Origin of the sequence: Pseudomonas sp. 18058, from assembly GCF_902706155.1 — a bacterium.
Lineage (GTDB): Bacteria > Pseudomonadota > Gammaproteobacteria > Pseudomonadales > Pseudomonadaceae > Aquipseudomonas > Aquipseudomonas rustica.
In genome coordinates, this window is the sequence record NZ_CACSJY010000007.1 from 113464 (window position 1) to 155338 (window position 41875).

General features: G+C 58.4%; 35 protein-coding genes. 13 read left to right on the top strand and 22 right to left on the bottom strand.

The features are described 5' to 3' along the window. Positions 1-531: 531 nt before the first annotated feature. From GVL50_RS05975 to GVL50_RS05985, 3 genes are all read right to left on the bottom strand, one after another. A complete protein-coding gene (locus GVL50_RS05975) occupies positions 532-1164 on the bottom strand; it encodes a LysE family translocator (RefSeq protein ID WP_159812107.1) in 633 nt (210 codons plus the stop codon). A gap of 353 nt (positions 1165-1517) precedes the next feature. After that, entirely contained in the window at positions 1518-1859 is a 342-nt protein-coding gene (locus tag GVL50_RS05980; RefSeq protein WP_159812108.1) for a hypothetical protein, read from the bottom strand. A gap of 86 nt (positions 1860-1945) precedes the next feature. Next, positions 1946-2590 (bottom strand): ATPase, encoded by a 645-nt coding sequence (locus GVL50_RS05985; protein ID WP_159812109.1) that lies wholly within the window; start codon positions 2588-2590, stop codon positions 1946-1948. 168 nt (positions 2591-2758) lie between these two features. Here GVL50_RS05985 and GVL50_RS05990 point away from each other — a divergent pair, with 168 nt between their 5' ends. The 5 genes from GVL50_RS05990 to GVL50_RS06010 all read left to right on the top strand — a co-directional run bounded on the left by GVL50_RS05990 (position 2759) and on the right by GVL50_RS06010 (position 6350). Further along, positions 2759-3007: a hypothetical protein gene (locus GVL50_RS05990; RefSeq protein ID WP_159812110.1), complete on the top strand. Its 249-nt coding sequence runs from the start codon at positions 2759-2761 to the stop codon at positions 3005-3007. A gap of 55 nt (positions 3008-3062) precedes the next feature. After that, on the top strand, positions 3063-4091 hold the full coding sequence (locus GVL50_RS05995) for an NAD(P)-dependent alcohol dehydrogenase (protein WP_159812111.1): 1029 nt from the start codon (positions 3063-3065) through the stop codon (positions 4089-4091). Positions 4092-4197: 106 nt separating this feature from the next. Then, entirely contained in the window at positions 4198-5355 is a 1158-nt protein-coding gene (locus GVL50_RS06000) for a GGDEF domain-containing protein (RefSeq protein WP_159812112.1), read from the top strand. Positions 5356-5362: 7 nt separating this feature from the next. Beyond that, positions 5363-5857: a PaaI family thioesterase gene (locus GVL50_RS06005; protein ID WP_159812113.1), complete on the top strand. Its 495-nt coding sequence runs from the start codon at positions 5363-5365 to the stop codon at positions 5855-5857. A gap of 37 nt (positions 5858-5894) precedes the next feature. Beyond that, entirely contained in the window at positions 5895-6350 is a 456-nt protein-coding gene (locus tag GVL50_RS06010) for an HIT family protein (RefSeq protein WP_159812114.1), read from the top strand. A gap of 334 nt (positions 6351-6684) precedes the next feature. Here GVL50_RS06010 and GVL50_RS06015 read toward each other — a convergent pair whose 3' ends face one another. The 17 genes from GVL50_RS06015 to GVL50_RS06095 all read right to left on the bottom strand — a co-directional run bounded on the left by GVL50_RS06015 (position 6685) and on the right by GVL50_RS06095 (position 28608). Continuing rightward, on the bottom strand, positions 6685-8877 hold the full coding sequence (locus tag GVL50_RS06015) for an OsmC domain/YcaO domain-containing protein (RefSeq protein WP_159812115.1): 2193 nt from the start codon (positions 8875-8877) through the stop codon (positions 6685-6687). Positions 8878-8993: 116 nt separating this feature from the next. Then, complete coding sequence (locus tag GVL50_RS06020) at positions 8994-10598, bottom strand: diguanylate cyclase domain-containing protein (RefSeq protein ID WP_159812116.1); 1605 nt, start codon at positions 10596-10598, stop codon at positions 8994-8996. A 23-nt stretch (positions 10599-10621) separates the two neighbouring features. Next, positions 10622-10927, bottom strand: coding sequence for a hypothetical protein (locus GVL50_RS06025; RefSeq protein ID WP_159812117.1), 306 nt, complete (start codon positions 10925-10927; stop codon positions 10622-10624). Between the two features lie 90 nt (positions 10928-11017). Next, on the bottom strand, positions 11018-12649 hold the full coding sequence (locus GVL50_RS06030; protein ID WP_159812118.1) for a methyl-accepting chemotaxis protein: 1632 nt from the start codon (positions 12647-12649) through the stop codon (positions 11018-11020). A 276-nt stretch (positions 12650-12925) separates the two neighbouring features. Then, on the bottom strand, positions 12926-13573 hold the full coding sequence (locus GVL50_RS06035) for a response regulator (RefSeq protein WP_159812139.1): 648 nt from the start codon (positions 13571-13573) through the stop codon (positions 12926-12928). A 42-nt stretch (positions 13574-13615) separates the two neighbouring features. Beyond that, entirely contained in the window at positions 13616-16825 is a 3210-nt protein-coding gene (locus tag GVL50_RS06040; protein WP_159812119.1) for a hybrid sensor histidine kinase/response regulator, read from the bottom strand. 85 nt (positions 16826-16910) lie between these two features. Beyond that, a complete protein-coding gene (locus GVL50_RS06045) occupies positions 16911-18098 on the bottom strand; it encodes an EAL domain-containing protein (protein WP_256671825.1) in 1188 nt (395 codons plus the stop codon). Then, positions 18088-20859 (bottom strand): response regulator, encoded by a 2772-nt coding sequence (locus GVL50_RS06050; protein WP_159812121.1) that lies wholly within the window; start codon positions 20857-20859, stop codon positions 18088-18090. Before GVL50_RS06050 ends, GVL50_RS06045 begins: the two co-directional genes overlap by 11 nt. Before the next feature lie 83 nt (positions 20860-20942). Further along, a complete protein-coding gene (locus GVL50_RS06055) occupies positions 20943-21245 on the bottom strand; it encodes a hypothetical protein (protein ID WP_256671826.1) in 303 nt (100 codons plus the stop codon). 68 nt (positions 21246-21313) lie between these two features. After that, positions 21314-21697, bottom strand: a complete 384-nt coding sequence (locus GVL50_RS06060) for a hypothetical protein (protein ID WP_159812123.1) — start codon at positions 21695-21697, stop codon at positions 21314-21316. Positions 21698-21727: 30 nt separating this feature from the next. Further along, the gene (locus GVL50_RS06065; RefSeq protein ID WP_159812124.1) at positions 21728-22378 is read right to left on the bottom strand and encodes a response regulator transcription factor; all 651 of its coding nucleotides are present in this window, start codon (positions 22376-22378) and stop codon (positions 21728-21730) included. A gap of 171 nt (positions 22379-22549) precedes the next feature. Next, positions 22550-24409 carry an ATP-binding protein gene (locus GVL50_RS06070; RefSeq protein WP_159812125.1) on the bottom strand — a complete coding sequence of 620 codons (1860 nt, stop codon included), beginning with the start codon at positions 24407-24409 and terminating at the stop codon, positions 22550-22552. Between the two features lie 87 nt (positions 24410-24496). After that, positions 24497-24730, bottom strand: a complete 234-nt coding sequence (locus tag GVL50_RS06075) for a hypothetical protein (protein WP_159812126.1) — start codon at positions 24728-24730, stop codon at positions 24497-24499. A gap of 153 nt (positions 24731-24883) precedes the next feature. Continuing rightward, entirely contained in the window at positions 24884-25885 is a 1002-nt protein-coding gene (gene cydB / locus GVL50_RS06080) for a cytochrome d ubiquinol oxidase subunit II (protein WP_178124157.1), read from the bottom strand. Next, positions 25885-27261 (bottom strand): cytochrome ubiquinol oxidase subunit I, encoded by a 1377-nt coding sequence (locus GVL50_RS06085; protein ID WP_159812127.1) that lies wholly within the window; start codon positions 27259-27261, stop codon positions 25885-25887. The genes cydB and GVL50_RS06085 overlap by 1 nt, the downstream gene beginning before the upstream one ends. A gap of 24 nt (positions 27262-27285) precedes the next feature. Then, a complete protein-coding gene (locus tag GVL50_RS06090; protein ID WP_159812128.1) occupies positions 27286-27498 on the bottom strand; it encodes a hypothetical protein in 213 nt (70 codons plus the stop codon). Between the two features lie 81 nt (positions 27499-27579). Then, positions 27580-28608: an AbrB family transcriptional regulator gene (locus GVL50_RS06095; RefSeq protein ID WP_159812129.1), complete on the bottom strand. Its 1029-nt coding sequence runs from the start codon at positions 28606-28608 to the stop codon at positions 27580-27582. Positions 28609-28743: 135 nt separating this feature from the next. Between GVL50_RS06095 and GVL50_RS06100 the strand changes: the two genes are divergently transcribed. Continuing rightward, positions 28744-29649: a LysR family transcriptional regulator gene (locus GVL50_RS06100; protein WP_159812130.1), complete on the top strand. Its 906-nt coding sequence runs from the start codon at positions 28744-28746 to the stop codon at positions 29647-29649. A 452-nt stretch (positions 29650-30101) separates the two neighbouring features. Here GVL50_RS06100 and ppk2 read toward each other — a convergent pair whose 3' ends face one another. Then, positions 30102-30917: a polyphosphate kinase 2 gene (ppk2, locus tag GVL50_RS06105; protein WP_159812131.1), complete on the bottom strand. Its 816-nt coding sequence runs from the start codon at positions 30915-30917 to the stop codon at positions 30102-30104. A gap of 190 nt (positions 30918-31107) precedes the next feature. Here ppk2 and GVL50_RS06110 point away from each other — a divergent pair, with 190 nt between their 5' ends. Then, on the top strand, positions 31108-33234 hold the full coding sequence (locus GVL50_RS06110; protein WP_159812132.1) for a TonB-dependent receptor domain-containing protein: 2127 nt from the start codon (positions 31108-31110) through the stop codon (positions 33232-33234). A gap of 9 nt (positions 33235-33243) precedes the next feature. Here the strand turns inward: GVL50_RS06110 and GVL50_RS06115 are convergent, their stop codons facing one another. Next, a complete protein-coding gene (locus GVL50_RS06115; RefSeq protein WP_159812133.1) occupies positions 33244-34158 on the bottom strand; it encodes a LysR family transcriptional regulator in 915 nt (304 codons plus the stop codon). An 83-nt stretch (positions 34159-34241) separates the two neighbouring features. On the opposite strand from GVL50_RS06115, the gene GVL50_RS06120 reads away from it, so the two are divergent. The 6 genes from GVL50_RS06120 (at position 34242) to GVL50_RS06145 (ending at position 40859) form a co-directional block, all read left to right on the top strand. Continuing rightward, the gene (locus tag GVL50_RS06120; protein WP_159812134.1) at positions 34242-35309 is read left to right on the top strand and encodes an LLM class flavin-dependent oxidoreductase; all 1068 of its coding nucleotides are present in this window, start codon (positions 34242-34244) and stop codon (positions 35307-35309) included. Between the two features lie 89 nt (positions 35310-35398). Continuing rightward, the gene (locus GVL50_RS28935) at positions 35399-36391 is read left to right on the top strand and encodes a flavin reductase family protein (RefSeq protein WP_246541743.1); all 993 of its coding nucleotides are present in this window, start codon (positions 35399-35401) and stop codon (positions 36389-36391) included. 91 nt (positions 36392-36482) lie between these two features. Next, a complete protein-coding gene (locus GVL50_RS06130; RefSeq protein ID WP_159812135.1) occupies positions 36483-37871 on the top strand; it encodes an MFS transporter in 1389 nt (462 codons plus the stop codon). A 31-nt stretch (positions 37872-37902) separates the two neighbouring features. Continuing rightward, positions 37903-38316 carry a GFA family protein gene (locus GVL50_RS06135; RefSeq protein WP_159812136.1) on the top strand — a complete coding sequence of 138 codons (414 nt, stop codon included), beginning with the start codon at positions 37903-37905 and terminating at the stop codon, positions 38314-38316. A 30-nt stretch (positions 38317-38346) separates the two neighbouring features. Beyond that, entirely contained in the window at positions 38347-39396 is a 1050-nt protein-coding gene (locus tag GVL50_RS06140; RefSeq protein WP_159812137.1) for a YeiH family protein, read from the top strand. Positions 39397-39485: 89 nt separating this feature from the next. Further along, positions 39486-40859, top strand: a complete 1374-nt coding sequence (locus GVL50_RS06145; protein ID WP_159812138.1) for a DUF1329 domain-containing protein — start codon at positions 39486-39488, stop codon at positions 40857-40859. Positions 40860-41875 lie beyond the last annotated feature (1016 nt).

A 41875-nucleotide genomic window follows, 5' to 3' on the forward strand; every position in this document is an offset into this window, starting at 1 on the left:
GCTTGCTCGCGAAGGCGGCGGCAGGCTCAGTATCCACGTTGCAGGTACACCGCTTTCGCGAGCAAGCCCGGCTCCTACAAAAGCACAAGCAACATCAAAAGATCGCAGCCTTCGGCAGCTCCTACACAGGATGAGCGCGAGCTCGGCTGCAGCTTTTGATCTTGCGCTACCCGCCCCGTCGGCAGGCTGAGTGGAGGGATTGATCCGGGGGTGGGAGCGTAGCGACCGTTTGGCGCAGCCAAACACATCGAGAGGAGGTGCAGCGCAGCAAACCGGAGGCGATGCGCCCGGATGAATTCCGTAACGAAGGAACCCCGAGCCCCAGCGAGCGGGCCGAACGCTGGGGCAAAGCCTTTTGGGTTACCTTTTCGGCGTCTGGAAAAGGTGACCCGCCGTAAGGGCGGAACCCTAAGCGGCCGTTGCCGCAGCAATGGATATGTACCCAGTCAGCAGAAATCCAGTCGCACGACCCGACGCCTTCGCGAGCAAGCCCGCTCCCACAGTTGGAACCCAGCACATCAAAAAAGCCGTCTACCGACGCATCGTCAGAATCGCCGCCCCGAAACCGATGAACGTCGTCCCCACCACCCGGCTAACCCACCGCGACAGCGCGGGCCGGGTCAGTACGCCTTTGGCGCGTGACGCCAACGCCGCGTAGACGCTGAGCGATGACACCGAAAGCGCCATGAAGATCGAGGTCAGGATGAAAAACTGCGGCAGCAGCGCCGCGTCCTGATCGATGAACTGCGGGAACAGTGCGGTGAAAAACATCGTCGCTTTCGGGTTGGTCACTGCGGTGAGGAATGCCGATTTGAACAGCTTGCCGCGACTCGGGCGGTTTTTGCTGGTATCGCTGTCACTGCCAACTGCGAGCATTGGGCCCTTTTTCAGCAGTTGCTTGACCCCGAGGTAGAACAGATAGCCGGCGCCAAGGATTTTTACTGCGTTGAAGAGCATTTCGGAACTGGCCAGCAAGGCGCCGAGGCCCAGCATCGCGGCGGCGGACAGGCAGAACAGGCCGCTGGCGTTGCCCAGCGAAGACCAGATCGTGCTGCGCTGACCGTGAGCCAAGCTGTTGTTGATCGCCATCAACGTCGCCGGGCCGGGGCTGGCGATTGCGATGGCGCCGACCAGGGTGAAGGTCAGAATCGAGTGAGAATCCATTTTCAGTGCTCGCGACAGGTGGGTGTCGGCATGTTACAGCAGCCCTGAAAACCGTCATACACAGAACCCCGTGATGAAAGAGTAATTGTGGCAAGTGAGGTCATTGTGGTGAGGGGATTTATCCCCGATGGGGCGCGCAGCGGCCCTTTCTTTTGAATCTAAAGAGGGGCTTCTTCGCAGCCCAACGGGGATAAATCCCCTCGCCACAATGACCTCACATGCCACAGAGGTTTTTCTCATGAGAGATTTCGTAGAGGCAAAAAAAACCCCGCAACCCATAAAGGCGCGGGGCAAAAAATTGGTTGGTTGCGGCCAACCAAAGGAGCTCTTTCAGATACGTGTTCGCACAGTCTTCAGATGCAATCCTGTGCAGCACGTTCAAAACTGGAGGGCAGCAAGTTCGAGGCAAGCAAATGGCGTTCATAGATGAACACCTTGCCACCGGTGCCAGCCTTGTAGGCCTCCAGCACGTTGTCGGCGGAAATCTTGCTCGGCACCACGATCCGGTAGCTGCGCTGGGTTTGCGAAACAGTCGGGCTCAGCGCATCGCCCTGCAACTTCGGCACCACGCAATCGGCGTATTGCGCCGGGGTCTTGCTGGTCTGCAAGGTCAGGCTCGGCGTGTTCGGGGCGGAAGCACAGCCGCCGAGCAACAAGGAAGCAACCGCCAGAACAGGCACAAATAAAGGACGCATCGGGTTCAACCCTGAAAATAAAAGGTTCGGTTTAACCGGCAATGGTTCAGCCTCACGGAGCCGCCATCGCCATTTATGTGTTGGGTTCAGCTCGCGGCGACCAGGGCCTTGAGCGAAGCGTCGAACTGCTTCAACGCATTCAGTTGCAGGTCACGCTGCTTGTCGATCTGCGCAGCAACAGCAGGCGCTGCCAGGTTATGCACCCAGACCGATGGCAAGTTTTTCTCCATCGCGCCTTCGGCCTTGCCGATGTATTGCAGATTGGCGTCGTAGAACTTCGCGGTGAAACGCGCCTCAACCAGGCTGTTACGCTGGGTCAGCAAGCGATTAAACGTGTCGAGCTTGACCACCACGTCCGGATGCGCCTGAATCAAGGCATCGAGATTGTCGTAAACGGTCACCGACAAAAACTGCTGCTGCAACGAACTGATCAACCAGTCGACCGCCAACTCCGGATCGGAACTGGCGACAAACGCTTCACGAATCCGCGAGTCCAGCGCATCTTTTGCGCCGTTCGCCGCCATGTCGTGGTAACGCTCCAGGTATTGCAGGTTTTCCAAAGTGTTTTCGCTGTACAACACGCCGACCGTTTGCGTGTGTTTCAACGCCGCACTGCTGGCCGTAATGGGTTGCAAGTGACACGACCGGGCGTCGTCTGCGTAGGTCGGTGCAGCGGCAACCGCTCCGCCCATCAGCAGGGCGACCAGAGCCAGTCGGGTCAATGTGTTCATCGCGCAAATTCCTTGAGCAGCGTGTTCGATGGAGGCAATTTTCCGCCTAACGCCGCTAAAGCAGAACTTCCGTTTCGTGATGATCACTATTACTTCCAGCGATAGTTGCGCGCCGTGTAGATTGATACACACTCAATTCCAACGAAAATAATCACTGAGGATCTTTCCTTGAGAACGTTTGATCTGATCCGCGACGCCGTACTGCCCGACTTCCGTGATCGGGTGGCCGAATACCTCGTCCAGTACGAAAGCGTCCTGCTCGATAAAGACATCCACGACCCACAGCTCATTCTCGACACCGCCAATCAACTGCGCGGCTACCTGCGTGGGCTGAACACCACGCGGGTGTTAGGCATGGCCTATTGGGAAGAACTGGATCGACGGGTGGTGGACACCTGGCTCGCGCCAGCGCAATGACCGGCTAGACTCCTCGGGCTGTCACAGTCCCTGTGAGTCCTACCGGAGGTGCCCCATGAGCAACACCGAAACCAGCCCATTCAACGGCTGGGCCGCCACCGCTGCCGGCGCACCGCTGGAGCGCTATAGCTACGACCCCGGCGCGTTGGGCGAAGAAGACGTTGAAGTCGCCGTTGAATATTGTGGCGTCTGTCACTCCGACCAGTCGCTGATCGACAACGATTGGGGCATCAGCCGCTATCCGTTTGTGCCGGGCCATGAAGTGGTTGGCAAAATCGTGCGCATGGGCCCACAAGTGCGCGGCCTGAAAATGGGTCAACGCGTGGGGATCGGCTGGTACAAGGGCAGCTGCATGCACTGCTCGTCCTGCATCAGTGGCTCGCAACAACTGTGCGGCACCGCGCAACCGACCATCATCGGCAGCAACGGCGGCTTCGCTGATCGCCTGCGTTCGCACTGGGCGTGGGCGATTCCAGTACCGGAACAGCTTGATCCAGCGCTGGTCGGGCCACTGTTCTGCGCCGGTTCAACGGTGTTCAATCCGCTGCTGCAATTCGGCGTCAAACCGACCGACCGCGTCGGCGTGGTCGGCATCGGCGGCCTCGGCCATCTGGCGCTGCGCTTTCTCAACGCGTGGGGCTGCGAAGTCACCGCGTTCACCTCATCGCTGAACAAACAGGAGGAAGCCAAGCGTCTGGGCGCGCACAACGTCGTCGCCTCCACCGACAGCAGCGCGTTGAAAGCGATTGCCGGCACCCTCGACTTTCTGCTGATCAGCGCCAACGCCGACCTCGACTGGCCAGCCATGCTCGCGACCCTGCGCGGCAACGGCCGGTTGCACTTCGTTGGCATCGTACCCAGCGCGATTCCGGTGCATGTGTTCGATCTGATTCCTCAACAAAAATCGTTGTCGGCCTCACCGGTTGGCTCGCCGGGCACCATGGCGACCATGCTCGAATTCTGCGCGCGGCATCAGATTCTGCCGCAAGTCGAGATGTTTCCCATGAGCAAGGTCAACGAGGCCGTCGACCATCTACGCAGCGGCAAGGCGCGCTATCGCGTGGTGCTCGACGCCAGTCAGTAACCGTTCGGCGCGGCGGCGATTGCCGTGCGCGCCGCCCTCCTGCCAAAACACCCGCAAACGCTTACAATCGCCGGTCTTACCGCCCAATAGACAGGCTCGCTCAGAAATGCCGCTCGACCCTATTACAATGCTGACCATCTCGATTGCGCTTGCAGCCGCCGCGGCGCTGTACCTGGCGATCGAGTGGCGCAGCATTCGCGAGCCTTCCCTGCTGTTCTGGAGCGCCGGTTTCGCCACGATCACCGTCGGTTCCACCCTCGCCTTGCTACGCAGCAGCGGCTTTTTGCTGATCGGCATCTGGTTCGCCAACGGTCTGCTGGTGACCGCACACTTTCTGTTCCTGCTCGGTGTCGCGCGCTTCACCCAGACGCGCCTGTCGAGCGCCTGGTACCTGATTTTCGTCACCTGGCTGGTGATGTTGCTGCTGCCGGACGGGCCGCTGTGGTCGAAAGTCATGCTCGCGGCCAACTCGCTACTGGTGGCGCTGGCGACGCTCAAAGGCAGTTTTCTACTGCGCCCGCACGGTAAATCCCTGAGCGTCGGCGCCGTGCAATTGCGCTACGTTTTACTGGTGCACGGGGCTTTTTATATCGCCAAGGCGCTGACCGTGGTCATCCCCGGCACGCTGATTGATCTGGCAGCGTTTCGTGGCGAGATCATCCAGATTTCACTGGTCGAAGGCGCGATGGCGATCATGCTGATTGCGCTGTCGATGACCGGCACCGAGCGCTATCGCCGCGAAAAAGAGATCGCCCGCCTCGCCGAACGCGATCCGCTGACCGCCCTCTACAACCGCCGCGCCCTCGAAAAACGAGCGCCGCGCTTGCTCGCCGATGTCTCGGCTGAACGTCCCGGCGCCCTGCTGCTGATCGATATCGACAACTTCAAACTGGTTAACGATCAGTACGGTCATATCGCCGGCGACCGCTTGCTGATCGCCTTGAGCGAGATGATTCGTTCGCTGCTGCCGCGTAATGCGCTGACAGCACGATTGGGTGGTGACGAATTCGTCATCCTGCTCAACGGCGCCTCCAGCGAACGTATCGTCGAACTCGGCAACGTGCTGCGCGAGCAGTTTCTCGGCACCACTGCGCAGACATTCCCCACCACCGAACCGGTCACCTTGAGCCTCGGCGCCACCCTGTTCGAGGCGCCGCCGGCCAGTCTGGCGGCGCTGATCGAACAAGGCGACGCCGCGCTCTACGAATCCAAACGCGGTGGCCGCAACCGCATTCGCCTCACCGGGCTCCCACTTTCAGGATGAAAACACCATGACCAGCCTCGACACTGCTTTGCAAGACAGCGCCGCACCAGAAGGCGTTTGCTACGGCTGCGGCGGTAGCAATCCGCACGGTCTGCACATCAAAAGCTACTGGCATGAAGACGGCGTGCACGTCCTCGCCGAGCATGTGCCGGAGGCCAAATACTGCGGCTGGCCGGATCTGGTCTACGGCGGCTTGATCGCGATGCTGGTCGACTGCCACTCCAACTGGACGGCGATGGCCTACCACTATCGCGCCGAAAATCGCGAGCCGGGCAGCCTGCCGCGTATCGATTGCGTCACGGGCAATCTGGGCATCAAATTCATCAAACCGACGCCGATGGGTGTGCCGCTGACGTTGAAGGCCAGGGTTGAAGGCGAAGTCGGGCGCAAGTCGCGGGTGATCTGCGAGGTGTTTGCCGGCGATGTGCTGACAGCGGTGGGTGATTCGGTGTTTGTGCGCGTTGATACGGGATCATTGGCGGATGCTGCGCACGGACGTTAAGGTAATTTGAACTCAAAACTTTCATCAAGGATTGTGAATGTCGCTTATCTCGCAACGCGTCGAAATGGCCCGCAATGGCAGCAACGAAAAAGTCATCTGCCGAATGCCTTCAGGCTGGGCGGTCATGGGCGATGTGCAGTTTCTGCCGGGTTATTGCCTGCTGCTGCCCGACCCGGTGGTGCCGAGTTTGAATGATCTGGACGCGGAGGCCCGGGCGGTTTACCTGCTCGACATGGCGCGCCTTGGGGATGTGGTTTTGGCGGTCACCGGTGCGCTGCGCATGAATTATGAAATTCTGGGTAATTCAGAGCCAGAGCTGCATTGCCATTTGTTTCCCCGTTACGCCACGGAACCAGACGACAAACGCAAAATGCCTGCGTGGTTTTATGACTGGAAGACGGCGGTGCCTTATGCGGAGGATGTGCATGGGGAACAGCGGATGAGGATTGCGCTGATGCTGGAGCCCCTCACCCTAGCCCTCTCCCAGAGGTAGAGGGGACTGATTGGGGGATGCTGGTGAGGTTCGCCGACCTGAAAGTGCTTTGCCGAATCCAGAATCCAATGGGGTCGGCATTCGATGTTTGGGTTGATCACCTATGCCCCTCACCCTAGCCCTCTCCCAGAGGTAGAGGGGACTGATTGGGGGATGCTGGTGAGGTACGCCGACCTGAAAGTACTTTGCCGAATCCAGAATCGACTAGGTCTTCTGAAAGCGCTTCACCGAATCCATAATCGACCCGGTCGTTCAGGTCGATGTATGACGCAAGACACCTCGGTCGGCCCCCTCTCCCTCCGGGAGAGGGCTGGGGTGAGGGTAACAATTCAAGCTACTGAAAATCAGCCCGAGCCGAATGCAATTTCTTATAGCTCTCAATCAAGCGCAAATGCCGATCCAGCCCTTCCAGCTTCATGCTGGTCGGCGTCAAACCGTAAAACCGTACGCTGCCATTCACCGAGCCAATCGCCGCATCCATCCGCTCGTCACCGAACATCCGGCGGAAGTTGGCTTCGTAATCTTCCAGCAGCAGGTCTTCATCCAGTTCCATCTCCAACACCACGTTCACCGCTTGATAGAACAAGCCGCGTTCAACCGTGTTGTCGTTGTATTGCAGGAACGCTTCAACCAGATCCTTCGCCTGTTCAAACTTCTGCAACGCCAGATAAATCAGCAAACGCAGCTCCAGAATAGTCAACTTGCCCCACGGCGTGTTGTCGTCGAATTCGATGCCGATCAGCGTGGTGATTTCGGTGTAATCGTCCTGCTCGCTGTTTTCCAGGCCTTGGGCGAGGTTGCGCAGGCCGACTTTGCTCAGGCTGTGCAGGTTGAGGATGTCGGCGCGGAATTGCAGGGCTTTGTTGGTGTTGTCCCAGATCAGGTCTTCGATCGGGTAGATCTCCGAGTAGTCCGGCACAAGGATGCGGCACGCCTTGGCGCCGATGTGCTCGTAGACCGCCATGTAGACTTCTTTGCCCATGTCTTCGAGGATGCCGAACAGCGTCGCGGCCTCTTCGGCGTTGGAATTTTCGCCTTGTCCGGAGAAGTCCCACTCGACGAATTCGAAATCCGGCTTGGCACTGAAGAAGCGCCACGACACCACACCGCTGGAGTCGATAAAGTGCTCGACAAAGTTGTTCGGCTCGGTCACCGCTTGCCCGGAGAAGGTCGGCTGCGGCAAGTCGTTCAAACCTTCAAAACTGCGACCCTGGAGCAATTCAGTCAGGCTGCGTTCCAGCGCTACTTCCAGGCTCGGGTGCGCGCCGAACGAGGCGAACACGCCGCCGGTGCGCGGGTTCATCAGGGTCACGCACATCACCGGGAATTCACCGCCCAGCGACGCGTCCTTGACCAGCACCGGGAAGCCCTGCTCTTCCAGGCCTTTGATGCCGGCGAGGATGCTCGGGTATTTCTCCAGCACTTCCTGTGGCACATCCGGCAAGGCCATTTCGCCTTCGAGGATTTCGCGTTTCACCGCGCGCTCGAAGATTTCCGACAGGCACTGCACCTGCGCTTCGGCCAGCGTGTTGCCCGCGCTCATGCCGTTGCTGAGGTAGAGGTTTTCGATCAGGTTCGACGGGAAGTACACCACTTCGTCATCCGACTGGCGCACAAATGGCAGCGAGCAGATGCCGCGCTGGGTGTTGCCGGAGTTGGTGTCGTACAGGTGCGAACCGCGCAACTCGCCGTCGCGGTTGTAAATGCCGAGGGTGTACTCGTCGAGGATTTCAGTCGGTAGTTCGTCTTTCGCGCCGGGCTTGAACCACTGTTCATCCGGGAAGTGCACGAACTCGGCGTTGGCGATTTCTTCGCCCCAGAACTGGTCGTTGTAGAAGAAGTTACAGTTCAGTCGCTCGATGAACTCGCCCAATGCCGACGCCAGAGCGCCTTCTTTGGTCGCGCCCTTGCCGTTGGTGAAGCACATCGGCGAATGCGCGTCGCGGATGTGCAGCGACCAGACGTTCGGCACGATATTGCGCCACGAAGCGATTTCGATCTTCATGCCGAGGTCGGCGAGAATGCCGGACATGTTGGCGATGGTCTGCTCCAGCGGCAGATCCTTGCCAGCGATGTAGGTGCCTGCCTCGGACGTGGAAACCGGCATCAACAAGGCTTGCGCATCGGCATCGAGGTTGTCGACTTCTTCGATGATGAACTCGGGGCCGGTCTGCACGACCTTCTTCACCGTGCAGCGATCAATCGAACGCAAAATGCCCAAGCGATCCTTGTCGGAGATGTCCGCCGGCAGTTCGACCTGGATCTTGAAAATCTGGTTGTAGCGGTTTTCCGGGTCGACGATGTTGTTCTGCGACAGGCGAATATTTTCCGTGGGGATGTTACGGGTGTCGCAGTACAACTTCACAAAGTAAGCCGCACACAACGCCGACGAAGCCAGAAAGTAGTCGAACGGCCCCGGTGCCGAGCCATCGCCTTTGTAGCGAATCGGCTGATCGGCGATCACCGTGAAGTCGTCGAACTTGGCTTCAAGTCGAAGGTTGTCGAGAAAATTGACCTTGATTTCCATGCGGGATTACCAGAATACGGCTAAACGAATGGCCGCCATTATCCGGTTTTTGCGCGGGAAGTCTTGCGGTTTCGGGAACGGCCGCTGACCGGTTCCAGAGACCGCAACCCCGGCGGCTACCCCGCTTTCGCCACCGTGTCGAGCATCTGGGTGAAGAAGCGCACAGCGTTTTTGCCGGATTTTTTCGCCTCATACATGGCTTTGTCGGCCTGATCCACCAGCTCAATCGGCGTGTGGCCTTGATCCGGGTAGAGGCTCACGCCAATGCTCGGGGTGACGGACACTTGATGACCTTTCGCCAGAATCGGCTCGCCCACGGCGGCGAGCAGTTTGCGTGCAATCGGCTCGCCCACGGCGGCGAGCAGTTTGCGTGCAATCGGCTCGATCTGTGTGGCCTCGTGAATATCTTCAAGGATGAAAGCGAACTCGTCACCACCCAGTCGAGCGACGGTATCAACGTCCCGCAATACGCTTTTCAAGCGCTTGGCCACAGTGATCAGTGTGTCATCGCCAACGCCATGCCACAGGGTGTCGTTGATTTCCTTGAAGTGATCCAGATCGAGAAACATCACCGCGACTTTCAAACCGGAGCGATGAGCGCGAGCGAGGGCCTGGGTCAGACGTTCGCGAAATAACAGGCGATTGGGCAGCCCGGTCAATACATCGTGGGTTGCCAGGTAGCCCTGAAACTCCTGATCGGCGTGCTGTTGGGTGATGTCGCTGCAAACCGCCACGTAGTTGAGATCGGTTTTGTTCAGGCCCGCAATCGCGGTAATCGACAGTGATTCAAGATAGAAATCACCATTCTTCTTGCGGTTCCACACTTGCCCTTTCCAATGCCCTTCATTAATCAGGCATTGCCACATCTCTTTGTAAAACTCCGGGGACTGCCGGCCGGAACTCAACATGTTCGGGTTGCAACCCAGCACTTCCTCTTCCGTATAACCGGTCATGCCATAAAAGGCCGGGTTAACTTTGGTGATATGCCCGTGGCGATCAGTAATGATCACGCTGTCCAGCGTGACGTTGAACACCTGATTGACCAACCACAGATGTTCACGGGATCGACGCACGGCATTGTCGCGCTGGTGCCGCCAACGCAGCGCCAGGCCGGCGACCCCGACGGTTCCCAGACAGAACAACAAGACGGCGACGCTGACAAACCGTGCAAATACCTGTTGGCTCAGAGCAGAAAACCGGGCGGCCTGTTCAATGTTGGTGTCGATGTCCCGGGCAATCAACTGATCGATATGCTCCAGATAGGGAATGCGCGCCTGGTACCACTGCGCTGAGTAATCATTGCTCCCCAATCGTTTCAGGCTGGCGCGTACGATAGCGCGGGCCTTGGGTAACTCGGCTCTGATTTGGTCGGCAAGCAACGCCTCTTTCATACTGCTGATACCGTTGGGATCGTACAGCGCCCATTCCTTGCTGATGACCGCCAATTGCGCATTGATCGCTTGGGTGTATTCCGCTGTTTGCGCAGGATCGCGCAAAGCGAACGAACGCCAGTGCAATCTACGGATATCAAAAAGTGCAGAGCGGATGGTCGACAGGTGGCCAATGGTTGCAACATTGCCGTTAAACATCGTACTGACATAACCGTCGACTTTCTTCACCGCAAACACGCCACCCACAGCCAGCAGTATGGCCAGGGTGACGCCCGCCGACAGGACAACCAGAAAGCGCGGACTGGAATCAATAGCCAGAAAATTTCGCATTATTATTATTCGCCACCAATAAACTACAGGACGCGTGAAGACCAATCATTATTGACCACTAACTTCAATGCCCGAACCCCTGGATGACATAACACCCTGGACACGAGGTTATGATCAAGCCAGGCGTTAAGCTCATAGATCCTGACAGGCGACGCTCCCGGATAACTTCTCAGCAGCATGACGATTTCATTCTTTGCATGAAAGTTTGCATGCAGAAATCGACTGTCGACGTATTGATTGATAAACCAGTTAACATCGCAGGTTTCGACCCGCGATATATAAATGGTGCGCAAGCTTTCCGGATAGTGAGCTTTGAATTCGGGACTCATGTTAACTCCTGCCGCAGTGTTAGTTAAATCGTCGTCCTTAAGCATTTCTGCCGATTGTCTGAAACCTGCAACGGGCCAACCGCTGCCTACTTAGAATTCGAAACGAGTAACCAGTTTGTTCAGGTTGGTCGCCAACACCGACAACTCATTACTGGCGGTAAATATCTGACCCGCCGCTGCCGTACTTTGCATCGACAGGTTATTGATGCTGACCAGGTTTTGATCGACCGACTTCGCCACTTGCGCTTGCTCTTCGGAAGCCGTGGCAATCAAGCAGTTTCGTTCATTGATGTCGAACACCGCTTTGGTAATTTCGGTAATCGCCACCCCGGCCTCGCGGGCGATGCTCAGCGTGGCGATGGCCTCAAGATCGGTCTGTTTCATCGAAGACACTGCGCTTTCCGAACCGGCCTGAACGCCTTCGATCATCTTCTCGATTTCCTGGGTGGATACTTGAGTGCGATGCGCCAGTGCACGAACTTCGTCAGCCACCACGGCAAAGCCGCGACCCTGCTCGCCCGCCCTCGCCGCTTCAATGGCCGCGTTCAGTGCCAACAAGTTGGTCTGCTCGGCGATGGCTCGAATCACGTCGAGTACTTTGGCGATACTTTGCGTCTGCAACGCCAGTTGTTCGATCTGCGTGCCCGTACTTTGTACGGCACCGCTGAGGTTTTCGATGGACGCAATGGTTTCAGTGACGCGCTCCATGCCCGTGCGTGCCGAGCGTTCCGATTGTTGCGTCGAGACGGACGCCGCCACCGCATTGCGCGCCACTTCCTCCACTGCTGCGGTCATCTGGTTGACGGCCGTTGCCGCCAACTCGGTTTCACTGCTCTGCTGTTGAACGCTGGCATTGGACTCATAGGTGATGGCGCTCAACTCTTCCGAAGAGGCCGCCAGCATGGAGGACGACTCGGAGATATGCAGGATGGTCTGTTTCAGGTTGGTGAGCATTTCTGCGGTCGAGGTCTGCAACTCGGTGATTTCGTCCCTGCCGGACACCTCCACTTCGCCCACCAGATTGCCGGCGGCAATTTTTTTCGTCGACGCCAACAGCGCGCGGACTGGCAAAATAATGCTCCGGGTGAAGAGCATGGTGATAACGGCGGTGGCCAGCACCGCCAGCAACACGATGATGATGGTCGCGGTGGTGCTGTGTTGGGCTTCGACCTGAGCCATCGCGCCGGAGGTTTCCGAGCGATCACTCATCAGGCTTTGCAGACTTTCTGCCGCGGCCATCACATGATCTGCTGCAGGCGCAGTATTGGACCGGATAAACGCGACGGTATCGTCTTCGGAGCCTTTGCGGCCAATCAATAGAAGTTGATCAACCTGTTTCAAATATTCCTCAACATTGGCATGTAGAATATCGTAACGCGCCTGCTCTTCGGGCCCATAAATCAACGGAACATAAGCCTGAGTTTCGACGTTCAATGAGTTGCGCAACTCTGTCAGTGTTGCACCGGCCTTATCGATTTCAGCGGCGCCCCGTGAACTGCTGATGGCAAAAAACAAATTGGCCAGGCGCAACTTATAGGTCGCGGCTTCAATCTTGGCAGCTTGACGCACGCTGGGCAGGCAATTGTCACGCAAGTCACCCACGGCCCATTGCACATTATTCATGCGCCACAATGATTGCCCACCCAATATCAGCAGCAACAGACAAGTAAGGCCGAAGCTCAATAATGTCCGAGGGACTAATTTAATGCTTCTGATAGACATCTACATCACCGTGTTCGATAGTTTATGTAACTTACTTGTCCCACGACACTAAACCGAAGAAACCGGCCCACGCCTGCGCATTCAAGCCAGGCAACGATGGGCGTCCACTTACTAAGCGTGCTCATGAGAAAATATGGAAACGTCCGCCGAAAATCCCGGCTAACCGTTATTTCAGGCACAGTACGTTTGAACAAACAGCCGGGCTATCAGGCAATCCTGAAAAATGAAGGGTGTTGAGACGAAAAAACCTGGATTAGAACAATCCAGGTGATGGACTTATTGGAACAAATTGGCCTCAAGACAATAGGTTATGAGGTCTTGATCACTGGCCACTTCAAGTTTGCGCATCGCTGCCACTTTCTGGCTACTGATGGTCTTCGCGCTGCGGTTCTGGTTAATCGCGATATCCCGCAAGCTCATGCCGGAAACGAACAGCCGAAGGATTTCCAGTTCACGCAAGGACAGCAAGGCAAGCCGCTCGTCAATCTGGCGATTGTTTTCGACCACGGTGATCTTGTTGAACCCGGGGGATTTGTAGCGACGCTTTTGGCTAAGTGCATCCAGCGCCCGTTGCACCTCCGCATGCAACTGGCTCTTTTGCACCACCCCGGCCACGCCGAGTTCGTAAAGCCTGGAAAGAATCAAGTTGTTCGAGACCATGGTCAGCACCAGGATCTGCATCGACGGATAGCTGCGCACCAAATACTTGATGAGTTTCAGCCCGTCTCCGTAAATCGAGTTTTCCGGCATGTTGTAGTCGGTCACCAATATGTCCGGCCTGACAGTCTCTAACAGTCCAGCCAGTCCGCTAGAGCTGGTCGCCTCCCCTATCACTTGAAAACGGCCATCACGCTCAATGAGCTCGCGAACGCCCAACAGGACAATCGGGTGGTCATCAGCGATGACGACGGTGATTTTTTGCATGCTCATTGCGCACTCACATTAATTCGAATCGATTTGCAGCCATCATAAAGAACCCACTAAATCTTCCAGTGCAGACAGCGCTTGTTCGACTTCGCCGATCAACTCGGCATCGAGCCGCTGGTCACGTACTTTGTATTCCAGTTGCGCAAACGACGCCGACAACTGATCAGCGCGCACCACTGCCAGGGCGCCGCTGACCGAGTGCAACACTTGCGCAAGTTCCTCAACCTGCGCCATGCCGAGCGCGGATCGGGCACTTGCCATGTCCGTCTGCATGGTGCTGTGAAACAACGCGCGCATCGCCTCGGACAGGACAATCGGCACGGCGCTTACAAGCTGGGCCGGAGGTTGCGCTATACCCGCAACATCCTCGGACTTCAAACTCGCCAGCACCCTGAGCAAATCCGCGAGGCTCAAGGGTTTCACCAGCCAGGCGTTCATGCCGGCGGCAAGGCAGCGCTCTCCTTCGTCGCGCATGGCGTTGGCAGTGATGCCGAAAATCGGCAAATCGCTGTCGGTCTCACGGATCGATCGGGCCAGTTCATAACCGCTCAGCACAGGCATATTCACGTCGGTCAACACTGCATCAAAGCGCTCTTGCTCCCAAAGTTTCAGCGCCTGCAAGCCATTGCCCGCCAACAGGACATTACAACCCAGCGCCTCCAGTTGCTCTTTGAGAATAGCCTGATTAATCAAGTTATCCTCTGCCACCAGCACGTTCAGATTCAGCGACGGCAAGGCGCTGTTCAGGGGCGCCGCAGCCGTCACACTCTGTTGGTTTTTCTCCATCATCAGCGCATTGGCAATGGCTTTAACGAAGTGAGCGCTGACGCGTAAACCGTTGTCCGTGCGCTCCGCCACCCTGGAACCATCACTCAGGCAAGTAATCGTTCTGCCCGACCACTGGAAGGGTAGTTCTGCGCTGCCAAACACATCAATCAGCACGGCGCCTGAATGGACGTCCGCTGACTTGTTCATGAACGCCGTTGCACGACAGCCCCAACGGGTCAACCATCCGCAGATATTGTCGGCCACTTCCCGTGCCGGAGCGCGGACGTAAACATCGATGCCTGCGAGGTCAATGTCCGGACTCAGGGCACAGGCTTCAGCGGGCTTGGCGAGCGTTAACCGCAGGGTGAAACTGCTGCCCAGACCCGGCTCACTGATGACCGTAATCTCGCCGCCCATCAGTACCGCGAAACGGCTGCAGATCGATAAACCAAGCCCGGTGCCACTGATCAGATTACTGGTGCGCGCCTGGTAGAACGGTTCAAACAAGTGCCGTTGTTGCTCGGCAGTGATGCCGATGCCGGTATCCGCCACCTGAAATTCGAGGGTGACTTGATGTTCCTCATCTTTCAGCACGCGACAGCGCAGAACCACTCTGCCGATGTTGGTGAACTTGATCGCATTACTCAAAAAGTTATTGATGATCTGCGCTGTCCTGACCTCGTCGCCTACCAGCACATTCGGGATGCCAGGATCAATGCAGGCGTAAATCTGCAAGCCCTTGGCCCTGGCATTGGCAACGTGCGCAGAGATGACGTTTTCGGCGAGATCCAGTGGATTGAAGATCATCGAGTCGAGCTTCATTTCGCCTGACTCGATTTTCGAAACGTCCAATACATCACTGATTATTTGCAGAACCGTCGATGACGAAATACGGATAGTTTGCAGGTACTCAAGCTGCCTCTTTTCAAGAGGCGTTAAACCGAGAAGTTCCAGGGTGCCCAGAACGCCGTAGAGCGGTGTGCGAATCTCGTGGCTCATGGTCGCGAGAAAGATGGTTTTCGCTTCGTTGGCTTTTTCTGCCTGCCGTTTGGCATCACGCAACGCCGCGGCGAACTCCTGGTTTTGCGTGACATCGGAAAAGGCGCACAACAGCACATCCTGTTCCTGATACCTGGCCGTCGAGGCGTTGATCAGGTAATAGCGGCCCTGCATCACCATGCACGCTTCACCTTCAAGCGTTGTCGCAGGGTGGCGCAGCATCTCGACCAGGGCGTGAGAAACCGGCCGATTATTCTGTGCCTGCTGATTCTCGATAACGAGTGCACCATCATTCAGGCGAATGGCAATTAACGCCGCAGGGCCATTCTCGATGACCGACTGATTGAACGCCTCACTTTCGACGAGTTGCACTTGGGCGCTATTGGCTGGCAGCACGATGCGGTTGTAGAAAGTCCGGTACAGCCATCTGAAAGCGAAAAACAATAGCAGCGATATCACCAACAATCGCAGCAAGGGAAACAGTGCCCAACGGAGCAGGCTTGCGTAATCAATGAAGTACTGCGCGGCCCAACGCTGACCGCTGATTGATTGATCAATCACCGAGATCGACAAGCCATTGTCACTGAAGAACAGGCCTTCTTCCTGCACCGGCGCATCCAGTAGCCCGGTCAATACGGCGCCCTTCGGTGAGATCAACGCGAAGTGACCATGAAACGGCAAATCCGTGTTTCGGCCGACGCCACTTAGCCGTTTAGTGTCCAGCAAAGTGGCCACCACCATATGTTCCATACCACTTTGCGTGCGAATCGGGCCGCTCGGTAAATCACCCACGACGTAGGCCAATACTTTGCCACTCCAGCCCACGTCCTGTGCATTCCCCGGCACGTGGCTCCAGTGAACTTTCGGTGTTGTCGAAGAGATCGGTGTTGCCGCCACCTGTTGATTGATCTGTTGCACCAGATCCTTGTAATTCTGCAATGAAAGAAACGTCTGGCTGCGGAACTTGCCAATGGCCGGCACGGCGATACTGCCGGAAGTTTCCGGACTGAATGCGAAGACCTGTGGCGAGAGGAAATTGGATTGGGCCCAAAAGCGGCTGTAGTAATTGGTCAGATGCCAGCCTAGAGAAGACAACACCGCCAGGCTTCCCTCGCGCAGACCTGTTGGCTGGGCCACGGTAAATGGCAGAGAAAAGCTGCTTTCGCTGACTTCAAATATTTGATGATCGACGTCGCTGTATTGCGCAGTGGGTTTCAGGGTGCCTGGAGCCGTCAGCGTCTGTTCGGTGGTGGTCGCCATTTTATCGGCGATTGCTTGCAGAAACGTTTCCTGCTCGCGAACGTTCTCGATGATTCGCGTGAAGTGTGCCCTCGCCTTTTCTTCCTCGCCGCCGAGCAAAAGCATGATCGCCCTGAAGTTGGTCAGGACCAACACCGCCACTACGCCCAACGACAGCAGAAGCCCGCCGCTGAGTCGCGTGGAGCTTTTAGCCAGTTTTCCAAACAGGGTGTCCGCTCTCATCAATCGCCTCGAAAAGGATGTAACGCGCCAGGCGCCCTTCAATAGTAGTCAACGTGGCTATTTTGAAAGGCGAGCCGTGCACGGTTCAGCAATGTGCACGGGTATTTTCGCCAAGCAGGCGTAAGAACAGATCGGACTCGATGGCTTTCGAAATAAGGAAACCCTGAATTTGATCGCAGTGCATTCTTTTCAGCAGTGCAAGCTCTTCGGCTGTTTCAACACCTTCAGCCACCACGTTCAAACCCAGTTGCCTGCCGAGCGCGACGATGCTGCTGAGTGCCGCGGCGAGGTGCTCGTTCTCGACACTACCGTGGACTAACGACCGGTCTATTTTGAGCTCGGTAAACGGTGTCGAGGCCAGATTGAAATAGGAACTGTAGCCCTTGCCAAAGTCATCCTGGGCCAGGCCGAAACCCTTGAAGCGCAGTCGGCACACACCGGCGAAATAGTGTCCCTGATTATCGGTGGTTGAGCTTTCCATCAACTCGAAACCGATTTTAGTGGGGAACCCGCCTTCGCTGAGTACGCGCTCATATAAACGATCGGGTAAGTCGTCATCATTGAGCAGATGGGTCGGCAAGTTGATCGTCACCGGCACGTCGTAACCTTGTTGCTGCCAGCAGGCCTGAGCGGCAATCGTGCGAGAGACGACGCTCATCAGTAACTCTTCCTCAAGGTTATGACGCACGAGTTCCGATAGAAAGTCGCCCGGCAATAACACTCCGAGCGTTGGATGAGCCCAGCGCACGAGTGCTTCCGCCGCAACAATGCGGTCACTGGCAATCGACTTTTTCGGCTGAAACCAGGGATGTATCTGCCCGTCGGCAATTGCATGGCGCAAACAGGCGATGCCGAACTCCTGCGGCATTTTTTTATGGGCATGCGCACTGGCGCCGAGCTTTAGCATCTTGTCGTGCAGAGTTCGCAGTGCAATCAGATCCACCGGTTTGGAGATCAGGCCCACCACCTCAAAACCCAGGCTTCTCGCGGCCAGACTGGCACTGATCATGATTCGCCGCGAGGCACTGCTCATGATCGCCAACGCAGGTTTGTACGGTAAGTGCCCCAGCCGCTGAATAAACTGCAGACCGTCCATGCCGGGCATCATCAGATCACTCAAGACCATGTCGAAATGATGAGTTTTCATCAGCGTCAACGCTTCGTCACCGTTGCGCGCAGCCATGAGCGAGATGTCGTGCATTGAGCCGTACAAGTCCAGAAGATGCCTTTGCTGAAAGGGATGATCCTCGACCACTAAAACGCTATAGGCCACGTGTGCTAGTCCTTTTGTACTGTTGCAAACAGTTGGAAAGTGCCGCCAGACCGAACGGTTTAACCAGCAACTGTTGCATGCCTGCGCCAAAACAGCGTTCACCTTCATCGCGCATCGCATTGGCCGTCGCGCCGATAATCGGCCCGGTGCAACCGATGCTGCGCAGTTGTCTCGCCAGTTCGTATCCATTCATGTTCGGCATGTTGATATCGGTGAGAACGACATCGAAGTGTTCCCCCCGCCACAGCGTCAGCGCTTGCGTACCGTCGCTGGCCAACGCCACTTCACACCCCAGTGTTTGCAGTTGGTCTTTCAAAATGGACTGATTGACCTGATTGTCTTCAGCCACCAGTATCTTCAAGTTCAGTCGTTCGACTACGTCGCTGACGACCACCTCGTCGACAATGGCCTTGCGGCCTTGCGCTTTTCGAACGGCATCGCGGATGGCATTCAAGTCATTCAACTGCACGGCACTGTCGTCTTCGCGCTCTTCTAGGCTGATCAACACACGCGGCCCGGTCCAGGCCGGGTAGATCGGCCGCCACTCAGCGGGATGCACTTCGACCAGGACGGCGTTTTCTGTGCCGCCCGTGTTGGCGGGCCAGCCGGTTTGCACGCGCGCGCCCCACTTGCGCAGCCAGTCGGCGATGTAATCCGCCATGGCCAGCGACGGCGAACAGACATACACCAGACCTTGCAAAGGCACCGGTGCCAAAAGGATGTCATCCGCCGGCAACAGGTTTTCCAGTGGCACGCTGAGGGTGAAGCTGCTGCCCAGTCCCAACGTGCTGACTACCCGCACGCGCCCCTCCATCAATGCCGCCAATCGCTGGCAGATCGACAGGCCCAATCCGGTGCCGGCGACAACGTTAGTGTTGCAACCGGCCTGGTAAAACGGCTCAAACAGAAACGCCTGATTTTCCTGGGAAATGCCGGGGCCGGTGTCTGACACCTGCCAGTGCACTTCCAGGACATCACCCTCGGCGACGCACAACTTCGCACGCAACACGATCTGCCCACTCTCGGTGAACTTCACGGCGTTATTCAGCAAGTTATTCAGGATCTGGCGGATACGCGTTACATCACCGTGCAGCACCGAAGGCATGTCAGGATCGATAAACGAATAAAGCAAAATGCCTTTGCCCCGCGCCGCGCCCGTGTAGTTTTGTACGACGTCGCGCACCAGTTCCAACGGTGAAAACTCACTGACTTCCAGCGCCAGTTGCCCGGCTTCGATCTTCGACACGTCCAGCACATCACACACCAGGTTCAGCAACGCCGCCGACGAGTTACCGATCGCGTGCATGTAGGCTTTCTGTTGCGGGCGCAGTTCGGTCTTTTCCATCAACTCAAGCGTGCCCAGTACACCGTATAAAGGCGTGCGTATCTCGTGGCTCATGGTGGCCAGAAACAAGGTTTTCGCTTCGTTCGCGGTGTCCGAGGTCTGCTTGGCCATTGCCAGCGCAGCTTCCACCTGTTTGTGCGAACTGATGTCGCTGAAGGCACAGAAAAGCACGTCTTCACCGTTGTAGCGGGTCGGCGCGAAGCTGACATACAAGTGCCGACCGTTGCCCGCCTCAAACGCATCCGTCAGGTTCGATGCTTCTTCGTCAAAGGCTTGGTCAATCCAGTGATGACACAGGCGTTCGCGCCCGGAGCATTCGCCCAGCCATTGCTCGGACAAGCGGTTTTCCAGCACCACGGTGCCGTCGACACGGCGCAGTACGCAGAGCGCAACCGGCGCGGTCTGGATCACGGCACGGCAAAAAGCCTCGCTTTCGATCAGCGCATCGATACGTTTTGTGGCAGGCGTGATGAGACGACGCTCGATGCGGTGCACCAGTTTATAAACCAGCAGCGCTGTGAGAAAAACCAGAACGAGAGAGATACAAAGAGGCCACCAGAGCACCTTCAACAACGAATACAGTTCGAGGGTGTAGGAAAGTTTCCAGTCCGAGTAACCGAGCTTTTTTTCCATCACCAACTGATCCGGCACAGCCCCGACACCGAATAAACCGAAGTCCTCGCCGATCTTCAACATCGGTGAACCGGGCGCGGATTGATCGCTGGGCGCACTGCTCATCATCACGTCGCCATGGGGGGTGAGCATCATGAATTGCCCGGCGCGGTCATCATGCAGGCTGCTGGAGACATCCGCAGCGTCCATTTCCAGACCGATCCAGCCTGATTCCGCCTGAGACGAATCCACTCGGCCGAACAGGTACAAGCGCGGCGGAAATGCACTTTGATCACTGAGCCAGAGTTCGCGCGCAGCACCCGGCGCCTGATCATCGAGGGCGCGCAACTTCCTCAGCACATCCAGCGAAATCGGGGTAATAAACGGCAGGGCTTTACTCAGGTATTCACCGCCCTTGTCTTTCTCTTCAGGGACGTAAAGCAGGTTCAGGCGATAGTCTTTGAAATAGTCATTCATCGGCCCGGTCAGGCGCACACCCCAACCGCTGGCGTGGTCAGCAGCTTCGTGGCCTGCCGGGGCTTGCGGATCATTCACCGCAGACAGCACCAGCCATTTGAGCAGTGATTCACGCTGGGTAAAAAACACCCGTGCATTGGCAATAGCGTCGCTCATAAAACCCTGGCGACGGGAAATTTCGCTATTGAATATCGAGGTGATTGAAATGACCGCGCCGACGATTGTCCCGAGCACCAGCAGTTGCGCGAACAGTCGCAACAACCTTCTGGCGGCCTTGGGCGTCGAAAAGTATGAGTCGGCGGGTTGCAGAAATTGCTTAAGTTTCATCGCGCCAGATTAGGCGCAGCAGGTGTTCGGCGAACATCAGCTAAACCTTAAAAATACCGGGACGATTCTCACTAAGCCTGCTGTTACTGGATCGAACCTTTATTAGCCCGCGCTTGCCGTAGTTTGCTCATGCCACCGTCGGGGCCGAGAAAGCGTTTCATCGAATGTTGATGCTCAACTTGCATGTAAGCGGTGAAATGCGCGATCAGATCCAGCACTTCCATGCCCACTTCGTCACCGCAATACAACATCGCGGCGAAACGCCCCATGATCTCCGCATTGACGTTTGCGCGCTCACGCATGACATAAGCGGGCGTGTCCTTATCGACGCCTTTGAAGATCACAGGAACAATCGCCAGGCCGATAGCGTCAATCAGCTCGACCATTTCCTCTTCAGATATTTTCAAGGCTGCACCCACTGTCAAATCGATGCCGGTTTAAGTTGAAGAAAACGTTAATGCATCATCATCGTGGTGATACCGGCGCCGATCGCCGCGCCGGCAATGGCGGACAGACCGATGGCGATAGTGACTTTGATAATGACGCCGTGGAGCGCACTGCGCGTCTGTTTTTCCAGTTGCTGCATGGCTGAGCGCTGCTTGATTTCAGCCACACTCATGACACTGCAAAGCTGGCGGTACGCCTTGGAAAAGTCTTCATTGGCCGAGTAGACACTGACGCCAAAGTTGGCTGCCGCGTCGACAACCGATTCTCGAACGGCGGCAACCGAGGCGGTGGCCTGCCTGATTTCACCGATGATGCTGTGCGCCCCCTCCACCAGCGCCGCGTCTACCGAGTTTTGTTTCAAGTGCACTTTTTCAGCAGCGGGAATGTCCATCGCTCTAACCCCAACAATACCGTCCGGTATTTAATTAAACATGCGACTGCGAATGCAGTAGCCAATCAATTCCTGATCACTGACGACACTCAGCTTTTTCATGGCTGACAACTTGTACGCACTGACCGTTTTAACGCTGAGTCGCTGATCCTTGCCAATGCTGCGAAAACTCAGGCCCGCCATATACAAACGCAGCACATCGAGTTCCCGCGCACTTAACCGTTGCTGTGCCACATCGGCAGCACTTGCAGCTGTCACCATCGACGGACAGTGATCCGCGCTTTGCTCACGAGATACAGGGCTCGCCAATCTGTCGAGTGTCGATTGCACGTTCATCAGCATGTGTTTCTTTTGTATAACGCTGGCACCCAGCTTGCGCAGTCGCGCGAACACTTCCAGGTTGGCAATCATGGTCATCACCACGATGTCGATGTGCGGAAAATGTCGGGCCAGATAACCGACAAGTTTCAGTCCATCGCCGTAAACCGAGGCTTCCGGCATGTGGTAATCAGTGATGACCACGTCCGGCGCGTGCTCGTTTATTGCCGCGACCAACTGCGTCGAGCTTGTGGCTTGTCCCACCACTGCAAATCGCGCATCTCGCGCAATCAGCTCGATGAGCCCCAACAGCACAACGGGATGGTCGTCGGCCAGAACGACTTTGATCTTTGTCTCAAGCATCTATTAACGACACTCCCGGCGTGATCATTTTTGAAATGGCCTCCGCGAGGAGGATCGTGCGGCTTCGGGGGATTGTCTGGCAGAGGGGCGCGGCAAACCATCAGGAAAACCTGAAAAAACCGACTTTTAGTGGTGAAGGGATAGCGCTGTGAACAACGTGAGCGCGGCTGATTATTTCGCCAACAGCTCGCGCACCCGCCCACCCAGCGCATCGACGGCAAACGGCTTGGTCAGCACGTGCATGCCGTCCTCAAGCTGACCGCCGCCAAACACTGCGCTCTCGGCATAACCAGTGATAAACAGGGTCTTCAGCTGCGGGCGCAATTGCAGCCCCGCTTCGGCCAGTTGCCGGCCGTTCATGCCGCCCGGCAGGCCGACGTCGGTGACCAGCAAATCGATGTGCACATCGGAGCGCAACAGCTTCAGCCCGGCGACGCTGTCGGCGGCTTCGATCACCGTGTAACCGAGTTCGCCCAGCACGTCCGCCAGCAGCATGCGCACGGTCGGCTCATCGTCGACCAGCAACACGGTCTCGCCCAGTTGCGAGGCCGCGACGGACTCATCGGCAGCGTCATGTTCGTCCTGGCTGGCTTCAACGTGGTGGCGCGGCAGGTAAATCGACACCTGGGTGCCCTCACCCACCGTCGATTGAATCTGCACCTGCCCGCCGGATTGCTGGGCAAACCCGTAGATCATCGACAGCCCGAGGCCAGTGCCTTGGCCGATCGGTTTGGTGGTGAAAAACGGTTCGAACACATGCGCCATGACGTCCGGCGACATGCCGGTACCGTTGTCACGAACGCTGACACAGAGGTAATCGCCTTCGGGCAGATCAATGCCGCGCGCTGCCTCGCGATTCATCCACTGATTGGTGGTTTCCAGGGTGATGCGACCGCCATCGGGCATGGCATCGCGGGCGTTCAGACAGAGGTTGAGCAGCGCGTTTTCCAGCTGACTCTTGTCGACAAATGCCGGCCACAGCTCCGAGCTGCCGAGCGTCTCGACGACGATGCCCGGCCCGGCGGTACGCTGGATCAGCTCGGCCATGCCGTACATCAGCGTGTTGACGTTGGTGGCGTGCGGTTCGAGGGTTTGCCGGCGCGAGAACGCCAGCAGGCGATGGGTCAGCGACGCCGCACGTTTCGCCGCGCTTTGGGCGGCGACCATGTACCTGTCGACTTCGCTCAGGCGCCCTTGGCCGATGCGCCGGTTCATCAGCTCAAGCGCACCGGAAATACTGGTCAGCAGGTTGTTGAAATCGTGGGCGAGGCCCCCAGTAAGTTGCCCCACCGCTTCCATTTTCTGCGATTGGCGCAGTTTCTCTTCGGCCTGCATCAATTCGGCGGTGCGCTCAGCGACACGCTGTTCGAGGGTCTCGTTGAGTTCGCGCAACCGCGCGGCGGTCTGCCGTTGCTGCTCTTCGACTTCGCGCAACGCCTCTTCGGCGATGGTGCGTTCGAGCAAATCAGCGGCTTGGCGCGCGAGAATGTCCAGCAGGCGCAAATCGCGTTCGGAGGGATGGTGCGGTTTGTTCCAGTGCGTCGAGATCATGCCGAGCAGATGGCCATCGCGCGACATCAACGGCGTGGTCTGCGCCGAGCGAATGCCCGTGCGGCGAAACGCAAGCAGGTCTTCGGTACCGGCAATGTCGGCCCATTGTTCGAAATCGGGAATGATCGCGCGCTGGCCGAGTTTCAGCGCCAAGGTGCAACTGCTATAGGCCGCCGGGCTGACGTAATGCCAAAAACCGACCGCCTCGGCCGGCAGGCCATGGGCGTACAACAATTGCAGCTCGCCACCATGGCCGGCGCCGTGTTCCGGCGTACAGAGCAATTGCATCGTGCCGAACTGCGAACCGGTGATGAACACCGCCGCATCGACGATTTTGCCGTAGAGCGCTTCGCGATCCTGCTCGCCGATCAGGCTGACGCTGATGCTGTGCAGCAGTTCGATGTCCGAGAGCGCGGTTTGCGCCGCCGAAACATCGCCAGGAGCCAGGTCTGGAGGAAAAGCGGCGTAAAGGCCAGTCATGAAAGGCTCCCGAGAGCTGCAGATAATCGGGCGGCAGATTACCAGCTAACGTCGGATTAAGGGATGCGGCGTGCTGGCGCGCCGCCATCATCCGACGAGCAGCGCCTCATGCACCTCAATCGACGGGATCGCCACCTCGGCGCGGCGACTGTCGAGCCAGCCTCGGGTTTTGCCGACATCGAAGATTTGCCCCTGCTCAATCAGGGTCAGCAAGAGTTCGTCGGCCACGCGATAGCGCCCGCATTCAGGGCAATCACGTTCTTCCCATGGGCCTTGGCAATGAATGCGCTCAGCGCCCCCCGCACAAATCAGACAACTCATGACAGACACCTTTTTATAGTTTTCAACCGACCCGTCGTATGGCCGGTTTTGTGGTTGTCTGGTCGACTCGATGGAGGGGATGAAAGTTCTCGGGGCTGACGTTTTCAGAACAGACAGGTCGTATCTGCCAGTATCTGGCCAGCCAATACGCCCTCAAGAAGACTTGATCGGCCGCACTTTGCCGCTGAAGACTTTGAAGCCGAAGGTGTTGTAAACCAGGGTCACCGGGATCAGCACGGCGAAACCGATCAACATGAACAGTTGGCTTTTCGGGCTGGACGTGGCGGCTTTCAAGGTCAGATCCGGCGGTACGATCAGCGGAAACAACGCAACCAGCATCAGCGCGAATGCCAGCACAAACACGCCCAGCGCGGCGAACAGCGGAACGCCATCGAAGCGGCTGCGAAACCCTGACCAGAACACCGCTGAAAGAATGGCGAGCACCATCAGCGTCGGCGCCCAGACGCGAATATCGGTCAGACGTTGCATGTATTGGGCCTGCAACGTTGCCGTCCATATCACCAACACGATCAGCAGCAAAACGGTGATCAGCGCCAGCACCCGCGCCTGGCGTGCGCAGCGCCGCTGCAAGTCGTCGACGGTTCGCCAATACAGCCAGCAAGCGCCGAGCCATGCATAGCCGAGCACCAATACCAAGCCGCAGAACAGCGGAAACGCCCCCAGCCATTCCACACCGCTGCCGGTGTAGTGACTGCCCTGATGCGGCACGCCTTGCACCAGCGTTCCCAACACCACGCCCTGAATCGCGCCCGCCAGCAAAGAACCGCATAACAGCGCGCCATCGACCCAACGCTTGATCGCTTCGTTGGGCGAGTGGTCGCGAAATTCCAGCGCCACCGCGCGCAGAATCAGCGCGAGGAACATCAGGATAAAAGGCAGATAAAGCGCTGGCAGCAAAATCGCGTAGGCCAGCGGAAACAGCGCGAGCAGCCCGCCGCCGCCCAGCACCAGCCAGGTTTCATTGGCATCCCAGATCGGCAGAATGGTTACCGCCATGGCGCGGCGGTGCTGGCTGTTTTCGGTCAAGCCGAGCAGCACACCGACGCCCAGATCCGTGCCGTCAAGCAGCACGTAATTCATCACTGAGAAGGCCAACGCGCCCGCGCACAGCAGCGTGATCCAGTCGGTGTCCATCAGGAATGCCCCGTTTCATCGGCCAGCGTCGGTTGCGGCCCGGACTCGTCCTGCTTTGGCGGCTCGCGCAATAAACGCAGCAACACCCACAGGCCGATGCCAAAAACCAGCAGATAAAACAGCAGAATCAGCCAGGTCGAAGCCAGCACTTGCGCGCGGGACACCGAGGACAGGCTGTCGGCCGTACGCATCAGGCCGTAGACGGTAAACGGCTGCCGGCCCACCTCGGTGACAACCCAGCCGCTGAGCATCGCGACAAAACCCGCCGGCGCCATGCACACGCTGGCCCATAACCAGCCGCGCGATGTGTACAGGCGCTGACGACGACGGAAAAACAGGCTGACCACGCCCTGCCCCAGCATCAAAACGCCCAGTCCGACCATCAGCCGAAATGCAAAGAACACCGGCGCCACGGGCGGAATGTCCTGCGCGGGAAATTCATCAAGGGCGGCGATGGTGCCGCTGAGATCATGGGTCAGGTACAACGAAGCCACTCGCGGAATCGCCACTTCCCAGTGATTGTGCCGCTGCGCCATGTCGGGCCACGCGAACAGCCGCAACGGTTCGCCCGCGCCCTCGGCTGGACGCGTCCACGAACCTTCAATGGCGGCGACTTTCTGCGGCTGCACTTTCAAGCTGTGCTGACCATGCAGATCGCCGACCACGATCTGCACCGGCATCAGCACGACGAGCAGCCACAGCGCCATGGAAAACCCCAGCCGCGCCCGTGGATTGTCCGCGCGTTTGAGCAACTGCCAGGCACTGATGCCGGCCACCAGCGTCGCGGTGCCGAGCAACGCTGCCAGCGTCATATGCACCAGCCGATAGGGAAACGATGGATTGAAAATGATCGCCCACCAGTCTTCGGCGATAAAACGGCCGTCGGCGGCAATCGAATACCCCGCCGGCGTGTGCATCCAGGAATTCGCCGAGAGAATCCAGAACGCGCTGATCAGCGAGCCCACCGCCACCGCGCAGGTGGCGAAAAAATGCAGGCGCGGGCCGACCTTCTTCATGCCGAACAGCATGATGCCGAGGAAACCCGCTTCGAGAAAAAACGCCGCCAACACTTCGTAAAACATCAGCGGGCCGAGAATATCGCCCGCCTGAACCGCCAGCCGCGACCAGTTGAGGCCGAACTGATACTCCAGAATCAGCCCAGAAGCCGTGCCCACCGCGACATTCAGGGCAAACACTTTCAGCCAATAGCGGTAAACATCGAGATAAATCTGCCGTCCGCTCTTTAACCAAAGCGCCTCGAGCACCAGCAGAAAATTGGCCAGGCCGATGGTGAACGCGGCCAGCACGATGTGAAAACTGATGGTGATCGCAAACTGGCTGCGCGCCGCCATCAGCGCTGAGTCGAGCGAGTCCATGGCATCACTCAACCGTTGCCGGTTTTATCTGCGCGCTTGATCGGGATGCGTGAACACGCTGCCCGCATCGCGCACCAACTGACGCCATTCGGCGCTGGTGATCAGCCCTTGCTCCTCCATGTCATCGGCGGCTTTTAGCAACTCGTCGTATTGTTCTTCCGGATCCAGGCGCATTTGCGATTGCGTCGCCAGTTTGCGCCATGCCGCCAGTGATTCTTTCTTCCGCTGATCGAACATAGGGGATTTCTCATCGAGTGCTTCATCGATAGAGATAAGTCCTTCCTGCGTCGTTCAGCGCGGGCGACGGATGGAGAGTGTTTATGCCGGTTGCGGATTCTCCTGAAAGAATCGCTTGGGCAGCACTGCCGGGCACAGATGGATGATCGACATGCGCACCACGTGATTGAGCATCACGAACGCCGGGTCGAGTTTGAGCAGCAACGCCGCTGCCGTCATCACCTCGACGCCGCCCGGCACCCACGACATGAACAGTGCGAGAAACGGCTTGCCGGTGAACTGGCTGAACGCGAAGGCAATCGCCAGCGTCGAGCAGAACGTCAGCGCGGTGACCACCAGCCCGGCGCGGATGTAGCGGACGAAATCCTTGAGGGTGATGTCTTTGAGACGGATACCGATCAGGCCGCCGAGCAGGATCAGCGCGACAATCGCCAGTGGCTCGGGCACCTGCAAATCGGCGTGAAACCCGACGTTGGCCGCCGCTGTGCAGAGCAAACCGGTGAGCATGTACGGCGCGGGGACATCGAAGCGTTCCAGCAGATACCCGGCGAGCACTGCCGCCAGCGCGGGCGGGATCACTCGCAGGTAATCGTCCAGCGCACCCAGAGTCGGTGCCGTGTTGTCTGCATGGCCACCCGCGATAAGCGTCACCACCAGCAACAACGCGAGCAACCGCACGATGTGCACAAAGGCTATGCGCCCCGAGGCCGGGCCTTGATCGCTGGTGACGGTCATCACCGCCGCCATTGCGCCTGGTATCGAACCGAGCAGGCTTTCCACATGGCCCCAGCGTTCCATGCGCCGCAGCCAGTTGTAGCCGACGACGATTTGCGCGGTCATGCAGATCAGCAAGCCTACCAAGATGCTGAAATCGCTCAGCTCGCCGAGCATTGAAGCGGTGACGATCGAGCCGACGCTGACGCCGAGCAACAACTGCACCGCGGCCACGAACGGGTAAGGCATACGCATGCGCACGCCGATTTTGCTTAACGTGGTGACCAGGCAGATCGCACCGATCAGCTCGCCCAGCGGCAGGCCGGTGAGGTAACCAAGCCATGCGCCGAGCGCGGCTACGGGGATCGGGATGAGGCTTTCGAGCAGAGTCTTCATTGAATATCCATGTTGTTCTGAAGGCTATGTTGAGAAGCCGCAGGAATTTTCAGAAATATTTTTAAACATTTTTATAAGATGAACGCTGGACGGATCCAATACCGATTTCCGACCGATTGATACCCAAGGATGAACATGCTCGATCTGCGCCGCCTGCGTTACTTCCTGATCGTCAGCGACGAATTACACTTCGGCCGCGCCGCCGCACGTCTGCACATCGCCCAGCCACCCCTGACCCGGCAGATTTCGGCACTGGAAAAAGAGCTGGGGTTTCAGCTGTTTGATCGCAGTAGCCGCAATGTCACGCTCACTGCAGAGGGGCGGCATTTTGTACCGCATGCGCGAGCGCTGCTGGAGCAGGTGGAAATGACGGAAGGCATTACGCGCAAGCTGGCGACGGGCTCTGCAGGGCATTTGGCGGTGGGGTATGCGAGCTCGATTGCGTTGTCGGATGTGTTTAGCGAGACGCTTAAGCGGTTTTGTTCTTTGTATCCGGATGTGCAGGTGACGGTGGATGAAGGGGCTTCGAATCATCAGTGTGCGCAGTTGATTGAGGGACGGCTGGATATTGGGCTGAGTCGTTTGTTGCCGGTTGGCGAGGATGCGCGGGTTCAGGCGATTTGTTTGGGCAATGAGCCGTTGGTGGCGGCGGTTGCCAGCGATAGCGCGCTGGCCTCGCGGGATCGGGTGACGTTGGCGGAGCTGAGCGCTTATCCGTTGATTGCGTTCCCGCAGGATTATGGTTCGGGGTTGAATGACATCGTTGAAGCGCTTTTTCGCCTGCATGGGCTGACGCTAATCGCTGGCCCGACGGGCAAACAGATCACCTCGATTATTGCGTTAGTGGCGGCTGGTCGAGGGGTCGCGGTGGTGCCTGAATGTGCACAGGCGCTGGTTAAGCGTGGCGTGGTTTATCGGCCGCTAGCCGAGCCAGGTGCCGTAGCGCCGCTGTTGCTGCTGACGCGCAAGCATGAACGCAGTGCGCGGGTGCAGGCGTTTGTCGAAGTAATCAAACAGACAACACCAAACTGTAGGAGCTGAGCTTGCTCGCGAAAGCGGTGGATCTGTACCGGAGATGGTGACTGACCCACCGCTTTCGCGAGCAAGCTCAGCTCCTACAAGGATTTGTGCGGTGATCGGGGATTTGTGTACGGCCAAGAACCCTGTAGGAGTGAGCCTGCTCGCGAAAGCGGAATGTCTGTGCCGAAGATGTTGCCTGACCCAAAGCAATCGCCAGCAGGCTAGCTCCCACAGGGTTTTGTGGGGTGTTCGGGATCTTCGGTACGACCGAGCCCCCTGTAGGAGCTGAGCTTGCTCGCGAAAGCGGTGGATCTGTACCGGAGATGGTGACAGACCCACCGCTTTCGCGAGCAAGCTCAGCTCCTACAATGATTTGTGGGGTGTTCGGGGATTTGTGTACGCCCGAGACCCCTGTGGGAGCCGGGCTTGCCCGCGAAGGCGGCGGTGGGTTCAACATCGCACCCGGCTGCGTATCAGAATTTTTCCGCCACACGCCGATACGGATAATTCGGATCCTTGTACTTGCCCGCCTTCTGCCGCTTCGGCAGTTCGACCTTCTCGCGCTTCACATCCTCATAAGGAATGCGACTCAGCACATCAGTGATGATGTTCAGCCGAGCCCGACGCTTGTCATTCGAATCCGCCACCAGCCACGGCGCATGCTCGGTATCGGAATGTTTGAACATCTCATCCCGCGCCCGCGAGTAGTCGTACCAGCGGCTGTAGGATTTCAGATCCATCGGCGTCAGTTTCCAGATCTTGCGACCGTCATTGATCCGCGCCTCTAGCCGCCGCGTCTGCTCTTCCGGGCTCACTTCCAGCCAATACTTCAGCAAAATCACCCCGGACTGCACGATCGCATGCTCAACCCACGGGATCGACTTGAGAAACTTGTCCGCCTGCTCATCCGTGCAAAAACCCATCACCCGCTCGACACCGGCGCGGTTGTACCAACTGCGGTCGAAGATCACCACTTCCCCCGCCGCCGGCAGATAAGGCAAATAACGCTGCACATGCATCTGGCTCTTCTCGCGATCCGTTGGCGCCGGCAGCGCCACCACGCGGAAAACCCGCGGGCTCACACGCTCAGTCAGCGCCTTGATCGTACCGCCCTTCCCCGCGCCATCACGCCCTTCAAAAACAATACAAACCTTTACGCCCTCGGCGATCACCCATTCCTGCAACTTGACCAGCTCAACGTGCAGTTTGCGCAGTTGCTCCAGGTAATCCTTGTTTTTCAGCTTCGGACTTTCAGGCGCCTTGGCGTCCTTCTTTTTGTCTTTTGCCATGACCCGGCCCTCTCGAATGAATGCAGAAACAGAATGTTTATTGACGACACACACCAGACACGTGAGGTTAGTTCATGACCTGCTGTTTGCCATCGCCGGGTAAAAAGCAAAATTGCCATGTGTTTCCTTCGTTCTTTCCTGCGTCGCACTGTTCATTCATTGCCCGCCCTTGCCTGTCTGGAGTTTTTCGATGCCGTCGCCAAAATCCCTGCCCACTGCCCTGCTGGGCCTGGCCCTTGCCTGCCCGGCGATGGCCGAGACTCAAGGTCTGGAACTGGGGCAAGTGCTGATTTCGGCCGATGAGCAACGCGGTTCGGATGCGTCGGTTGAAGAAGCCAAAGAGCGCCTCGAGCAAGTTCCCGGCGGCACCAACGTGGTCGATATGCGCCAACCGTTGCAGGGCCGCGTCTCGAGTAATCAGGACGTGCTGGCCTATCAACCGGGCGTTTACGCGCAGTCGGCGGGCAACGAAGGCGTGAAGATTTCCGTGCGTGGTTCGGGCATCAATCGCGCGCCGGGCGCTCACGCCTCGGGCCTTTACACCATGCTCGACGGCCTGCCGCTGACCGGCCCCGGCGGTACGCCTTACGAATTGCTCGAACCGCTGTGGGTCGATCACGTTGAAGTGCTGCGCGGCGCCAACGGTTTCGACCGTGGCTCACTGGCCCTCGGCGGCGCCATCGATTACGTCAGCCACACCGGCTACAACGCGCCGAAACTGCAAGTGCGCTACGCCAATGGCAGCCACGGCTATCAGCAGCGTCAGGTCAGTTCCGGGCAAGTGCTCGGCGACTTCGACTACTACGTGTCGCTGACCGATTCCAACGCCGACGGCTATCAGGATCACACCGCCAGCGAAAGCAAAGGCGTGATCGCCAACTTCGGTTATCGCTTCAACCCGAACCTGGAAACGCGCTTCTACATCCGCTACCGCGAAACCGACAACGACCTCGCCGGCCGCGTAACCAAGCACTCCATCGAACACGATCCACGCGCGGCCAATCCGTCTTACGTGGCGCGCGACGACAGCCGCAAGCAACCGGGCAGCACCTTCATCGGCAACAAAACCACCTTCTACATCGACGACGATTCGAGCATCCAGACCGGCCTCGTCTACCACGATTACCCGATGGATCTGCGCGAAGGCCCGAACCGTTTGAAAGTCGCTTACACCGATGTCAGCGGCACCTTCGACTACAAACGTCGCGACACGATCTTCGGCATGGAAAGCCGCAGCAACGTCGGCCTGCGCGTGACCAAACACCTGCCCAATGATGGCGCCAGCGAATTCGTGCGCATTCCCACCGGCAACACCGCCGGTTATGCGCCGGGCACAAAAATGCGCGATTTCACTTATCAGGGTTCGGACACCGTGCTGCACTTCGGCAACGACCTCGAAATCGCCAACGACCTGTGGCTGACCACCGGCCTCGCCGCCATCTACACCCGCCGCGAAAGCGACGTGACCTATCCGCAAAGCGGTGGCAAAACCAGCATGAACGATTGGGACTACGCGCCGCGCCTCGGCCTGCGCTACCAGATCAACCCGGATCTGCAAGTGTTCGGCAACCTCAGCCGCTCCGTCGAAGCGCCGCACCCGTGGTCGCTGATCTACAGCTCCAACGTGCGCTTCCCTGCCGGTAACGGCGCCGCGACGGGTACGCAAAAAGACCCGATCAAACTGCAAAACCAGACCGCGACCACGCTGGAACTCGGCGGGCGTGGCGACAGCGCCATCGGCGAATGGAGCCTGGCGTGGTACTACGCGCAGGTGTGGCATGAACTGCTTTCAGTGCTGCCGGACGCCAACGCCGTCACGCCTTATGAGTTGAACGCCAGCCCGACCGTGCACCAAGGCGTTGAAGCGAGCCTCAACAGCAAACTCTGGTCAGCTGCCGACGGCCGCCAGTTGAGCCTGCGTCAGGCGTATACCTTCAGCGATTTCCACTATCGCGACGACGACCGCTTCGGCGACAACCGCTTGCCGGGTCTGCCGATGCATTACTACCAAGGCGAACTGCGCTACGACTGGCCGCAGGGGTTCTTCGCGGCGGTGAATACGCAATTGGTGTCGAAAGTTGCCGTGGATTACGCGGACAGCTACTACGCCGATCCGTACGCACTGTTCGGCGCAACGCTCGGCTACAACGCACCGAAGGGTGACTGGCAGGGTTGGGTCGACATGCGCAATCTGACCAACAAACACTACGCCGCCACGGTCACGCCGGGGTATGACGACAAAGGTCAGGATGCCGCGCGGTCGACGCCGGGGGAAGGTATGGGGGTTTACGTCGGGGTTTCGTGGAGCCTGCTGTGAAGCCGAGCGTCAAGCCAGCGCACACTGCCTGACCAGATCGCGCATCCATTGCAGACCTTCGTCGGCATCGAATCGCGTGTGCCAGCAGACGATCAGCTCCGGCTCGGGAAACTCGATGGGCGGCGCGTGGCAGCTGAGTTTGTAAGCCTTGGCAAACGCCTGTGCGATGGGGCTCGGCAGGTTGCAGATGTAGCCGGTTTGCGAAGCGATAACTGGCATCGCCATGAAATTCTGCACCACCGCACCAATCGGGCGGCGTAACGACTGCGCCGCCAAGGTGCGGTCGATGATGTTGCCGCCGCGCTCGTGCATGCTGATCACCACGTGCGGGCGCTCCAGATACAACGCCATCGGGAAACGCCCGGCCTTCAGGCCTTCGCGCTGCCAAATCAGGGTCTGCAACTGCACGGTGGCCAGTTTCTCACTGCGCACACCGGCGCCAAGCACGGCGGGTGTGTTGATCATCAGATCAATCGCCCCGCTCTCCAGCATCAGCGACAGCGCCAACGGATCCGGCAACGGCACGATTTCGATGACGACCCCGGCGGCCGTGGTACTGATGTGCTGGAGCAATTTCGGCAAGATCATGAACTCGACAAAATCCCCCGCCGCAATCCGAAAGGTTCGTTGCGTGGTGCCCGGTGAAAACGTGCTGCCGCCCTGCAACACTTGATCGATCTTCTCCAGCGCCTCACGCACCGGGCCGATGATTTCCGTGGCCCGCGAGGTTGGCAGCAGGCCAGTGCGCCCCAGCACAAACAACTCGTCGCCCATGCGCTCACGCAACCGGCGCAAGGCATGGCTGACGGCGGACTGACTCAACGCCAGACGCTCGCTGGCACGGGTCACGCTTTGGGTTTCCCAGAGCGTAAGGAAGACCACTAGTAGGTTCAGGTCGAGCGTGCGGATATTAATATTGTGCATACCGGCAATGTTACCTATTCATTTTACTCAGCGTAAAGCCTTTGATGAAGTGCACCCATCGTTCACCTGACGGGAGCCTCACAATGAATAATAAAATCCCCCTGAACATGGGCTGGTTCTGTCCAACCCTCGGCGACACCAGCGCTTTTGGTGACCCGAGCCAAGACATTCCACGCTCGCTGGAACACTTCGAACGCGTGGCCATCGCGGCCGAAAACGCCGGTTTCGACTACATGCTGATTCCGGTCAGCGCGATTTGCTGGGATGCCTGGATGGTCGCCGCGTTTCTCGCCTCGCGCACCAAACACCTGAAAATGCTCGCGGCGCTCAAGCCTGGCTACATCCACCCGGTCGCTCAGGCAAAAATGATCGCGACCTTCGATCAGATGTCCCAAGGCCGCATTTACCTCAACCTGATTGCCGGTGTCAGCGACAAAGACGCTGTCGCCGAAGGCCAGTTTGCGGAAAAAGAACAACGCTACGATCAGCTTCTTGAAGAAGTCGAACTGATGAAGCGCCTGTGGACTGAGCAGGACGTCGAGCACAACGGCAAATACTTCCAGGTAAACGGGCCGAAAATCATACCGTCGACGTTCCAGCAACCGCACCCGCCCTTCTTCCTTGGCGGCGGCTCGGAGCAGGCGGCGGAGATTTCAGCCAAGCACTCGTCAGTGCACCTGTTCTGGGGCGATTACCCCGAGCGCATCGCCGGGCAGATCATCGAAATGCGCGCCCGCGCGGCCAAATACGGTCGTGAAGATGAACTGCAATTCGCCATGCGCTTGCAGATCATCTGCCGCGAAAACGAAGACGACGCTTGGGCCGCCGCAGACGCGCTGATTGCCGGTGCAGAAAACTCGGCACTGGCCGCCGCCGTGCAAATGGCGGCAAAAAGCAACTCGGTCGCCAGCCAGCGAGCGGCTGAATTGTCGAAAACCGTCGGGCGCAAAATGACCCCGCACCTGTGGACTGGCATCACCGAAGTCCGCCCGGGCGCTGGCGTTGCAGTGGTCGGCAATCCCCAGCAAGTCGCCGCGCAACTGATGGAATTTGTCGAGGCCGGCTGCACCGGCTTCTGCCTCTCGGGTTATCCGCATCATGAAGAGGCTGAGCGCTTCGGCCGCCTGGTCATGCCATTGCTGTGCCCGTAAATCACTGAAGCTCTGCCCTTGAAGCATGCGTGTTTGTCAGAACAACAATAAATTCGCCCCGATACGTTGGCGGCGATGGAGTCCCCAGCATGAACAATACGAATTTTGACCCAAGACAGTTCCGCCAGGCCCTCGGCGCCTTCACCACCGGCGTCACCATCGTCACCACGCGCGGCGCCGACGGCCAGGACTACGGCTTGACCGCGAACAGTTTCAATTCGGTATCGATTGACCCGCCGATGGTGCTCTGGAGCCTGAACAAGGACTCGACCTCCGCCCACGCGTTCACCGCGTCCGAATACTTCGCCGTGCACATTCTGGCCACCGATCAGGAACACCTGTCGAACCTGTTCGCCAAGCGCGGCGTCGACAAGTTCGCCGGGCTCACCACCGGTCGCGGCCCCGACGGCATTCCCCTGCTGGAAGGCTGTTCGGCACGTTTTCAGTGCCGCACCACCTACCAATATGAAGGTGGCGACCACGTCATTCTGGTCGGCGAAGTGCTCGCCTTCGACCGCTTCGATACCCCGCCGCTGGTGTTTCATGGCGGTGGTTACCGGCGCCTGATGCAGCCAGCGCCAGCGGTGGACAACAGCGTCTACGGCGAGAATTGGCTGGGCTTCCTGCTCGGTCGCGCCTACTACCAGATGCAATTGCCGATTCGTCAGCAACTCAAGACGATGGGCATGAGTGATCTGGATTTCGAACTGCTGGGCATGCTCAGCTTCGGCGAAGGCAAAACCCTGACGCAACTGCGGCGCCTGTTCGAATTCGTTGGCAAGCATCTGCCCCGCGAGCACCTCGACCTGTGGGTCGACAAGGGCTTGCTAACGCTGGAGGCGTCTGACGAAGAATCGGAGCGCATCTACTTCACCGAGTCCGGACGGCAACTGACCATCCAGTGGCTGGCGTTTGCCAAAGCGGCAGAAATGAGCGCCCTCGAATCACTCGACTACGAAGAAGCCCAGCAGTTGAAATTGCTCATCGGCCGGGTCATTCAGCACACCGGCGAAACCCTGCCGGAGCACTGGCGCAAGGAAAACATCTGGCAGGACAACAATCTCTGGCAGCAACCCGGCTAAGCGTTTATTGCCATGGCCAATGCGCGCCGCACTCGCGCGCATTGGCAGCGTTCAACAATAAAAACAACGCACGCCAAGAGGTCATCCAACGATGTCCAGCACAAACGGTTTCCAGGCCAGCACCGTCACCTCCTCGCCCGTGGAACTCACCCATCGTGGGCAGGCTTATTACACGGTCAGCGTTCTGCTGATCGCCTATGTTTTTTCGATCATGGATCGGCAGATCCTCACGCTGCTGGTCGGCCCGATTCAGCATTCGTTGCAGGTCAACGACAGCTGGATGGGGGTTCTCCACGGTTTTACCTTCGCGGCGTTTTACTCACTGGTCGGGCTGCCGATTGCGCGCCTGATCGACCGTGGTAATCGTCCGCTGGTGATCACCGTCGGCATCGGTTTGTGGTGTCTGGCCACGGCGGCCGGCGGGCTGGCAACCGAGTTCTGGCATCTGCTGCTGGCGCGCATTGGCGTGGCGGTTGGCGAGGCGGTGCTGTTGCCGGGCGCGGTGTCGCTGATCAGCGATTTGTTCACCCCGCACAATCGCGGACGCGCTCTGGGCGTGTTCGGCATGGGCGCTTCGTTCGGTGCCGGCGCCGGTCTGCTCGCGACCGGTCTGGTGCTTGGCTACTTCACCGCGCACCCACTGACCCTGCCGTGGCTGGGCTTGCTGCAACCGTGGCAGACCACGCTGATGTCGATCGGCCTGCCGGGCTTGCTCGTTCTGGTACTGATGATCGGCGTGCCAGAACCGCGTCTGCGTAAGAACGCGATGGGGCTCAGCCCGACCGTGCGCGTGGAGATTCCGCTGCGCGAGGTGCTGGCCTATCTGCGCGAAAACCGCCGCACCTTTACCGCGATTTTCTTCGGTGCCGGCTGCTTCTACACCGCCGTCTACGGCAGCGGCAGTTGGGTACCGACCTACTTTGTCCGTGAGTTCGGCTGGAGCTATGCGCGCATCGGCGCCTTGATGGGCGCGATCATGTGCGTGTGCGGCCCGATTGGTGTGATCTTCGCCAGTTGGCTGGGTGAATACTGGCGCAATCGCGGCGTGACCAACGCCAACCTGCGCATCGCCGTGATCGCCAGCGTGCTGCTCGCCCTCGTTAGTATTCCGCTGTTGATGGCTTCAAGCGTCGAACGCGCAGTGCCCTTTCTGGTGCTGGCGGCGACCCTGTGGACTTGCCTGTTCGGCGTCGGTGCAGCGCTGATCGTCGAAGTCGCACCGGCGCCGATGCGCGGCCAGTTCATGGCCATGTACACCGGCGCATTGAGCCTGCTGGGCGCCGGCTGCGGGCCGGTGATGGTCGGCGTGCTGACCGACTACGTGTTCAAGGATCCGAACGCTATCAAGTATTCGATTCTTTGCGTCGTGCTGTTCGGTTGCAGCCTCGCCGCGCTGGTGTTTTACAGCGCCCTGCGCAGCATCCGGCACACCGCGCAAAACGCCCTGCAATGGCAATCCGGATCCATCGTTCAGCCCTGATTCTTTCCCCCGACCTGAAGAGACTTAAACCATGAGCACCCTTAATGGCAGCTGCCTGTGCGGCAACGTTCAGTATTCGACCCTCGCCGCCCCGTTGGTGACCGCTGTATGTCATTGCACGGACTGCCAAAAACAATCGGGCAGCGCGTTCTCCATCAACGTCGTGGTGCCCGCCGAGGGCTTCGAGGTTGAGGGCCTCAGTCTTAGCAGCTTCGCCAGCGATGGCGGCAGCGGCATGCCCGTGCGGCGTTTCTTCTGTGGCGCCTGCGGCTCTGCGCTGTACAGCGAAGTGGCAACGATGCCCGGCCTGTTTGTCATCAAGGCCGGCACGCTCAGCGACCCGTCCGTGGTGCAACCGGCGATGCATCTGTGGTGCCGATCAGCGCAGCCGTGGGTGGCCATCGACCGCACCGTGCCGTGTTTCGAGCAAGCACCGACCGATTGACGCGAGCACTTTTTCGGGAACGTGACAGACATGAACAAAACAATAAAAAACCCAGCGTATGCCGCGCCGATCAGCGCGCCCCGGCAACTGCTCAGCCGTTGCCGACAGATCGGCCCCGGCCTGCTGGTGAGTCTGGCAATCGCCATGGCGTCAGCCTTTATCGCCGATCATTACGGCGGCCCGACGCTGCTCTATGCCCTGCTGTTCGGCATGGCCTGTCACTTTCTCAGCGAAGATGGCCGCTGCCTGCCGGGCATTGAATTCGCCGCACGCGCCCTGCTGCGCATCGGTGTTGCGTTGCTCGGGGCGCGAATTACCCTGGGGCAGATGGGATCGCTGGGCTGGGAAACCGTCCTTGCTGCGGTGTGTGCAGTGGCCGCGACGATTTCCATCGGCTGGCTGTTGGCGCGGATATTGGGTGTGCGCGCCGATCTTGGCGTGTTGACCGGCGGTGCGGTGGCGATCTGCGGCGCGTCGGCAGCGTTGGCGATCTCGGCGATTTTGCCCAAACACAAAGACAGCGAGCGCGATACCTTGTTGACCGTGGTCGGTGTGACCAGCCTGTCGACCGTGGCGATGATCACGTATCCGATCATCAGCAAACTGTTGGGATTGTCGCCCGAGCAGGCCGGGATATTTCTCGGCGGCACGATTCACGACGTGGCTCAGGTGGTCGGCGCGGGCTACATGATTTCGCCGGCGACCGGCGACATCGCCACGGTGGTGAAACTGTTGCGCGTGGCGTTGCTGGTGCCGGCGGTGGTAGTCATTGCCTGGATGTTTCGCCGTCAGCACAAAGCCTCCTCTGACAACAATCGACGCCTGCCGATGATCCCCGGATTTCTGCTGGCGTTTGTTTGCCTGGTGGCGATCAACAGTGGTGGTTTGCTGGCGCCCTCGGTGTCCGACGCGATGAATGAATTGTCGCGCGGCTGTCTGGTGATCGCCATCTCAGCGCTGGGCCTGAAAACCTCGCTGCAAAAACTCGCCTCGGTCGGTTGGCGACCCATTGCCCTGCTGGTCGGTGAGACGGTGTTCCTTGCCGCACTGGTTATCGGCCTGTTGTTCCTCAGTCGATAAATCGCCCTTTTCTAACTGCGCTTCACCCACATCACCTCGTTCAACCGAGGTGCGAACTTCCACGCGACCACAATCATGAGTACCCCACCATGAAAACAACAAAAACACTCGCGCATATCGCTACTTTGAGCCTTTCGTTGCTGGCCACTGGTGTCATGGCCAAGGTCTCTCCCGAAGAGGCCGCGCAGTTGGGCACGACGCTGACGCCGATGGGCGCGGTGAAAGCGGCCAATGCCGATGGCAGCATTCCGGCCTGGAGCGGTGGCTTGCCGACCAGTGCCGGCGGCGTCGATGCCAAGGGCTTCTTGAGCGACCCGTTCGCCAATGAGAAAGCGCTTTTTGTGATCACCGCGGCCACCGCCGAAAAGTACAAAGACAAGCTCACGGCCGGGCAACTGGCGCTGTTCAAGCGTTACCCCGAGACCTACAAAATCCCGGTCTACCCGACGCATCGCACGGCGTCCGCGCCGGCGGACATTTATACGGTGATCAAAAACAGCGCGGTCAAAACCGAGGAAGTCGACGGCGGCAATGGCCTGAGCGGTTTTAGCGACACGCGCTACTACGCGTTTCCGATCCCGAAAAACGGTGTTGAAGTGCTGTGGAATCACCTGACCCGCTATCGCGGCGGCAACCTCAACCGCTTGGCCACCCGTGTTCAGCCGCAAGCCAACGGCGACTTCAACATGGTGCAACTGGAGGACGAGATTTCCTATCCGCGCGAACTGCCTGACCTCGACAAGAGCAAAGCCGAAAACATCCTGTTCTATTTCATCCAGCGCATCACCGGGCCTGCGCGCCTGGCGGGGAATGTGCTGCTGATCCACGAGACCATCGATCAAGTCAAAGAGCCGCGCGATGCCTGGCTGTACAACGCCGGCCAGCGCCGCGTTCGCCGTGCGCCACAAGTCGCCTACGACGGCCCCGCCACTGCCGCCGATGGACTGGCGACGACTGACAACTACGACATGTTCAACGGCGCGCCCGACCGTTACACCTGGGAACTTGTCGGCAAGAAAGAACTGTATATCCCCTACAACAGCTACAAGCTCGACTCGCCGAACCTCAAGTACGCCGACATTCTCAAGGCCGGCCACATCAACCAGGATCTGACGCGATATGAACTGCATCGCGTTTGGGAAGTGGTGGCCAAACTCAAGCCGGGCGAGCGCCACATCTATGCGGTTCGCCACATGTACTTCGATGAAGACACCTGGCAACTGGCGGAAGTCGACCACTACGACGGTCGCGGCCAACTCTGGCGCGTCGGCGAAGGCCACGCCCAGCAGTACTACCACAAGCAAGTCCCGGGCTACACCGCCGAAGCGCTCTACGACCTGCAATCGGGTCGTTACTCGGTGCTGGGCTTGAAGAACGAAGAGAAACGCAGCATCGAGTTCGGCGCAACGGCCTCGGCAGCCAGCTACACCCCGGCGGCACTGCGCCAGGCTGGCGTTCGTTAGCAGGTGTAGGGGCAGAGATTGCTGGCGCAGGTGGCGGCAGATCCAACAACACGGTGCCTGATACACCGCTTTCGCGAGCAAGCTCGCTCCCACAGGGGATTTGTGTTCTGACTCAGATTTTGTGTACGACAGAAAATCTGTAGGAGCTGAGCTTGCTCGCGAAGGCGACGGCACATCCAACACCAATGTGGCTAACACACCGCTTTCGCGAGCAGGCTCGCTCCCACAGGGGCTTTGTGTTCTGACTCAGATTTTGTGTACGACAGAAAATCTGTAGGAGCTGAGCTTGCTCGCGAAGACGGCGGCACATCCAACATCACTGGGGCTAACACACCGCTTTCGCGAGCAGGCTCACTCCCACAGGGGATTTGTGTTCTGACTCAGATTTTGTGTACGACAGAAAATCTGTAGGAGCTGAGCTTGCTCGCGAAGGCGTCGGCACATTCAACATCACTGGGGCTAACACACCGCTTTCGCGAGCAAGCCCGCTCCCACAGGGGATTGGTGTTCTAACTCAGATTTTGTGTACGACAGAAAATCTGTAGGAGCTGAGCTTGCTCGCGAAGGCGGCGGCACATCCAACACCAATGTGGCTAACACACCGCTTTCGCGAGCAAGCCCGCTCCCACAGGGGATTTGTGTTCTGACTCAGATTTTGTGTACGACAGAAAATCTGTAGGAGCTGAGCTTGCTCGCGAAGGCGGCGGCACATCCGACATTAATGTAGCTGACCGACCGCTTTCGCGAGCAAGCCCGCTCCCGCAGGGGCTTTGTGTTCTGACTCAGATTTTGTGTACGACAGAAAATCTGTAGGAGCTGAGCTTGCTCGCGAAGGCGTCGGCACATTCAACATCAATGTGGCTGACCCACCGCTTTCGCGAGCAAGCCCGCTTGTATGGTAGGACTCGAAGGGGTGGGTGGGACCAAAAGCCAGCTTCTGACTGTTAGCCCAGTACAGACTGTGGGAGACATCGGCCCCACCCCTTCCACCAAAGCGCCGATAAAGAATGCTTCGT

Bases quoted from the DNA above. Each gene is read 5' to 3' on its own strand.
- GVL50_RS05975 (WP_159812107.1), bottom strand. From the start codon at position 1,164: ATGGATTCTCACTCGATTCTGACCTTCACCCTGGTCGGCGCCATCGCA.
- GVL50_RS06090 (WP_159812128.1), bottom strand. From the start codon at position 27,498: ATGTTCGATCAGCGGAAGAAAGAATCACTGGCGGCATGGCGCAAACTG.
- GVL50_RS06050 (WP_159812121.1), bottom strand. From the start codon at position 20,859: ATGAAACTTAAGCAATTTCTGCAACCCGCCGACTCATACTTTTCGACG.
- GVL50_RS06005 (WP_159812113.1), top strand. From the start codon at position 5,363: ATGACCAGCCTCGACACTGCTTTGCAAGACAGCGCCGCACCAGAAGGC.
- GVL50_RS06145 (WP_159812138.1), top strand. From the start codon at position 39,486: ATGAAAACAACAAAAACACTCGCGCATATCGCTACTTTGAGCCTTTCG.
- GVL50_RS05985 (WP_159812109.1), bottom strand. From the start codon at position 2,590: ATGAACACATTGACCCGACTGGCTCTGGTCGCCCTGCTGATGGGCGGA.
- GVL50_RS06060 (WP_159812123.1), bottom strand. From the start codon at position 21,697: ATGGACATTCCCGCTGCTGAAAAAGTGCACTTGAAACAAAACTCGGTA.
- GVL50_RS06055 (WP_256671826.1), bottom strand. From the start codon at position 21,245: ATGGTCGAGCTGATTGACGCTATCGGCCTGGCGATTGTTCCTGTGATC.
- GVL50_RS28935 (WP_246541743.1), top strand. From the start codon at position 35,399: ATGAACAATACGAATTTTGACCCAAGACAGTTCCGCCAGGCCCTCGGC.
- GVL50_RS06095 (WP_159812129.1), bottom strand. From the start codon at position 28,608: ATGAAGACTCTGCTCGAAAGCCTCATCCCGATCCCCGTAGCCGCGCTC.
- GVL50_RS06000 (WP_159812112.1), top strand. From the start codon at position 4,198: ATGCCGCTCGACCCTATTACAATGCTGACCATCTCGATTGCGCTTGCA.
- GVL50_RS06015 (WP_159812115.1), bottom strand. From the start codon at position 8,877: ATGGAAATCAAGGTCAATTTTCTCGACAACCTTCGACTTGAAGCCAAG.
- cydB (WP_178124157.1), bottom strand. From the start codon at position 25,885: ATGGACACCGACTGGATCACGCTGCTGTGCGCGGGCGCGTTGGCCTTC.
- GVL50_RS06130 (WP_159812135.1), top strand. From the start codon at position 36,483: ATGTCCAGCACAAACGGTTTCCAGGCCAGCACCGTCACCTCCTCGCCC.
- GVL50_RS06110 (WP_159812132.1), top strand. From the start codon at position 31,108: ATGCCGTCGCCAAAATCCCTGCCCACTGCCCTGCTGGGCCTGGCCCTT.
- GVL50_RS06085 (WP_159812127.1), bottom strand. From the start codon at position 27,261: ATGGACTCGCTCGACTCAGCGCTGATGGCGGCGCGCAGCCAGTTTGCG.
- GVL50_RS06030 (WP_159812118.1), bottom strand. From the start codon at position 12,649: ATGTCTATCAGAAGCATTAAATTAGTCCCTCGGACATTATTGAGCTTC.
- GVL50_RS06120 (WP_159812134.1), top strand. From the start codon at position 34,242: ATGAATAATAAAATCCCCCTGAACATGGGCTGGTTCTGTCCAACCCTC.
- GVL50_RS06010 (WP_159812114.1), top strand. From the start codon at position 5,895: ATGTCGCTTATCTCGCAACGCGTCGAAATGGCCCGCAATGGCAGCAAC.
- GVL50_RS06115 (WP_159812133.1), bottom strand. From the start codon at position 34,158: ATGCACAATATTAATATCCGCACGCTCGACCTGAACCTACTAGTGGTC.
- ppk2 (WP_159812131.1), bottom strand. From the start codon at position 30,917: ATGGCAAAAGACAAAAAGAAGGACGCCAAGGCGCCTGAAAGTCCGAAG.
- GVL50_RS05980 (WP_159812108.1), bottom strand. From the start codon at position 1,859: ATGCGTCCTTTATTTGTGCCTGTTCTGGCGGTTGCTTCCTTGTTGCTC.
- GVL50_RS06100 (WP_159812130.1), top strand. From the start codon at position 28,744: ATGCTCGATCTGCGCCGCCTGCGTTACTTCCTGATCGTCAGCGACGAA.
- GVL50_RS06135 (WP_159812136.1), top strand. From the start codon at position 37,903: ATGAGCACCCTTAATGGCAGCTGCCTGTGCGGCAACGTTCAGTATTCG.
- GVL50_RS06070 (WP_159812125.1), bottom strand. From the start codon at position 24,409: ATGACTGGCCTTTACGCCGCTTTTCCTCCAGACCTGGCTCCTGGCGAT.
- GVL50_RS06075 (WP_159812126.1), bottom strand. From the start codon at position 24,730: ATGAGTTGTCTGATTTGTGCGGGGGGCGCTGAGCGCATTCATTGCCAA.
- GVL50_RS05995 (WP_159812111.1), top strand. From the start codon at position 3,063: ATGAGCAACACCGAAACCAGCCCATTCAACGGCTGGGCCGCCACCGCT.
- GVL50_RS06020 (WP_159812116.1), bottom strand. From the start codon at position 10,598: ATGCGAAATTTTCTGGCTATTGATTCCAGTCCGCGCTTTCTGGTTGTC.
- GVL50_RS06035 (WP_159812139.1), bottom strand. From the start codon at position 13,573: ATGCAAAAAATCACCGTCGTCATCGCTGATGACCACCCGATTGTCCTG.
- GVL50_RS06140 (WP_159812137.1), top strand. From the start codon at position 38,347: ATGAACAAAACAATAAAAAACCCAGCGTATGCCGCGCCGATCAGCGCG.
- GVL50_RS06065 (WP_159812124.1), bottom strand. From the start codon at position 22,378: ATGCTTGAGACAAAGATCAAAGTCGTTCTGGCCGACGACCATCCCGTT.
- GVL50_RS06040 (WP_159812119.1), bottom strand. From the start codon at position 16,825: ATGAGAGCGGACACCCTGTTTGGAAAACTGGCTAAAAGCTCCACGCGA.
- GVL50_RS06025 (WP_159812117.1), bottom strand. From the start codon at position 10,927: ATGAGTCCCGAATTCAAAGCTCACTATCCGGAAAGCTTGCGCACCATT.